Annotated in this window: 53 protein-coding genes and 1 riboswitch (1 of these 54 only partly in view); of the genes, 25 read left to right on the top strand and 28 right to left on the bottom strand. The window is 70.1% G+C overall.

What is annotated here, in order from left to right:
- The 5 genes from CHC08_RS21800 to CHC08_RS21780 form a co-directional block, all read right to left on the bottom strand.
- Positions 1-893, bottom strand: the 5' portion of a protein-coding gene (locus CHC08_RS21800) for an ABC transporter ATP-binding protein (RefSeq protein WP_089209183.1). The gene continues 10 nt to the left of window position 1, outside the view; 893 of the gene's 903 nt are visible here — the first part of the coding sequence; its start codon is at positions 891-893; its stop codon lies off the left edge, out of view.
- 26 nt (positions 894-919) lie between these two features.
- A complete protein-coding gene (locus CHC08_RS21795) occupies positions 920-1222 on the bottom strand; it encodes a transcriptional regulator (protein WP_089209182.1) in 303 nt (100 codons plus the stop codon).
- Complete coding sequence (locus CHC08_RS21790) at positions 1219-1848, bottom strand: hypothetical protein (RefSeq protein ID WP_089209181.1); 630 nt, start codon at positions 1846-1848, stop codon at positions 1219-1221. Before CHC08_RS21790 ends, CHC08_RS21795 begins: the two co-directional genes overlap by 4 nt.
- A gap of 115 nt (positions 1849-1963) precedes the next feature.
- Entirely contained in the window at positions 1964-2161 is a 198-nt protein-coding gene (locus CHC08_RS21785; RefSeq protein WP_143653299.1) for a hypothetical protein, read from the bottom strand.
- Positions 2162-2197: 36 nt separating this feature from the next.
- Positions 2198-2647 (bottom strand): hypothetical protein, encoded by a 450-nt coding sequence (locus CHC08_RS21780; RefSeq protein ID WP_089209179.1) that lies wholly within the window; start codon positions 2645-2647, stop codon positions 2198-2200.
- 432 nt (positions 2648-3079) lie between these two features.
- On the opposite strand from CHC08_RS21780, the gene CHC08_RS21775 reads away from it, so the two are divergent.
- Complete coding sequence (locus CHC08_RS21775) at positions 3080-3817, top strand: CHAP domain-containing protein (RefSeq protein WP_089209178.1); 738 nt, start codon at positions 3080-3082, stop codon at positions 3815-3817.
- A gap of 56 nt (positions 3818-3873) precedes the next feature.
- Positions 3874-4812 carry a siderophore-interacting protein gene (locus tag CHC08_RS21770; protein WP_089209263.1) on the top strand — a complete coding sequence of 313 codons (939 nt, stop codon included), beginning with the start codon at positions 3874-3876 and terminating at the stop codon, positions 4810-4812.
- Positions 4813-4905: 93 nt separating this feature from the next.
- Here CHC08_RS21770 and CHC08_RS21765 read toward each other — a convergent pair whose 3' ends face one another.
- Positions 4906-5847 carry an AraC family transcriptional regulator gene (locus tag CHC08_RS21765; protein ID WP_089209177.1) on the bottom strand — a complete coding sequence of 314 codons (942 nt, stop codon included), beginning with the start codon at positions 5845-5847 and terminating at the stop codon, positions 4906-4908.
- 81 nt (positions 5848-5928) lie between these two features.
- On the opposite strand from CHC08_RS21765, the gene CHC08_RS21760 reads away from it, so the two are divergent.
- Together CHC08_RS21760 and CHC08_RS21755 are read left to right on the top strand one after the other, a co-directional pair.
- Positions 5929-6771, top strand: coding sequence for an NAD(P)H-binding protein (locus CHC08_RS21760; protein WP_218825404.1), 843 nt, complete (start codon positions 5929-5931; stop codon positions 6769-6771).
- A 126-nt stretch (positions 6772-6897) separates the two neighbouring features.
- Complete coding sequence (locus tag CHC08_RS21755; protein ID WP_089209261.1) at positions 6898-7413, top strand: anthrone oxygenase family protein; 516 nt, start codon at positions 6898-6900, stop codon at positions 7411-7413.
- A 127-nt stretch (positions 7414-7540) separates the two neighbouring features.
- On the opposite strand, the gene CHC08_RS21750 is transcribed toward CHC08_RS21755, so the two are convergent.
- On the bottom strand, positions 7541-8059 hold the full coding sequence (locus tag CHC08_RS21750; protein ID WP_089209176.1) for a YbhB/YbcL family Raf kinase inhibitor-like protein: 519 nt from the start codon (positions 8057-8059) through the stop codon (positions 7541-7543).
- Positions 8060-8285: 226 nt separating this feature from the next.
- Between CHC08_RS21750 and CHC08_RS21745 the strand changes: the two genes are divergently transcribed.
- The 4 genes from CHC08_RS21745 to CHC08_RS21730 all read left to right on the top strand — a co-directional run bounded on the left by CHC08_RS21745 (position 8286) and on the right by CHC08_RS21730 (position 16940).
- Entirely contained in the window at positions 8286-8486 is a 201-nt protein-coding gene (locus CHC08_RS21745; protein WP_089209175.1) for an MbtH family protein, read from the top strand.
- A gap of 137 nt (positions 8487-8623) precedes the next feature.
- On the top strand, positions 8624-10462 hold the full coding sequence (locus CHC08_RS21740; protein WP_179282148.1) for a non-ribosomal peptide synthetase: 1839 nt from the start codon (positions 8624-8626) through the stop codon (positions 10460-10462).
- Entirely contained in the window at positions 10459-15882 is a 5424-nt protein-coding gene (locus tag CHC08_RS21735; RefSeq protein WP_089209173.1) for a non-ribosomal peptide synthetase/MFS transporter, read from the top strand. The genes CHC08_RS21740 and CHC08_RS21735 overlap by 4 nt, the downstream gene beginning before the upstream one ends.
- Entirely contained in the window at positions 15879-16940 is a 1062-nt protein-coding gene (locus CHC08_RS21730) for a TauD/TfdA family dioxygenase (RefSeq protein WP_089209172.1), read from the top strand. The genes CHC08_RS21735 and CHC08_RS21730 overlap by 4 nt, the downstream gene beginning before the upstream one ends.
- Before the next feature lie 422 nt (positions 16941-17362).
- Here the strand turns inward: CHC08_RS21730 and CHC08_RS21725 are convergent, their stop codons facing one another.
- Positions 17363-17920: a dihydrofolate reductase family protein gene (locus tag CHC08_RS21725; protein WP_089209171.1), complete on the bottom strand. Its 558-nt coding sequence runs from the start codon at positions 17918-17920 to the stop codon at positions 17363-17365.
- Positions 17921-18077: 157 nt separating this feature from the next.
- Between CHC08_RS21725 and CHC08_RS21720 the strand changes: the two genes are divergently transcribed.
- Complete coding sequence (locus tag CHC08_RS21720; protein ID WP_089209170.1) at positions 18078-18713, top strand: RNA polymerase sigma factor; 636 nt, start codon at positions 18078-18080, stop codon at positions 18711-18713.
- On the top strand, positions 18706-19785 hold the full coding sequence (locus CHC08_RS21715) for a CU044_5270 family protein (protein ID WP_245878462.1): 1080 nt from the start codon (positions 18706-18708) through the stop codon (positions 19783-19785). The genes CHC08_RS21720 and CHC08_RS21715 overlap by 8 nt, the downstream gene beginning before the upstream one ends.
- 34 nt (positions 19786-19819) lie before the next feature.
- Here CHC08_RS21715 and CHC08_RS21710 read toward each other — a convergent pair whose 3' ends face one another.
- Both CHC08_RS21710 and cobN read right to left on the bottom strand, forming a co-directional pair.
- A complete protein-coding gene (locus CHC08_RS21710; RefSeq protein ID WP_179282147.1) occupies positions 19820-21250 on the bottom strand; it encodes a serine hydrolase domain-containing protein in 1431 nt (476 codons plus the stop codon).
- Positions 21251-21388: 138 nt separating this feature from the next.
- Entirely contained in the window at positions 21389-25018 is a 3630-nt protein-coding gene (gene cobN / locus CHC08_RS21705; protein ID WP_089209167.1) for a cobaltochelatase subunit CobN, read from the bottom strand.
- Between the two features lie 304 nt (positions 25019-25322).
- A riboswitch (cobalamin riboswitch) is annotated at positions 25323-25506 on the bottom strand.
- A gap of 28 nt (positions 25507-25534) precedes the next feature.
- Here cobN and CHC08_RS21700 point away from each other — a divergent pair.
- The 3 genes from CHC08_RS21700 to CHC08_RS21690 are packed head-to-tail and all read left to right on the top strand — an operon-like array spanning position 25535 to position 29345.
- Complete coding sequence (locus CHC08_RS21700; protein ID WP_089209166.1) at positions 25535-27199, top strand: precorrin-3B synthase; 1665 nt, start codon at positions 25535-25537, stop codon at positions 27197-27199.
- Positions 27196-27822 carry a precorrin-8X methylmutase gene (locus CHC08_RS21695; RefSeq protein ID WP_089209165.1) on the top strand — a complete coding sequence of 209 codons (627 nt, stop codon included), beginning with the start codon at positions 27196-27198 and terminating at the stop codon, positions 27820-27822. Before CHC08_RS21700 ends, CHC08_RS21695 begins: the two co-directional genes overlap by 4 nt.
- Positions 27819-29345: a precorrin-2 C(20)-methyltransferase gene (locus CHC08_RS21690; RefSeq protein ID WP_089209164.1), complete on the top strand. Its 1527-nt coding sequence runs from the start codon at positions 27819-27821 to the stop codon at positions 29343-29345. The genes CHC08_RS21695 and CHC08_RS21690 overlap by 4 nt, the downstream gene beginning before the upstream one ends.
- On the opposite strand, the gene CHC08_RS21685 is transcribed toward CHC08_RS21690, so the two are convergent.
- Positions 29333-30097, bottom strand: a complete 765-nt coding sequence (locus CHC08_RS21685; protein ID WP_089209163.1) for a cobalt-precorrin-6A reductase — start codon at positions 30095-30097, stop codon at positions 29333-29335. The genes CHC08_RS21690 and CHC08_RS21685 overlap by 13 nt on opposite strands.
- 257 nt (positions 30098-30354) lie before the next feature.
- Between CHC08_RS21685 and CHC08_RS21680 the strand changes: the two genes are divergently transcribed.
- On the top strand, positions 30355-31428 hold the full coding sequence (locus CHC08_RS21680) for a cobalt-precorrin-5B (C(1))-methyltransferase (protein WP_089209162.1): 1074 nt from the start codon (positions 30355-30357) through the stop codon (positions 31426-31428).
- 6 nt (positions 31429-31434) lie between these two features.
- Here CHC08_RS21680 and cobM read toward each other — a convergent pair whose 3' ends face one another.
- The 3 genes from cobM to CHC08_RS21665 all read right to left on the bottom strand — a co-directional run bounded on the left by cobM (position 31435) and on the right by CHC08_RS21665 (position 34176).
- Entirely contained in the window at positions 31435-32178 is a 744-nt protein-coding gene (cobM, locus tag CHC08_RS21675) for a precorrin-4 C(11)-methyltransferase (RefSeq protein WP_089209161.1), read from the bottom strand.
- 200 nt (positions 32179-32378) lie between these two features.
- Positions 32379-33794 (bottom strand): precorrin-6y C5,15-methyltransferase (decarboxylating) subunit CbiE, encoded by a 1416-nt coding sequence (gene cbiE / locus CHC08_RS21670; RefSeq protein ID WP_245878461.1) that lies wholly within the window; start codon positions 33792-33794, stop codon positions 32379-32381.
- Positions 33787-34176: a pyridoxamine 5'-phosphate oxidase family protein gene (locus CHC08_RS21665; protein ID WP_245878460.1), complete on the bottom strand. Its 390-nt coding sequence runs from the start codon at positions 34174-34176 to the stop codon at positions 33787-33789. Before CHC08_RS21665 ends, cbiE begins: the two co-directional genes overlap by 8 nt.
- A 117-nt stretch (positions 34177-34293) precedes the next feature.
- Between CHC08_RS21665 and CHC08_RS21660 the strand changes: the two genes are divergently transcribed.
- The 5 genes from CHC08_RS21660 (at position 34294) to CHC08_RS21640 (ending at position 38866) form a co-directional block, all read left to right on the top strand.
- Complete coding sequence (locus CHC08_RS21660) at positions 34294-34767, top strand: low molecular weight protein-tyrosine-phosphatase (protein WP_089209159.1); 474 nt, start codon at positions 34294-34296, stop codon at positions 34765-34767.
- 193 nt (positions 34768-34960) lie between these two features.
- Positions 34961-36253 (top strand): serine hydrolase domain-containing protein, encoded by a 1293-nt coding sequence (locus CHC08_RS21655; protein WP_245878459.1) that lies wholly within the window; start codon positions 34961-34963, stop codon positions 36251-36253.
- A gap of 212 nt (positions 36254-36465) precedes the next feature.
- Positions 36466-37089 carry a DUF1707 SHOCT-like domain-containing protein gene (locus CHC08_RS21650; RefSeq protein WP_089209158.1) on the top strand — a complete coding sequence of 208 codons (624 nt, stop codon included), beginning with the start codon at positions 36466-36468 and terminating at the stop codon, positions 37087-37089.
- Positions 37090-37226: 137 nt separating this feature from the next.
- Positions 37227-38024 (top strand): helix-turn-helix domain-containing protein, encoded by a 798-nt coding sequence (locus CHC08_RS21645; RefSeq protein WP_089209157.1) that lies wholly within the window; start codon positions 37227-37229, stop codon positions 38022-38024.
- A complete protein-coding gene (locus CHC08_RS21640) occupies positions 38024-38866 on the top strand; it encodes a hypothetical protein (protein ID WP_089209258.1) in 843 nt (280 codons plus the stop codon). Before CHC08_RS21645 ends, CHC08_RS21640 begins: the two co-directional genes overlap by 1 nt.
- A 589-nt stretch (positions 38867-39455) precedes the next feature.
- Here the strand turns inward: CHC08_RS21640 and CHC08_RS21635 are convergent.
- From CHC08_RS21635 to CHC08_RS21615, 5 genes are all read right to left on the bottom strand, one after another.
- Positions 39456-40460, bottom strand: a complete 1005-nt coding sequence (locus tag CHC08_RS21635) for a methyltransferase (protein ID WP_089209156.1) — start codon at positions 40458-40460, stop codon at positions 39456-39458.
- A gap of 81 nt (positions 40461-40541) precedes the next feature.
- Complete coding sequence (locus tag CHC08_RS21630) at positions 40542-41336, bottom strand: ABC transporter permease (RefSeq protein WP_245878458.1); 795 nt, start codon at positions 41334-41336, stop codon at positions 40542-40544.
- Positions 41333-42121: an ABC transporter permease gene (locus CHC08_RS21625; protein ID WP_089209155.1), complete on the bottom strand. Its 789-nt coding sequence runs from the start codon at positions 42119-42121 to the stop codon at positions 41333-41335. The genes CHC08_RS21630 and CHC08_RS21625 overlap by 4 nt, the downstream gene beginning before the upstream one ends.
- On the bottom strand, positions 42118-43101 hold the full coding sequence (locus CHC08_RS21620; protein ID WP_089209154.1) for an ABC transporter substrate-binding protein: 984 nt from the start codon (positions 43099-43101) through the stop codon (positions 42118-42120). The genes CHC08_RS21625 and CHC08_RS21620 overlap by 4 nt, the downstream gene beginning before the upstream one ends.
- Before the next feature lie 398 nt (positions 43102-43499).
- Positions 43500-43958: a rhodanese-like domain-containing protein gene (locus tag CHC08_RS21615; RefSeq protein ID WP_179282146.1), complete on the bottom strand. Its 459-nt coding sequence runs from the start codon at positions 43956-43958 to the stop codon at positions 43500-43502.
- 71 nt (positions 43959-44029) lie between these two features.
- Here CHC08_RS21615 and CHC08_RS21610 point away from each other — a divergent pair, with 71 nt between their 5' ends.
- On the top strand, positions 44030-45034 hold the full coding sequence (locus tag CHC08_RS21610) for a helix-turn-helix domain-containing protein (protein ID WP_089209152.1): 1005 nt from the start codon (positions 44030-44032) through the stop codon (positions 45032-45034).
- Positions 45035-45353: 319 nt separating this feature from the next.
- Here CHC08_RS21610 and CHC08_RS21605 read toward each other — a convergent pair whose 3' ends face one another.
- From CHC08_RS21605 to CHC08_RS21585, 5 genes are all read right to left on the bottom strand, one after another.
- Entirely contained in the window at positions 45354-46310 is a 957-nt protein-coding gene (locus tag CHC08_RS21605; protein WP_179282145.1) for a carbohydrate kinase family protein, read from the bottom strand.
- A gap of 144 nt (positions 46311-46454) precedes the next feature.
- On the bottom strand, positions 46455-47192 hold the full coding sequence (locus CHC08_RS21600; protein WP_089209150.1) for a hypothetical protein: 738 nt from the start codon (positions 47190-47192) through the stop codon (positions 46455-46457).
- A 173-nt stretch (positions 47193-47365) separates the two neighbouring features.
- Positions 47366-47683 (bottom strand): hypothetical protein, encoded by a 318-nt coding sequence (locus CHC08_RS21595; RefSeq protein ID WP_089209149.1) that lies wholly within the window; start codon positions 47681-47683, stop codon positions 47366-47368.
- A gap of 139 nt (positions 47684-47822) precedes the next feature.
- The gene (locus tag CHC08_RS21590) at positions 47823-48326 is read right to left on the bottom strand and encodes a transposase (RefSeq protein WP_275937194.1); all 504 of its coding nucleotides are present in this window, start codon (positions 48324-48326) and stop codon (positions 47823-47825) included.
- Between the two features lie 261 nt (positions 48327-48587).
- On the bottom strand, positions 48588-49382 hold the full coding sequence (locus CHC08_RS21585) for a YwqG family protein (protein ID WP_089209148.1): 795 nt from the start codon (positions 49380-49382) through the stop codon (positions 48588-48590).
- A gap of 275 nt (positions 49383-49657) precedes the next feature.
- Here CHC08_RS21585 and CHC08_RS21580 point away from each other — a divergent pair, with 275 nt between their 5' ends.
- The 3 genes from CHC08_RS21580 to CHC08_RS21570 are packed head-to-tail and all read left to right on the top strand — an operon-like array spanning position 49658 to position 51446.
- Positions 49658-49906 carry a transposase family protein gene (locus CHC08_RS21580; RefSeq protein WP_089209147.1) on the top strand — a complete coding sequence of 83 codons (249 nt, stop codon included), beginning with the start codon at positions 49658-49660 and terminating at the stop codon, positions 49904-49906.
- Between the two features lie 29 nt (positions 49907-49935).
- Entirely contained in the window at positions 49936-50892 is a 957-nt protein-coding gene (locus tag CHC08_RS21575) for a DUF1731 domain-containing protein (protein ID WP_089209146.1), read from the top strand.
- Complete coding sequence (locus CHC08_RS21570; protein WP_218825402.1) at positions 50889-51446, top strand: sensor histidine kinase; 558 nt, start codon at positions 50889-50891, stop codon at positions 51444-51446. The genes CHC08_RS21575 and CHC08_RS21570 overlap by 4 nt, the downstream gene beginning before the upstream one ends.
- 194 nt (positions 51447-51640) lie before the next feature.
- Here the strand turns inward: CHC08_RS21570 and CHC08_RS21565 are convergent, their stop codons facing one another.
- The gene (locus tag CHC08_RS21565) at positions 51641-52168 is read right to left on the bottom strand and encodes a YetF domain-containing protein (protein ID WP_089209256.1); all 528 of its coding nucleotides are present in this window, start codon (positions 52166-52168) and stop codon (positions 51641-51643) included.
- Positions 52169-52384: 216 nt separating this feature from the next.
- On the bottom strand, positions 52385-53266 hold the full coding sequence (locus CHC08_RS21560) for a LysR family transcriptional regulator (RefSeq protein WP_089209255.1): 882 nt from the start codon (positions 53264-53266) through the stop codon (positions 52385-52387).
- 229 nt (positions 53267-53495) lie between these two features.
- Here CHC08_RS21560 and CHC08_RS21555 point away from each other — a divergent pair, with 229 nt between their 5' ends.
- A complete protein-coding gene (locus tag CHC08_RS21555; RefSeq protein ID WP_089209144.1) occupies positions 53496-54221 on the top strand; it encodes an SDR family NAD(P)-dependent oxidoreductase in 726 nt (241 codons plus the stop codon).
- Between the two features lie 189 nt (positions 54222-54410).
- On the opposite strand, the gene mug is transcribed toward CHC08_RS21555, so the two are convergent.
- Both mug and CHC08_RS21545 read right to left on the bottom strand, forming a co-directional pair.
- Entirely contained in the window at positions 54411-55022 is a 612-nt protein-coding gene (gene mug, locus CHC08_RS21550; RefSeq protein WP_245878457.1) for a G/U mismatch-specific DNA glycosylase, read from the bottom strand.
- Between the two features lie 50 nt (positions 55023-55072).
- Positions 55073-55990, bottom strand: coding sequence for an AraC family transcriptional regulator (locus CHC08_RS21545; RefSeq protein WP_089209143.1), 918 nt, complete (start codon positions 55988-55990; stop codon positions 55073-55075).
- Positions 55991-56063: 73 nt separating this feature from the next.
- Between CHC08_RS21545 and CHC08_RS21540 the strand changes: the two genes are divergently transcribed.
- Positions 56064-56547 (top strand): FAD-dependent oxidoreductase (locus CHC08_RS21540; protein ID WP_179282144.1); only part of this gene is annotated, 484 nt, incomplete at its 3' end.

The following is a 56547-nucleotide window of genomic DNA, read 5'->3' as shown; positions in this document are numbered from 1 at the left end:
TGGGATTCGCGGGCGGTGATGGTTTCGCGTGCGGTGATGGTGAGGAAGGCCTCTTCGAGGGAGGTGGGCCGGATCTCCAGGTCGGAGAAGGGAACATCGGCCAAGACCAGCTCGCGGACCAGGGCGTCGGCGTCGACGGTGAGCAGGTGCGTACGGGAGCCGTCGTGCTCGACGCCGAGGACGCCGGGCAGATCGGGAAGCTCTGCGCTGGTCAGGGTGACGCGGCGGATGCCGACCAGACCACGGATCTCATCCATGGTGCCGTCGGTGAGCACCCGGCCTTCGCCGATCACCACGACCCGCTCGGCCAGCGCCTCGATCTCCTCCAGATAGTGGCTGGTGATGACCACGGTCCCACCCTCGGCGTGGAACTGCCGGATCCCGTCCCAGAGCGCGCGGCGGGCCCCGACGTCGAGACCGGTGGTGGGCTCGTCGAGGAAGACCAGCCGGGGGTCGCCGACGAAGGCCAGCGCCACCGCCAGGCGTCGCTTCTGCCCGCCGGACAGCCCGCCGATCTGCCGCCGTACGAGGTCGTCGAGGCCGAACCGTTCCAGCAGCGCTCCCCGGTCGACGGCGGCGGGAAAGTGCGCCGCCACGAAGTCGACGCACTCGCCGACCCGGAGCGTCGGTGGCAGGCCGGTCTCCTGCGGGGTGACTCCGATGCCGCGGCGCCGGACCGGGTCCAGGGGTGAGCCGCCGAGCAACTCGACGGTGCCCGACGTCGGCCGCCGCAGCCCGGCGAACAGGTTGACCAGGGTGGACTTGCCCGCGCCGTTCGGCCCGAGCAGTCCGACCAGCTCTCCGGCGTGGATGTCGATGGAGACCCGGTCCAGCGCCGTCACCGCGCTGTATTTCCGGGTGACCTCGATGGTGCGAGCCAGGATCTCTGCCATGGGGGGGTCCTCTTCTACGTTTTCTTCTACGTCAGGTCGAGTAGTTCGCGGATGGCGGCGGTGTAGTCCTCGAAGGCACGGCGCCCCTGACGGGTCAGGGCGACGTAGGTCACCGGGGTGCGCACCCGGTGGGTCTTGACGATTTCCACGTAGCCGGCCTCCTCAAGCTTGGTGAGGTGCACCGACAGGTTTCCCGCGGTCATTCCGAGCAGGTCCTTCAGCCCCGGGAAGGTGATCTGGTTCTCCTCGCCCAGAGCGTTGAGCGTGGTCATCACCCGCAGGCGGGCCTGCGCGTGGATGACCGGGTCGAGGTCGCGCGGCGCGGTCATGCCCTGTCCCGCTGCCGCCACCACTGCACCACGCCGACGACGGCGAACCCGCCGCCCGCGCCGACGGACATGAGCAGGGCGTGCAGGCCGGGGCCTCCCACCGCGCCGATCACGTTGAGCACCGCGACTCCCGCGCCGAGGAAGAACATCATCGGCACCCGCCAGATCGCGCCCCCGGCCATGTAGAGGACGGCCACGATCGTCATGGACATCACTCCCCAGAGCAGGCCGCTCTCGTCCGGCGGCAGCAGAGGGCTGAGCCGGGTGCCGAGCGCGCCCATGCAGGCGAAGCCGAACGCCCAGGCGAAGCCGTACATCGTGCCCCGCACCGAGGACTCGCCCCGCACCTGGCCGGCCGCCCCCTTCCGCTGCGCGAAGGAGCTGATCGCCATGGCCAGGATCATGAGGGGGAACAGCACCGCCAGCGCCATGTTCTGGGTGATGGAACCGTAGGCGTAGTGCACGAACAGGGCGCCGAACCCGGCCAGCCAGGCGACTCCCCACGAGGTGTAGATCATCAGTGGGTCGCCGCCGAGTCGCATGCTCGTCCTGGCCTGCTGCTCCTCGATCAGCCGGAGCGTCTCCTCCGGGCTCAGAGGCCTCTCGTCGTCCTCAAGCCGGTCCATGAGCCCACCCTCAAACTAGTTTGCGCTTCAAACTTCTGGTTTGAAGCGTAAACCACGCTGTGGCTCAAACTCAAGGGAGGTTGCCGGTTTTCCGCGAAATGTCCGCAGTGAGCCGTCAGGGGGTGCCCTGGGTGAGGACCGGCGTCTCCCTGCCGGCCGGGGTGAGCAGCAGGAACCGCCGCCGATCCCGATTCGTGCCCGCGGGGGTCAGCACCTCCCGCAACGGGCCGATCGCCTGCGCGACCTGCGCCCCGGCCAGGTTCGTCTTGATGGAGACGACCGACAGCGTCCGGTGGTCCGGCGAGAAACCCATGCCGTGCACCAGCAACTGGCCCCTGTACGGTGCGGCCTATTTCGTCCGGGGGCGGTTGCCCCATTTCGGCTTGCGGAACAGGTCGCGCCGCTCCAGGAGGTAGGCGAGTTTCGCGGCGGCGACCTTGACCGTCTCCTCGTACCGGTGCCGCTTCTGCGGGACGACCGCGCTCCAGTGTTCGAGCAGGACGGCCATCTCGTCGGCGAGCTCGCCGATCACCCGGTAGCGGGTGCTGAAGGTGTAGAGGTCTCCGTGCACCTCGTTCACCAGCTCCTCGTCGACCCGCCGGGCCAGCGGCCTGATCTTCCTGAGAAGGTCGGCCTCCATGGCCGGGGTGACCGGCGCCCGGCGGGCGTCGCCGTCCGGAACCATGATGAGTGCCCGGATCCGCGCGATGGCCAGGGTCCGCTCCGTCTGCGGGGTCGCGGGATGCTCGGCGAGGTCCAGGAGACGCCGGAGGGTCTCCTGCGTCTTGTCGTCGAACATAGAAACCCAATCCGCCTTCGTGCCCTGTCGCACATGCCGCACAGGTGCGATCACATGTTATTCGACCGGGCGGTGCCCGTTCCCCGGCTCCAGGAGCCGGGGGGCACGCGGCGGACCGCCGGTCCGGGGCACCGGGCGAGCCGATCGGGTGGCGGCGGTCACCATCGAAGATCCTTCGAGGCCGTCACGCGGATGCCGGAGTCGCCCGTGCGATCTCCGTCGGCGGATGATCTCGGCAGGCGGATGATGATAGATGATGAAAGGCCCAACTTCATTCCCTCCATCAAATCCGGTATTCAACGGCCTTTTTGCTGGGCCATTTGCGCTAATAGCCCTACTTTTCCATTTTTCTCCTAATACAGTCCAGCCTTGTCGGGCGGTGACCACCCTTCGGGGAGGGGCGTAGGAGAGTGGACGGGGTGGCTGACGGCCATGGATCCGATCGGTGACGACCTGCTCAGAATCATGGAGCCGGAGCTCGGATACCGGGAGGGGCCCGGCCTGCACAGCAAGTTCGGCGAGTGGTACTCGCTCACGGTCGACCAGGACGCCCAGTACAAGACGGCCCCCTGGTGCGACATGTTCATCGCCTGGGCCGCGGAGCAGGCGGGCGTCGAGGAATTCGTCGGCCAGTTCGCCTGGACGCCCTCCCACGCCCGCTGGTTCGAGACGCAGGGCGCCTGGTCACAGACGCCCGAGGCCGGGGCCCTGATCTTCTTCGACTGGTCGGGCGGCAAGGACATCACGGGCATCGACCACGTGGGCATCGTGGAGCGGGTGGACGGTGGAACGATCCACACCATCGAGGGAAACGTCGACGGGGTCTGGCTCAAGCGCAAGGAACGCGACGAGAGCAAGGTCGTCGGCTACGGGCTGCCGCGCAAGGTCAAGGAGAACCTGACCGGCGTCACGACGGGGAAGGACGTGTCCACCCTGCAGGCGGCGGGGCGGATCGAGGTCCGCCCCGCGCTCGTACCCGGTTCCATGATCCTGACCGACTACTCCGGGACATCCCCGCTCTCCCTGGAGGTGGCCCCCGTCGCGGCGCTGCTGACCTTCATCCTCGGCATGACGTTCATCCTGTCCAGGCTGCGCCCCCAGCGTCCCCACACCTCGACGGGGCGCCACCGCAGGAAGCGCGGGCGGCGTGAACCGTACGGGCTTGATTAATAAGGTTAGGCAAAGCTAAGTTGCTCGCGACGATGTTCCCGAGCGAAGGCGACGCGATGACAGCCGGCAGCGATCAGACCCTAGAGCGTGCGACGGAGGTTCCCGCCTACCGCCCCTTCTCCGTGGAGGTCCTGCGCACGCGACGGCTCAGCCCGAGTTTCGTCCGGGTCACCTTCGGTGGCGAGGAGCTGTCCGACTTCGCCGACGAGGGCTTCGACCAGAGGATCAAGGTGGTCTTCCCGCTGCCCGGCGGCGGCTTCACCCCCGTCGGCGGCGGCGACGACTGGTACCGGCGCTGGCGTGCGCTCCCCGCGGACCTGCAGAACCCGATCCGCACCTACACCGTGCGCGCCGTACGGCCGGAGCGGTGCGAGCTCGACGTCGACTTCGTGCTCCACGGCGAGACCGGTCCCGCCTCCCGGTGGGCGATCCGCGCCGCCCCCGGCCACCGGGTCGTGGTGATCGGTCCCAACGCCGCCCACCCCGGCCCCACCGGCGGCCAGGAGTGGGCTCCGCCCGCCGGGGCGGCGCACCTGCTGCTGGTCGGCGACGAGACGGCCGTCCCCGCCGTCACCACCATCGCCGAGGCGCTCTCCGGCGAGGTGCGGGCCACGGTCCTGCTCGAGGTCCCCGGCCCCGGCGACGTGCTCCCCCTCGACGTCCGGCCGGGGGTGGAGGTCGTCTGGCTGTCCCGCGACGGAGCCCGCCACGGCGACCTGCTCATCCCCGCCGTCCGGGGCGTCCTCGCCGGGCTCACCGGGCCCGCCACGGCGGCGAGAACGGGCGCGGTCACATTGGAGGACGTCGACATCGAGGTGGAGACCCTCTGGGACGTCCCGGAGGTCCCCGACGGCGACGGCCTCTACGCCTGGCTGGCGGGCGAGGCCGGCATGGTCAAACTGCTCCGCCGCCACCTCGTCCAGGAGGCGGGGATCGACCGGTCGTCGGTCGCCTTCATGGGCTACTGGCGGCTGGGACGTCCGGAGATCGGCTGAGCCCCTGACGGAACGGCGACCGGGCCGGCGGCGCCCGATCGCCTCCTCGACGAGCGCCTGACCGCCTTCGCGGTGACCGCGCCCGGCTGTGGATCACCCCGCGGACGCCCCCACGCGGTGCTCCTGCGGGCTGATGCCACGCACGCGCTTGAAGGCGGTGCTGAGGGCGAAGGAGCTGCCGTAGCCGACCTGTCTGGCCACCGCGCCGACGGTGACGTCCCCCTCGCGCAGCAGATCGGCGGCCATGGCCAGCCGCCAGCCCGTGAGGAACGCCATCGGCGGCTCACCGACCAGTTCGGCGAAGCGGCGGGCCAGAGCGGCGCGGGACACGCCGACCCCCTCGGCCAGCGTGGCCACGGTCCAGGGGTGGGCCGGGTTGTTGAGCAGCATCCGCAGGGCCTTGCCCACCACGGGGTCACCGTGAGCTCGATACCACGCGGGGGCCTCGGCCGCCTGGAGGGAGAACCAGGCCCGCAGGACGGCGATGAGCAGCAGGTCCAGCAGCCGGTCGAGAACCGCCTCCTGGCCGGGCTCGTCCTTGACGATCTCGGCGGCGAGCAGCGGGACGAGGGGGCAGTCCCAGGCGTCCTCCGCCAGGACCAGCAGCGGGGGCAGCGCATCGAGCAGCCGCTGGCTGATCTCCCCGCGCATCTGGTAGGTGCCGGTGAGCATCATCGTCGAGCCGTCGGGGCTCTCGCCCCAGGTACGGACGCCCAGATCCATCGCCTGCTCCAGGTCCTCCCCCTGCGGGGTGGCGCAGCGCTGCCCGGGGTGGATCACGATCTGGGGCGGCGTCGCCGGGTCGTCGGCGACGGTGTACGGCTCGGGGCCGCGCACGATCGCGACGTCGCCGGGGCGCAGCAGCACGGGCTCGCCCCCGTCGGGGACCACCCATGCCTCGCCTCGCACGACGGCCACAAGGGTGAGCGGCGCCTGGTCCTGGATGCGCAGGGACCAGGGCGGGTCCATGATCGAGCGGAGGAGGAACGCTCCTCTGGCCCGAGGTCCGTCCAGAAGACCGGTGAATGCGTCCATGCGCCTCATTTTAGACGCAGGAACATGGAACTGAGCCTCTCAACCATGTTCCGTCTCACCGCGCGGCACTTTACTGATGGCATGGAAAACAACGCGCACAGGCAGAAGACGACCCTGGTCCTCGGCGGCACGGGTAAGACCGGCCGCAGGGTGGCGGAGCGGCTCACGGCGGCCGGCCTGCGGCCGCGGATCGGTTCCCGCTCGAGCGAGCCGCCGTTCGACTGGGAGGATCAGGCCACCTGGGCACTCGCACTGAAGGGCGTCGACGCGGTATACCTGGCCTACCAGCCGGACCTGGCGTTCCCCGGAGCCGTCGCCGCGGTCCGCTCGTTCACCGCGCTGGCGGTCGAGAGCGGTGTGCGGCAACTGGTGCTCCTGTCCGGCAGGGGCGAGGAGGAGGCCGGAATCAGCGAGCAGACGGTGCGCGACTCCGGCGCCGACTGGACGATCCTGCGGTCGAGCTGGTTCTGCCAGAACTTCAGCGAGGACTACCTGCTGGAGCCGGTGCTGGCCGGCGTGATCGCGTTCCCGGCCGGGGACGTGGCGGAGCCGTTCGTCGACGTCGAGGACATCGCGGACGTCGCGTTCGCGGCGCTGACGGAGGACGGACATTCGGGGCAGCTCTACGAGCTGACCGGCCCCCGGCTGCTGACCTTCGCGGACGCGGCCGCGGAGATCGCCGCGGCGTCCGGCCGGGAGATCCGCTACGTGCCGGTCTCCCCCGAGCAGTACGCGGCCGAGCTGACGGAGCACGGCGTACCGGCCGAGTACGCGACCTCGCTGCTCGACCTGTTCACCGGGGTTCTGGACGGTCGCAACGCCCACCTGACGGACGGCGTCCGGCGCGCCCTGGGCAGGGAGCCCCGGGACTTCGCCGACTACGCGCGGGCCACCGCCGCCACCGGCGTCTGGGGCGGCCGGTAGGGCGACCGCGGTCGCGCGCACGAGCCGGACGCCGCCCTTCCTCGCGACTGCCCGGGGGGCCGGAGTCTCCGCGGGAAGCGCATCCGATTTCGTGCTGGAAATTCAATTCATGTCATGGAGGATGAGATGTTGGGGTTATTCCGAGGTGTAGTACTGGTCGCGGCCACGGTGACCGTGGGGCTCATGGCGGGCCTCTTCTACGCCTACGCCAGTTCCGTCATGATCGGGCTGGGCCGGGCAAGCGACCGGACCTTCGTCGAGGCGATGCAGCGGATCAACATGGCGATCCTCAACGGCTGGTTCTTCGTGTGTTTCCTCGGCGCGCTGGTGCTGACCATCCTGGCCGCGGTGCTCCACCTCTCCGAGGACCGGCGATCCGTACTGCCCTGGATCCTGGCCGCGGTCGTCCTGTACGGGGCGCAGCTCGTCATCACCGCCGCCGTCAACGTGCCGCTCAACAACATGCTCGACGCCGCCGGAGATCCTCGCCACATCACCGATCTCGCGGCGGTGCGCGAGCAGTTCGAGGCGACGTGGGTCCGCTGGAACCTCATCCGCGCGGTGACGTGCACGGCCGCGTTCGTCTGCCTCACCTGGGCCCTCGTGCTGTACGGACGCCTCGCGACGCCGGGCGGGCCGTGACCTGCCGGCCGCTCCTCGTGCGCCGCCCTCATGATCGGGGGCGGGCGGCGCACGAGGAGCGGCCCACGTCTGCGAAACCGGCTCCCGAGGGCGGGCCAGACCCGTCTTCGGGAGCCGAGAAGACAGGTCAGATGCCGTACTCCACCGTCAGCACGGCGCGGGCCAGGGTGTGATGGTTGACCGTTCCGCCGAAGACGGCGGCCGTCTGGTCAGGGGTGACCTCGATGCTCTCGACGGCGAGGGCGTGGACCGCGAAAACGTAGCGGTGCGGCGCGCCGGGGGGTGGGGCGGCCCCACCGAAATCGAGCGTGCCGTAGTCGTTGCGGCCGTGGACGGCCCCCTTGGGCAGCCCTTCCATCTCACCGCTCCCGGCACCGCGTGGCAGTTCGGTCACGTCGGCGGGGATGTCGACCAGCAGCCAGTGCCACCAGCCGCTACCGGTAGGGGCGTCCGGGTCGAAGCAGGTGACCGCGTAGCCTCTCGTCTCCTCAGGCGCACCCGACCAGCGCAGGTGCGGGGAGAGATTACCTAACTCGTAGACGTGCGCGTCAGGCAGCACGCCCCCCTCCACGAGATCGTCGCTGACGACCGTGAATGCCGGAACCCGTCGCAGGTAGTCATAGGGCAGCGGTGCGCGCTCGGCCATCATTCCCCCGTGCTTTTTGTCGGCAAGTGCCCAACGCCGGTAGATCATGGTTGCTTTTTCGCGAATTATCAAGGGTTGACAGTGGCCTGGTTCTTAACGGCATACTCCCCATTTGGGTCATTAACACCGACGGGGTTGCATTTTGTCATCTTCCGGTACCACGCAGTAACCCTGCGTTCCGGTTGAGTAAATGATCCAAACCCGCATCCAACAGCGCGGAGTATCTATGAACAGCTTATTCGGGGACGAACCCGGCAATTACCTCGTTCTGGCGAACACCGAAGGCCAGCATTCTCTCTGGCCCGTGTCCATCGGGGTTCCACGCGGCTGGGATGTCGTGCATGAGGAAGACACCCGGCAGGGCTGCCTGAACTTCATCGATGCCAACTGGACCGACATGCGCCCCCGCAGCCTCTCACCCTCCTGAACGGTTCGCGGCTCCGCATTTTCGGGTCGCACCTGAGGTAAGCGGCGTTTACTCCATGCCGTCCTTCCACATGATCGAACGGCATCCATGTCATCAGCTCTTTTTTCATGTCGTCATGCCGTGAACTTGGAGATTGCATGAATCAGCTTCATATCCGGAAGAATCTGGCCGAGGTTTTCGAGGCGCGGGTGGCGGCGGCTCCGGATGCCGAAACGGTGGTCTGCGGCGAGACCCGACTGTCGGCGACCGAGCTGAACACCCGGGCCAACACCCTGGCCCGGCGCCTGACAGCCGCCGGAGCCGGACCCGAAACACCCGTCATGGTCTTGATGGAACGATCGACCGACGTAGTGGTGACCCTGCTCGCCATCATCAAAGCCGGCGCCACCTACATCCCCCTGCACCCCGGCCTGCCCCCCGCACGAATGCGCTGGATCGCCGAAGAAACCCACGCCCGCCTCCTCATCGTCGACCCCACCCACGCCGACCACGAACTGACCACCCACCTGCACACCCTGCTCATGAACACCACCACCACAAAAGAGCAGGACGCCACCGAGCCGCCCGCCCAAAACAGCGACCTGAAACTGGCGATCGACCCCGATCGACTGGCGTATGTGATGTTCACCTCCGGATCGACCGGAACCCCCAAAGGCGTCGCGATCACCCACCGCGCCATCACCACCTTCGCCGCCGACCACCGCTGGCACGACCACCACCGCGTCCTGTCGCACTCCCCCTTCGCCTTCGACGCCTCCACCTACGAAATATGGGTCCCCCTGCTCAACGGCGGAACCATCGTCATGGCCCCACCCGGCCCCCTCGACGCCGCCACCCTGCAGCACACGCTGGAGCACGAACAGGTATCCGCGGCGTTCCTGACCACCGCCCTGTTCAACCTCCTCGCCCACGACAACCCCCACACCCTCGCCGCCATCCCCCACCTATGGACCGGCGGCGAAGCCGCCTCCCCCACCGCCATGCACCACGTCCTGCACGCCGGCGGCACCCTCACCAACGTCTACGGCCCCACCGAGACGACAACATTCGCACTGTCACACCCCGTGACCAGCCCCTCCCCCAACACCATCCCCAACGCCATCCCCATCGGCAGCCCACTCGACGGCACGCGCGCCTACGTCCTGGACGACAGGCTCCGCCCGGTGCCCGCAGGCGTACCCGGTGAGCTCTATCTCGCGGGCCCGCAACTGGCCCGCGGCTACCTCCACCGCCCGGCCCTGACCGCCGAACGCTTCGTCGCCGACCCCCACGGCGAACCCGGCACCCGCATGTACCGCACCGGCGACCTGGTACGGCGTCATGACGACGGGAACCTGGAGTTCGTCGGCCGGGCCGACGATCAGGTGAAGATCCGCGGCTTCCGCATCGAACTCGGCGAAATCGACACCACCCTCGCCCGCCACCCCGCCATCGCCCACACCACCACCATCGCCCGCGAAGACCACCCCGGAGACAAACGCCTCGTCACCTACCTCGTCCCCCACCACCCACCCACCACCACCACCGAACTCACCGAACACCTACGACGATTCGCCGAAGAAACCCTCCCCACCTACATGATCCCCACCGCCTTCGTCATCCTCGACCGCCTCCCCCTCAACCACAACGGCAAGATCGACCGCCACGCCCTGCCCGCACCCACACGGCAGGAGCCCACCGTCATGACGCAGGGGCCCAGGACCGAAGCGGAGGAACTGGTCGCGGAAGTCTGGGCCGAGGTGCTCGGGGTGGACGGGGTCGGCGTGTACGACGACTTCTTCGCGCTGGGCGGCAACTCGCTGCTGGCCATCAGGGTCGCCGCCAGGATCAGGGCGGCCGTGAACCTAGAGATCCCGGTCAACGCGGTCTTCACCGATCCCACCGTCGAGAAGCTGGCCGACACCGTCGAGGCATTGCTGATCGCGGACATCGAAGAACAGGCCCCTCACTCCCAGCACGGAAGGAACCTCGGTTGACCGAGCAGTTGTCGGAGCGCGCCACCGCCCTCACCGCCGACAAGCGTGCCCTGCTGTCCCAGCGACTGCGCGGCCGGGCGGCGAGCACCACCGTCCGGCCCCGTCCCGGAGGGACCGAGCCACCACCGTCCAGCGGGCAGGAGCGGTTATGGTTCATGGAGCAGCTGTCACCGGGAAACACCGCCTACACGGTCCCGCTGGCCCTGCGGCTGAAGGGCGAGCTGAACACCGCGCTGCTCGAAGACGCGCTGACGGCCCTGGTCGCCAGGCACGAGGCCCTGCGGATGCGATTCCTCACCACCCAGGACGGCCGGCCGAGGGTCGTCGTCGACGAGCCGGGGCCCGTCATGTTGAAGGTCGCCGAAGCGAGCACCGCCGAGCGGGCGGTCGAGCTTGTCGGCGAGGAGCTGACCCGGCCGTTCGACCTGGAGACGGACGCGCTGCTGCGGGCGCTGCTGGTCCGCATCGAGCCGGGCGATCACGTGCTCCTCCTCGCCGTCCACCACATCGTGAGTGACGGCCGGTCGCTGGAGATCATGGCTGACGAGCTCCTCAGCCTGTACGGCGGACTCCACGAGGGCGCGCCACCGGTGCTGCCGGAGCCGCCCGTCCAGTTCGGCGACTTCGCCGCGTGGGAACGGGAGCGGCTGGCGGGACCGGCCGTCGAGCCCGATGCCGCCTTCTGGCGCGAGCAGCTGGCCGGGCTGCCCGACCTGGAGCTGCCCACCGATCATCCACGCCCGGTCGAGCAGCGCTTCGAAGGCGCGGTCCACTCCTTCACCTGGGACGCCGAGCTGGCCGAGGCCGTGCGCGAGCTCGGCAGGGCGCACACCGCGACGCTCTACATGACCCTGCTCGCGGCCTACCAGGCGGTGCTCGCCCGTCACGCCGGCCAGGACGACTTCGCGGTGGGCTCGCCGGTGGCGGGACGCGCCTACCGCGAGCTGGAGGGCGTGGTCGGCTCCTTCGTCAACATGGTGACGCTGCGCAGCCGTACCGGGGACGATCCCACGGTCGCCGAACATCTGCTCCGCACCAAGAAGACCGTGCTCGGCGCGCTCGCCCACCAGGACCACCCCTTCCACCAGCTCGTCAACGACCTGAACGTGGAGCGCGACCCCAGCCGTTCGGTGATCTTCCAAGCGACCTTCGCGCTCAGCGACCAGACCGTCCGTGACACGACCGTGGCCGGGCTGGACCTCAGCCCGTTCGACCCGCCACTCGCGATCAGCCAGTTCGACCTCGCGCTCTACATCACCGAGACCGGCGAAGGACTGACCGGCTCCTTCACCTATCGCACCGACCTGTTCGAGCCCGCGTCCGTCGAGCGGATCGAAAGGTCGATGCGGCACTTCCTCCGGGGGGCCGCTGCCGGTCACGACCGCCGCCTGTCCGAGGTGCCGCTGCTCGGCGACACCGAGCGCGAGTCCCTGCTCGGCGACTGGGCGGGCACCCGTACATGGCGGCCCTCGCACCGCACGCTCGGCGAGATGGCCGAGGCCCAGGCCGCCCGGACCCCGGAGGCTCTCGCCCTCGTCGCCGGAGAGCGGTCGCTCACCTTCGCCGAGCTGCACCGCCGTGCGAATCGACTGGCCAGGGATCTGCGAGACCGTGGTGTCGGCCCCGACGCGCGCGTCGGGATCTGCCTGGACGGAGCCGTGGACGCCGCCGTCGCGATCCTCGCGGTGCTCAAGGCGGGCGGCGCCTATCTGCCGCTCGACCCGGAGCAGCCACGCGACCGGCTGGAGTTCCTGCTCGCCGACTCCTCAGCCGTCATGCTGGTCACCGACTCGGCGCTGCGCGATCGGGTGGCCGGTTTCACCGGCCCGGTCGTCGAGCTGGACCGGCTGACCGGCGAGGGCGACGACGCTCCGCCGGAGCCGCTCGCGAGTCCCGGTGACCTCGCCTATGTGATCTACACCTCCGGCACCACCGGGCGGCCCAAGGGCGTCGGTGTCGAGCACCGGCACATCGTGGCCTACCTGGAGTACATCCGCGAGGAATACGGCATCGTGCCCGGCGCCACCTTCGGCCTGCTCCAATCGCTCGCCTTCGATTTCAGCATGCTGATGTTCTACCTGCCGCTCACCGGTGGCGGCACCCTCCACCAGTTGCCCCGCCGCGGCTCGGGGCCCGAGCTGGCCGACGCCGTGCGGGATCTCGACTATCTGAAGATGACGCCCTCCCACCTCGCGGTGCTGGGCGCGGAGGTCGAGCCCGAGCGGCTGTTGCCGCGCCGCGCGCTCATCCTCGCGGGCGAGGCGTCACCGACCGCCTGGGCCCGTGATCTGGCCTCCCGCGCGGGCTGTTCCATCTTCAACAGTTACGGCCCCACCGAGACGGTCGTGGCGGTGACCACCGAGCGGGTGGATCCCGAGGCTCCCGCGGCCGGTACGGCCTGGCCCATCGGCCGCCCGCTCCCCGACGCCCGCGTCCACGTGCTGGACCGGGCGCTGCGCCTGGTCCCGCCGGGCGTCGCGGGAGAGCTCTACGTCGGCGGTGACACCCTGGCCCGCGGCTATCTCGGGCGTCCGGGACTGACGGCCGAGCGCTTCGTCGCCGATCCGTACGGCGAGCCCGGATCGCGCATGTACCGCACGGGCGACCTGGTCCGCATGCTCGACGACGGGCGTCTCGAATTCCTCGGCCGCACCGACCACCAGGTGAAGATCCGCGGCTACCGGGTGGAACTCGGCGAGATCGAGGCCGCGCTGGGCACGCTCCCCGGGGTCGTCCAGGGCGTCGTGGACCTGCGCGGCGACCGTCTCGTGGCCTGGCTGGAGAAGGAGCCGGGCGCGGAGGAGACCCCGGTGCCGGAGGTGCGGGCGCATCTGCTCGACCTGCTGCCCGAATACATGCTCCCCGGCCGGTTCGCCTGGCTCGACCGCTTTCCCCTCCAGGCCCACGGCAAGGTGGACCGCGGGGCGCTGCCGGACCCCGATCCCGAGCCTCTGGGCCGGCGGCCGGACCACGTCGCGCCGGCCGACCCGATCGAGGAGGCCATCGCCGCCATCTGGACGGGCGTCCTCGATCTCGAGGGGGTGGGCACCGGCGACAACTTCTTCGATCTCGGCGGCCACTCGCTGCTCGCCACCCAGGTCGTGGCGAGGATGCGCAAGACATTCGTGGACAGCAAGCCTCCGATCGGCGTGCTGGAGATGTTCAAGCACCCCACGGTCGCGGAGCTCGCCAGGCTCGTCGTCGAGCGCCGGGGCGAGACGGCCGCGCCGCGCCGGATACTGGCCGAGCTGACCCGCCCGATCGATCCGAAGGAGCATGTCGGCTCCGTCATCTGCGTGCCGTACGGCGGCGCCAACGCGGTCGTCTACCAGGCGCTCGCCGATGCGATGCCCGCCGGCCACTCCCTCTACGCGGTCGCCGCCCCCGGGCGCGAGCCGGGTGAGGAGGGACAGTTGCCCTACGAGGAGGTGGCGAGGCGCTGCGTCGAGGAGATCGCCGAGCACGTCCGCGGCCCGATCGTGATCTACGGGCACTGCGCTCCCGGCAGCGCGCTGGCCGTGGAACTGGCCCAGCGCGTCGAGGCGTCGGGACGGGAGCTGGACGCCCTCTACCTGGGTGGCGTCTTCCCCTTCGCCCGGCCCAGGGGCCGTTTCCTCGGCTCGCTCAGCAGGCTGCTCAATGACCGGCTGAACGGCACTCGCACGGTCGCGGCCGAACTGCGCGCGATCGGCGGCGACATGACGGGTCTCGACGAGGAGCAGGTGGCCTTCACCGTCGAGCTGATGCGCGAGGACGGCCGGATGGCCGAGGAGTACTTCACCGAGATTCTGGCCACCGAGCAGCCCCGGCTGAAGGCGCCGATCGTCTCGGTCGTCGGCGAGCGCGACCCGGGCACCGAGTTCTACCAGGAGCGCTTCAAGGAGTGGTGCTTCCTGTCCGACTCGGCGTCACTGGTCGTCATCGACGAGGCCGGTCACTTCTTCCCCAAGTATCGGGCCGACGAGCTCGCGATGATTCTCACGGGCACCCACGCCGCCGACGCGGACTGGCGGCAGGCACACTCGCGCGAGGCGGGCGGCACCTGGTGGCTCCAGGACTCCGTGGAGCGGCGGGCCGTGCGGGAGGAGCGCGAGCCGAGCATGCGCCGGTTCCTGCCCGTCGCGCTGGGACAGCTGGTCTCGCTCACCGGGTCGGCGCTCACCGAGTTCGCGGTACCGATCTGGATCTACACGGTCACCGGGTCGATGGTCCATTTCGGGCTCATCGCCCTGCTCGCGCTGGTGCCGGGCATCATCGTCGCCCCGCTGGCGGGCGCCGTGGTCGACCGCTACGATCGGCGGCGGGTGATGATCACCGGTGACCTGGTGTCGGGTGTTACCCAGGCGGTGATGCTCGGCCTGCTGCTGACCGACCGGCTCTCGGCCGGCCCGCTCTACGCGCTGATAGCCCTCGTCTCGGTCTCCGTGACATTCCAGCGGCTCGCCTACCAGGCGTCGATCCCCCAGCTGGTGCCCAAACGCTATCTCGGGCACGCCAACGGCATCGTGCAGCTGGCGATCGGCACCGCCCAGTTCCTGGTCCCGCTCATCGCGGTCGGCATGCTGGCCGCGATCGGGCTGGAGGGCATCCTGACCATCCAGGTGGCGGCCTACGCGTTCGCCGTCATCGTGGTCCTGCTCGTCAAGTTCCCCACCACCCTGGGCCTGCGCCGTCGCGAGCCGATCTCGGCGGAGATCGTCAACGGGTTCCGGTTCTCGCTGGGGCATCCGGGCTTCCGCGCCATGCTGTTCTTCTTCGCCGGGGTGAACCTGTTCCTGGCGCCCATGTTCGTCATGATCTCGCCGCTGATCCTCTCCTTCGCCTCGCTCCAGGCGGCCGGCACGGTGGCGGTCGCGGCCGGCGCGGGCGCGGTCATCGGCGGCGTCGTCATGAGCCTGTGGGGCGGCCCGACCCACCGCAGGCTGCGCGGCGTGATCGCCGCGACGATGCTGATGTCGGTCGCGGGCCTGCTGACCGGCCTGCGGCCCAGCCTCTGGCTGATCGGCGCCGGAGCCTTCAGCATGTCCTTCGCGCTGGCCCTGATCAACGGCATGATCATGACGATCATCCAGGTGAAGGTGCCGCAGCGCTTCCAGGGCCGGATCATCGCGGTCAACACCATGATCGCCGCGGCCACCGTACCGCTCGGCTTCGGCGTCATCGCCCCGCTCGCCGGTCCGCTGCTCGACCCCCTGATGGCCGTCGGCGGCCCGCTCGCCGGCACCGTCGGCGCGATCATCGGCACCGGCCCCGGACGCGGGGTCGGGCTGCTCTATCTGTTGTGCGGCCTCGGCATCGCCCTGCTGGTGCTCGCCGGCACCCGGATCAGAACCCTGAGGCGCTTCGACGACGAGGTGCCCGACGCCAAGCCCGACGACCTCATCGGCATCGAACAGCTGGAAAGGACTCACTCATTGTGAACGCCACCATCGCCTGGGAGGTCAGGGACGGCCGTCCCGCCGCGGCCGACGCCCAGGGCACGGACCTGGGGGAGACCTGCGCATGGCTGCGGGAGAACCGCGACGCCATCCGCGCGGGCCTGGACGAGCACGGCGCCCTGTACCTGCGGGGGCTGCCGGTGAAGGACGTGGAGGACTTCGCCGAGGTCCGCGACGCCCTCATCTCCAAGCTCGCCGGGTACGTCGAGAAGGCCACTCCGCGCAGCCACTTCGGCAAGGACGTCTACTCCTCCACCGATCTGCCGCCGTCCCAGACGATCCGCCCGCACAACGAGAACAGCTACGCGCTCAGCTTCCCGGGGCTGCTGATGTTCGGCTGCCTGATCGCCCCCGACACGGGTGGGGCGACCCCGGTGACCGACGTGCGCAAGGTGCTGGGGAACATCCCGCAGCCGCTCGCCGACCGGTTCCGCGCGCACGGCTGGTCCCTGGTGCGCAACTACGGCGACCACATCAGCCTCGGCTGGCGCACCGCCTTCGGCACCGAGGACAGGGACGAGGTCGCCGCCTACTGCGCGGACAACCGCATCTCCCACGAGTGGGTGGGCGACGACCAGCTCCGCACCGTGCAGCGCCGCTCGGCGACCATCCGTCACCCCGGCACCGGTGAGGAGGCCTGGTTCAACCACACGGTCTTCTGGAACGAATGGGCGCTGGACCCGGAGATCCGCGAGGTGTTCCTGGAGGACCTGGGGCGTGACAACCTGCCCTTCAACACCGCCTACGGCGACGGCGAGCCGATCTCCAAACAGGACGTGGAGGCCATCGACGAGGCCTACCGCAAGGCGACGGTCAGGGAGACCTGGCGGCCGGGCGACATCCTGATCGTCGACAACATCCTCGCCGCGCACGCCCGTGAGTCCTTCAAGGGTCCCCGCAAGATCGTCGTGACCATGGGCGACCCTGTCCCCTTGGAGGCCTGCGACCCGACCGTCCCGCCGCAGGCGGGCTTCGCCAGAGCCGCGGCCGTGGAGACCGCCAAGCCCGCCAAGGCGCGCCGCTGGTTCGGCCGCTCCTGACGCGGGCGACGGGCACCCCGGCAACCCGCCGGGGTGACCGTCCCTCAAGCGAGGGTGCTTCCTGTCGGCCCAGGTCGGCGAGCGCCTTCCGGACCTCCTCAGCCACCCCCCGGCGTGCTCCCTTGTCGCTCAGGCCGCGACGTGCCGTGGCGCCAACTCGTGTGCCCTGCCGAAAGCCGGCCCTGCGGGTGTCTCGATGTCCGGGGTGATCCCGGCACCTTCCCGGTCGGTATCCGTGATCGGGTTGATCGCCCGGCCGGTACGACGGCCTCCAGGGGGTGTCCACCCGGTAGCGGCCTCCCGGGTGAGCACCCCCTCGGTGCGCTCCCCGACGACGACCGCACGCTTGATCTCCCGGTGATTCTTCCCGTGATGCGCAGGTACTGCTCCAGGCGGTCTTCCATCGGCGAGGAAGCCAGCGGTCATCGTGCCGGCCTCCCGTACCGGGTGAGGACGGCTGCGCCGACCGGCTCAGCCGACAGGCACTCCAGGTACGCGGGAGGTTCGCCGGTGGCGAAGAATCGCCGGCCGCTGCCGAGAATCGTGGGAAAGGTCAGGAGCCGGTACTCATCGATCAGGTCGTCGGCCATCAGCGCACGCACGACGCTCAAGCTGCCGGTGATGATCACATCGCGCTGCTCGCGTTTGACCACGTCGATGAGGTCACCGTCGATGACCTTCGAGTTCGCCCATGCCGAGGTGTCGGTCAGCGTACGAGAGGCGACCAGCTTCGGCACGGCGTTCATCCGCGCGGAGAACGCGTCATCGCGGCCCGGCCACAGCCGCGAGAACAGCTGCCAGGTCGTACGCCCCAGCAACATGACGCCGTCGTCCATCGTGCTCCCCAGCCGGAACTTGTCCCCGGCGACGGTCTCGGGGCCGTGCCGGAACGCCCAGCCTCCGGTCGGCGTGCCCCCGGAGCCGTCCGGGTCGGACACGATCCCGTCCAAGGTGATGAACTGAATGACAATGATGCTCACGGTGAGTGTCCCTTTCGATCGATGCTCACCTGTATGTACCGACGGCATCGGCCCGACTCATCGCGCCCGGCCGAATTCGTCCAATCAGGTTTTCGGGAACCGCGGGCACGCGGGAAGGCAACAACGGGTGTCATGACCGAGAGCCGAGAGGCCGGATATGAGCGAAACGAGCCGGACCCGGACGGGGGATCGTGACATCTTCCCCGCCGACGAGGCGGAGGCCGACGACGCCTTCCTCATCGAGCGGTCCCGGCGAGAGCCGGAGGTGTTCGCCGGGGTCTTTCACCGGCACGCGCCGGAGATCAAGCGCTACGTCACCCGGCGGCTGGGAGCCGACGCGGCCGAGGACGTCGTGGCGGACACCTTCCTGGCGGCGTTCCGCGGGCGGGAGGGATACGACCCGTCGCAGCCCAGCGCACGCCCGTGGTTGTACGGCATCGCGACCAACCTGATCAGGCGGCACAAGCGCGTCGAGGTGCGGCAGCTGCGCGTTCTCGAACGGACCGGCGTCGATCCGGTGACCGTCCCGTTCACCGAACGCAGCGACGAGCGGCTGAGCGCCGGCGCCGTGCGGCGGAGGCTGGCGGCCGCCCTGGCGAGGTTGCCCGCGGGCCACAGGGACGTGCTGCTGCTGGTGACATGGGGCGGCCTGACCTACGTGGAGGCCGCCCAGGCGATGGACATCCCGGTGGGCACGGTCCGCTCGCGCGTCAACCGGGCCAGGAGCAAGGTGCGCGAGGAACTCGGCGGAGTCGACCCCACATCCGTCAGCGAGGAGACCTTCCATGAATGAGATGACCCAGTTGAACCGGCTGCGCTCGGAAGTGCCCTGGCCGGACCCGACGGAACTGCGCGCCGAGGAGCAACGGCTGCTGTCGGAGATCGCCGCTTTCGGCGCCTCGTCCCCCGCGCGTCCGCCCGGCCGGACGTACCGCCTGCCGGACCGTCCGGTGGGCCTGCGGGGGATTCTCCGGGTGAACCTCAGGACGAGCCTCGCCATCGGGGCCATGGCCGCCGCGATCACGGCAATCGTGTACTTCGCCCCTTCCGCGCCCGACAAGGGATCGGCCGTCCAGGTGGCGCCCGTGGCGATGTCGGCGGTCCTCCAGCGGGCCGCCGACACCGCGAGCGAGCGAGACGATCTGGCCCCGAACCCCGGGCAGTTCCTTGCCTACGAGTTGCAGGTCATGTTCCCGGTCAAGCTGAAGGAGGACGGCAAGGAAGTCCGTTACCTCGACCGCAGCCTGTTCAAGGTGTGGCTGCCGGTCGAGGGCTCCCCCTTGGACGGAGGGGTCATGTCGAGCGAGCATCTTGAGCCGAAGCCGTTCCCGGGAGAGTCGCTGCCCGCCGAGGCCAAACGGCGGGAGGGAGGCGTCGCGGCTCCGTCGAAGCTCACGGGCTACGACATCCGCCCCGACCACCGGCGTACCGACTACGCCTACCTGAGCCGGTTGCCCACCGATCCCGCGGGGATGCGCGAGCACCTCTACCGTGATCTGGCACGGGATCCCCTGGCCGACTACACGGCGTGGGGGAATGTCGGCTCGATGATCACGCGGGCGTACATGCCGGCCGCTCAGAGGGCCGCGCTGTTCCGGGCGGCCGGCACGATCCCCGGCGTCGAGACCGTCAACGAGGCCGAGGACGCCGCCGGGCGCAGGGGGGTCGCGGTGGCCATGGTCAACAAGTTCGGCGGGGTGCGGCACGAGTACATCTTCGACCCCACCACCTATCTGTACCTGGGCGAGCGCGTCGTCGTGGTGGACGCGGCCACGGCGGGAGCGCCCGAGGGCACCCTGCTGACCTCGACGGCGCAGCTGAAGGTCGAGGTGGTCGACCACGCGCCCGAGGTGCGGACCGGGTAGACCAGACCGACACCTGCGAGCTCGGCCACGTCACTTACGCGACGTCGGGCCGTGTCATCAGCGGCGACCGCAGATGCGACACCAGATTCGGGCTGGTCAGGGGCATGGTGCTCCACGTCGCGACCGCTGTGCCCGCGTCTGCGTCGACCACCAGCCGGACCCGGTGCGGGGTGGTGATGACGTAAAGCTCCGCGACGAACGTGCTGCCCTGCCAGGCGCCGGCCGCGACGACGGGGCGGCCGAGCGGTGAGCTTTCCCGCCATTCGCCGTGGCCGGCCTCGACGTTGAGGGACGACCCGAGTCGCAGGAGCCATCCACCGTCCACGGGATCGACGATCACCGTGGTTCCGTCGGGCAGCGCCGAGTCCTCGGCGGAGGCGTCGAGTCTCGCCTTGACGGAACGCTCCGGGGCGGCCGAACCCGGCACCGGCGCGAACGACAGCCGCCGCAGCCGCTCGGCGAGGATCTCGTCGTCCCGGGTGCTTCCCTCGTGGTCCAGGCCGGGCAGCAGGCACTCCCATATCGCGTCGAGCACTGCCTGTGCCCGCGTATGGGCGCCGGTCACGGCAACCACGAGATCGTGCGACGGGACGACCACGCATTGCTGGCCGAAGGAGCCGTCACCGTGGTAACCGTGACGCGACATCCAGAACTGGTAGCCGTACCCGCGAAGGTAGTCGGCGTCTCCCGATCCGTCCCCGAATCGCAGGGTCTCGATGTGCCGTCCGGTCGCGAGCTCCACCCATTCGCGCGGGACGAGCCGCCGGTCGCCCCACAGGCCTCCGCGCAGCAGCAGTTCGCCGAAGGCGGCGACGGCCTCGGTCGTGAGGTGCAGTCCGTGGAATCCGAAGGCGGCACCGCTCGCCACCCGGTCCCATTCGGCGTGGTCGACGCCCATCGGCGTGAAGAGGCGCTCGTCGAGCAGTTCCGGGAGGCCGTGGCCCGTGACCCGTTCCACCATCCGGGCCAGGATGAAGGTGGTCGGATTGTCGTAGGCGTGCCGTGTTCCCTCGGCCTCGGGAAACGGTACGCGCAGGAAGCCCTTCACCAGGTCGCCCGGTTCCAGTCGCCAGGCCTCGGCGAGGCTGTCCGTGCGGTGTCCGGTCGTCATGGACAGCAGGTGGTGAACGGTGAGGCGGCGGCCCTGCTCCGAGATGCCGGCCGGAACGTGGTCGGGCAACACGTCCACCACCCGATCGTCCAGCGAGAGCAGCCCGTCGGCGATCGCGAGCCCCACGGCGACCGAGGTGAACGACTTGGTCAGCGAGTAGAGAAGGTGCGGGCGTTCCGCCGAGTACGGCGCCCACCAGCCTTCGGCGACGACGTGACCGTGGCGCACGACCATGATGGAGTGGCACTCGATGGATTGCGCTTCGAGCCGGTCCAGCAGCGCGGTAACCGCGCGGGACGACATCCCCGAGGCGGCCGGGGCCGACCGTGGCAGTAGCGCGCGGTGAGAAGGCATCCAGGCACCCTAACAAAACCGCCCCATCGGGTTGGCCGGAGGCGACGCCGAGCAGGCGAGCGCGGCACGACGGGCCCGGGATCGGATTCGGGATCCGGACGCGCCGGATCCCGTTCCGTGTCATGCCGCCCCTGGAGGTCAGGCGCCGTCTTCGAGGTCCCCCTCGGACTTGAGGTAGACCTCCTGCAGATCGCGCAGGATGTCGGGGTCGGGGTGCTCCCACATGCCCCGCCCGGCCGCCTCCAGCAGCCGTTCGGCGATGCCGTGCAGCGCCCAGGGGTTGGACTTGGCGAGGAAGGCCTGGTTCTCCGGGTCGAGCACGTAGGTCTCGGCCAGCTTGTCGTACATCCAGTCGGCGACCACCCCGGTGGTCGCGTCGTAGCCGAACAGGTAGTCGACCGTGGCGGCGAGCTCGAAGGCCCCCTTGTAACCGTGCTTGCGCATCGCGGTCAGCCAGCGGGGGTTGACCACCCGGGCGCGGAAGATCCTGGAGGTCTCCTCCGAGAGCGTCCGGGTACGGACGGCGTCCGGCCGGGTGCTGTCGCCGATGTAGGCCGCGGGGGCCTTGCCGGTGAGCGCGCGGACGGTGGCGATCATGCCGCCGTGATACTGGAAGTAGTCGTCGGAGTCGGCGATGTCGTGCTCGCGGGTGTCGACGTTCTTGGCCGCCACCGCGATCCGGCGATAGGCCGACTCCATGTCCTGCCTGGCCGGGACCCCGTCGACGCCCCGGCCGTAGGCGAAACCGCCCCACACCGCGTAGACCTCGGCGAGGTCGGCGTCGTCACGCCAGTTGCGGCTGTCGATCAGCGGCAGCAGCCCGGCGCCGTAGGCCCCCGGCCGGGAGCCGAAGATCCGCATGGTGGCCCGGCGCTCGTCGCCGTGGCCCTCCAGGTCGGCGAGCACGTGTGCCCGGACGTAGTTCTGCTCCTCGGGCTCCTCCTGGGCGGCGGCCAGCCGTACGGCGTCGTCCAGCATGGCCACGACGTGCGGGAACGCGTCGCGGAAGAATCCGCTGATCCTGACCGTGACGTCCACGCGCGGGCGCCCGAGCTCCTCGGCGGAGATGGGCTCCAGCCCGGTCACCCGCCGTGAGGCCTCGTCCCACACCGGCCGCACGCCGAGCAGCGCCATCACCTCGGCCACGTCGTCGCCGGCGGTGCGCATCGCGCTGGTCCCCCACACCGACAGGCCGACCGAACGCGGCCAGTCGCCGGTGTCGGTCCGGTAGCGATCCAGAAGCGAGTCGGCCATCGCCTGGCCGGTCTCCCAGGCCAGGCGGCTCGGCACCGCCTTGGGGTCGACGGAGTAGAAGTTGCGGCCGGTGGGAAGCACGTTGATCAGCCCGCGCAGCGGCGACCCGCTCGGCCCGGCCGGCACGTAGCCGCCGTCGAGGGCGTGCAGGATCGCGTCGATCTCGTCGGTGGTCCGCGCCAGCCTGGGCACGATCTCCGTCGCCGCGAACCGCAGGATCCGCTCCACCCGTCCGATGTCCACCACGGCGCCCCCCACGACACCCGCGACGGTGTCGAGGGACAGGACGGCGGCGGTGACGTCGGCGGCGGCGGACGGCTCCCAGGCCCGGTGTTCCATGGCCTCGACCAGGGCGCGGGCCAGCGTCTCGGCCTCGTCGGTGCCGATCCGGCCCGCCGTGCCGTCCTCGGCAAGACCGAGGGCCTCGCGCAGGCCGGGGAGGGCCTCGCTGCCGGCCCACATCTGGCGGGCGCGGAGCATCGCCAGCACCAGGTCGATCCGCGGCTCGCCCTCGGGGGCGAGGCCCAGCACGTGCAGGCCGTCGCGGATCTGAACGTCCTTGACCTCGCACAGCCAGCCGTCGACGTGCAGCAGGAAGTCGTCGAACTCGGCGTCGTGCGGGCGGTCGGCGAGGCCCAGGTCGTGGTCGAGTTTGGCGGCCTGGATGAGGGTCCAGATCTGGGCGCGGATCGCCGGGAGCTTCGCCGGGTCCATCGCCGCGATCGAGGCGTGCTCGTCGAGGAGCTGCTCCAGCCGGGCCATGTCCCCGTAGGTGTCGGCGCGGGCCATCGGCGGGACGAGGTGGTCCACGAGGGTGGCGTGGGCGCGCCGCTTGGCCTGGGTGCCCTCGCCGGGGTCGTTGACCAGGAACGGATAGATCAGCGGCAGGTCGCCGAGCGCGGCGTCCGGGCCGCAGGAGGCGGACATCCCGTTGGACTTGCCGGGCAGCCACTCCAGGTTGCCGTGCTTGCCCACGTGGACCACGGCGTGGGCGCCGAAACCGTCGGCCAGCCAGCGGTAGGCGGCCAGGTAGTGGTGGCTGGGCGGCAGGTCGGGGTCGTGGTAGATCGCGATGGGGTTCTCGCCGAAGCCGCGCGGGGGCTGCACCATGACCACGACGTTGCCGGCGCGCAGCGCGGCCAGCACGATCTCGCCCTCCGGGTTCTGCGACCTGTCCACGAACAGCTCGCCGGGGGCCGGGCCCCAGTGCGCCTCCATCCGGGTGCGCAGGTCCTCGGGCAGCGTGGCGTACCACTCGGCGTAGCGGCTCGCCGCGATGCGCACCGGGTTGCCGGCGAGCTGCTCCTCGGTGAGCCAGTCCGCGTCCTGCCCGCCCGCCGCGATCAGCGCGTGGATCAGCGCGTCGCCGTCCTGCTCGGTCACGCCCGGCAGCTCGCCCTCGGCGCCGATGTCGTAGCCCCGTTCGCGCATGACGGCCAGCAGCCGCACCAGGCTCGCGGGGGTGTCCAGGCCGACGGCGTTGCCGATCCGGGAGTGCTTGGTGGGGTAGGCCGACAGCATCAGCACGAGCCGCCGCTCCCCGGCGGGGATGTGCCGCAGTACGGCGTGCCGTACCGCGATGCCCGCCACGCGCGAGGCCCGCTCGGGGTCGGCCACGTAGACGGTCAGCCCGTCCTCGTCGATCTCCTTGAAGGAGAACGGCACCGTGATGATCCGTCCGTCGAACTCGGGGATCGCGACCTGGGTGGCCGCGTCCAGCGGCGACAGGCCCTCGTCGCTGTCCTCCCACGACGCCCGGCTGCTGGTCAGGCAGAGCCCCTGCAGGATGGGCACGTCCAGGTCGGCGAGCGCGCCGACGTCCCAGGCCTCGTCGTCCCCGCCGGCCGACGCGGTCGCCGGCCGGGTGCCGCCCGCGGCGAGCACGGTCACCACCAGGGCGTCCACCGTACGGAGCTCCTCCAGCAGGCCGGGCTCCGCGGTGCGCAGGGAGGCGCAGTAGACGGGCAGCGCCCGGCCGCCCGCGTCCTCGATCGCCGAGCAGAGTGCCTCGACGAAGGCGGTGTTGCCGGAGACGTGGTGGGCCCGGTAGTAAAGCACCCCGACGACCGGCCCATCCTCACGACGGCCCTCGCGCTCCAGCACGCCCCAGCTGGGAGTGGGCGCGGGCGCGGCGAACCCGTGCCCGGTGAGCAGCAGGGTGTCGGACAGGAACCGGTGGAGTTCGACGAGGTTGGCCGGTCCGCCGTGGGCCAGGTAGGCGTGCGCCTCGGCGCAGACCCCGCCGGGCACGGTGGACAGCTCCATCAGCTCGGCGTCGGGCGCCTGCTCGCCGCCGAGCACGACGACGGGCCGTGGCCCGGCGAGCAGGACGTCCAGTCCCTCCTCCCAGGCCCGGCGCCCGCCCAGCAAGCGGACCACCACCGCCTCGACGCCCTCCAGCAGGGTCGGGATGTCCTCGGCGGAGATCCGGGCGGGGTTGCCCAGCCGGTAGTCGGCGCCGCTCGCGCGGGCGCTGAGCAGGTCGGTGTCGGAGGTCGAAAGCAGGAGGATCACGCGCCACACTCCAGGGAAAGCGGGACGGTACGGCCCGGCGACGCCACGAAGTGGCGATGGAACAACGAGAGCGGGGCGGTACGGCCCGGGGATGCCACCAGGTGACGGGGAAAGGGCGAGAGCAGAGCGGTACGGGCCGAGGGTGCCACAGCGTGACGGAAGAACGGCGAAAGCGGGGCGACACCGCCCGGGAGTCGGGAAAGCGAAAGCGGGGCGGTACGGCTCAGGGAAGCCACAGGGTGGCGGGGGAACGGCGAAAAGCGCACGGAGCTTCCTCCCTCGGGGTCCTCGCCCCGGGTCGTCGTCGGCTACGACGGCTGGAGTCTCCTGGCTCCCGGATCGGTGCTCACCCCGGCCTTCCCGCCCGTCGTCGGACAGTGGCCCGGGTGGGGTTCGCTCCCCGGTTACAGTGGCGGGACCGCGCCGGATTCACACCGGCTTCCTCCCTCTGCCATCGCAGTGATGACACTACGGCAGTCCCCTTCCTTGCAAGAAACTGGCGTTAACATCCTGAGCGTGGTCATTGCGCACTTTTCAGGACGATCGCGACTTGACGCCTGTCCCGGGGCGCTCCAGGTGCACGCCGCCGCCGACGGCGGCCTGGCGCGCGTCCGCGTTCCCGGGGGCAGGTTGACGACCTCCCAGCTGCGTGAACTCGCCGGAGCCGCCTCCGCGTACGGCAGCGGTGTCATCGAGCTGACCTCCCGGGCCAACGTCCAGGTGCGCGGCCTGGGTGAGGGAACCGCGTTCGCGAACCGCATGGCGGCCGCGGGCCTGCTGCCCTCCCCCACCCACGAACGGATCCGCAACGTCCTCGCCTCTCCCCTGACCGGTCTCGACGGCGGCGGGCTCACCGACGTCACCCCGCTGGTCGCCGAGCTGGACCGGCGCCTGTGTGCCCTGCCCGGCCTCGCCGCCCTTCCCGGACGGTTCATGTTCGCGCTCGACGACGGCCGGGGCGACGTCGCCGGGCTCGGCGCCGACGCCACGATCCTGCCGACCGGCCCGGACGAGGCCGCGGTGATCCTCGCGGGCGCCGACAGCGGTCTGCGCGTCCCCCTGGACGCGGCGGTGTGGGCCCTGCTCGCCGCCGCCGAGGCCTTCCTCGCGGAACTGGCCGCCCAGGAGATCACCGCCTGGCGCATCGGCGAGCTCGACGACGGCCCGGCCCGGGTCGCGGCCCGCCTGCGCACCCGCCTCGCCGAGGGCTCACCGCCCCTCGATCACGACCCCGTACGGGCCACGGCCCGGACGCACACCCGTCCCGGCGAGGACCGGCCGCTCCCCGATCACGACCCCGCGCAGGTCACGGCCCGGACGCATGCCTCGCCCGCCTCCGCCGAGCCGGTGGATCCCTCGCGGCTCCGTCCCGTCGGACTCGGGCCCGTGGGCGTCATCGAGCAGTCGCCCGCGCCCACCGGCGCCCCGGTACGGAACGATCCGACCGGCCCCCGAGCCGGAGCGGACACCGGCCGGCGGGTCGCCCTCGGAGTCGCGGTGCCCCTGGGGCGGCTGACCTCGGCCCAGGCCGAGCTGCTCGCCGACGTGGCGTCTCTCGGAGAGGTACGGCTCACACCGTGGCGGGGCATGGTCCTGCCCGGACTGGCCCCGGACGAGGTCGCCGGGACGGCCGCCCGGCTGGCGGAGGCCGGTCTGGTCACCGACCCCGCCTCACCGTGGATCGGCGTGACCGCCTGCACCGGTCGTCCCGGCTGCGCCAAGTCACTGGCGGACGTGCAGGCCGACGCGGCCCTCGCCATCACCTCGGTACGGAACGACCCGACCGGTCCCGAAGCCGGGGCGGAGACCGGGATCGGTTCCGGAGCTCGGGCCGGAAGCGAAACCGATCCGGGAATCGAGGACGGGATCGGGGCGGGAACCGGGAGCCGGATCGGTCCCGGAGCCGGAGCCCTGGCCAAAAGCGGCTCCGAGGCGCGGGCCGAATCGGTGGTCTCCGGGTCAGGCGAAGTCACCCCGTATGTGGTGGATTCACCGCGCACCGGTACGCTCCCCGTGCACTGGGCGGGCTGCGAGAGGCGCTGCGGTCGCCCCAGGGGACGAGTCGCGGACGTGGTCGCCACCGGCGACGGGTACCGCCTGGACCTGGACGGCCGGAGCCTGACCTGTGCCGACATCGAAGAGACCGCGGCCGCGATGACGGCCGCCAGAGGGGAAATGTGATCGACTACGTCCGTGACGGCGCCGAGATCTACCGCCGTTCCTTCGCCACCATCCGCGCCGAGGCCGACCTGGGCGGCATGCCCGCGGACGTCGCCCAGGTGGCGGTCCGCATGATCCACGCCTGCGGGATGGTCGACCTGGTGACCGACCTCGGGTGGTCGCCCGGCGTCGTGGCGTCGGCCCGTGAGGCCCTGCGGGCGGGGGCCCCGGTGCTGTGCGACGCGACGATGGTCTCCTCCGGGGTGACCCGGCGCCGCCTTCCCGCCGGCAACGAGGTGATCTGCACGCTGGGCGACCCCCGCGTACCGGAGCTCGCCGAGCGCATGGGCACCACCCGTAGCGCGGCCGCGCTGGAGCTGTGGCGCGACCGGCTGGAAGGTTCCGTGGTCGCGATCGGCAACGCGCCCACCGCGCTGTTCCGGCTGCTGGAGATGGTCGAGGAGGGCGCCGGGCGACCGGCCGCCGTGCTCGGGATACCGGTCGGCTTCATCGGCGCCGCCGAGTCCAAGCAGGCCCTCGCGGAACATCGGGCGGGCCTGGAGTACCTGGTCGTACACGGCCGCCGTGGTGGAAGTGCGATGACCGCCGCCGCGGTCAACGCGATAGCGAGCGAGGACGAATGAGCGACATGGCGACTGGACGGCTCTGGGGCGTGGGGCTCGGGCCCGGGGATCCCGAGCTGGTGACCGTCAAGGCCGCCCGCCTCATCGGCGAGGCGGACGTGATCGCGTTCCACAGTGCCCGGCACGGGCGGAGCATCGCCCGATCGGTGGCCGCGCCGTACCTGCGGGAGGGTCAGATCGAGGAGGCCCTCATCTACCCGCTCACCACGGAGACCACCGACCATCCCGGCGGTTACCAGGGGGCCATCGACGACTTCTACGCCGCCTGCGCGGTGCGGCTGGCCGTCCACCTGGACGCCGGGCGCGACGTGGTGGTGCTGTGCGAGGGCGACCCGCTCTTCTACGGCTCCTACATGCACATGCACAAACGCCTGTCACACCGTTACACCACCGAGGTGGTCCCCGGCGTGACCTCGGTGAGCGGCGCCTCCGCCGTCCTCGGGCGCCCGCTGGTCGAACGGGACGAGATCCTGACCGTGCTGCCGGGAACGCTCCCCGCCGAGGTCCTCGCCGAGCGCCTGGCCGCCACCGACTCGGCGGCGGTGCTCAAGCTCGGCCGGACGTTCACCAAGGTCCGCGACGCGCTGGCCACGGCCGGGCGTCTCGACGAGGCCTGGTACGTGGAGCGCGCCACCACCGGCGCGCAGCGTCTGGCCCCGCTCGCCGAGGTGGATCCGGACAGCGTGCCGTACTTCTCGCTGGCCCTGATCCCGAGCCCGGCCAACGCCGCGCCGGCCGTGCCCGCGCGCGAGGCCGAGACCTCGAACGCGCGGACTCGGGGCGAGGTGGTCGTGGTCGGGCTCGGCCCGGCCGGGCGGCCGTGGCTGACGCCGGAGGCGCAGGAGGCGCTGGCCGCCGCCGACGAGCTCATCGGGTACGGCCCCTATCTCGACCGGGTCCCGCCCAACCCGCGCCAGCGCCGCCATCCCACGGACAACCGGGTGGAGGCCGAACGCGCCGCGCACGCGCTGGAGCTGGCCCTCGCCGGATCCCGGGTGGCGGTGGTCTCCTCGGGCGATCCCGGGGTGTTCGCCATGGCCAGCGCGGTGCTGGAGGTGGCGTGCGAGCAACGCTTCACCGGCGTCCGGGTGCGGGTCCTGCCGGGCCTGACCGCCGCGCACGCGGTGGCGAGCCGGGCGGGAGCGCCCCTGGGCCACGACTACTGCGTGCTGTCGCTGTCGGACCTGCTCAAGCCCTGGGAGGTCGTCGCCGAGCGGATCAGCGCCGCGGCGAAGGCCGACCTGGTCCTGGCGATCTACAACCCGGCCTCCAAGAGCCGCACCTGGCAGGTGGCCGCCGCGCGGGACCTGCTGCTGGAGCATCGCGCGCCGGAGACCCCCGTCGTGATCGGCCGCGACGTCGGCGGGGCGGGCGAAAGCATGATCTTCACCACGCTCGGCGAGCTCGACCCGGCCGTGGTCGACATGCGCTGCCTGCTGATCGTGGGATCCTCGACCACCCGCGTGGCCGAGCGGGGCGACGGCGGCCGGGTGGTGTTCACCCCCCGTCGTTACCCGGCGTGAACGCCTTCGGGGCCCGCCACGGTCTCCAGCCAGGCGACCGCGGCCTCGACCGTCTCCACCGCGGCGACCCCGTCAGGCGGGGGCGGGCGCCGTACGATCACGACCGGAAGCCCGAGCTCGCGGGCGGCGAACAGCTTGGCCGTGGTCATCTCGCCCCCGCTGTCCTTGGTGACCAGCATGTCCACCCGGTGCTCACACATGAGCGCCAGCTCCCCCTCCACCGTGAACGGACCTCGGCTGAGCAGCACCTCCAGGCGGCGCGGGAGGGGAGGCTCCGGCGAGTCCACCGAACGGGCCAGGAACCACAGGCCGTCGAGGTCCGCGAAGACCGGCAGGCTGCGGCGGCCGGTGCTCAGGAACACCCGCTCCCCCAGCTCGGGCAGCAGCTCGGCGGCGGCGGCGAGCGAGGGCACCCAGCGCCAGTCGTCACCGGGGCCCTCCTGCCAGCCGGGGCGCCGCAGGATCAGCAGCGGCACGCCCGCCCCGGTCGTCGCCTCGACCGCCGAGGCGGTCATCCGCGCGGCGAACGGGTGCGTGGCGTCCACGACGACGTCGATCCGGCGCTCGGCCAGCCAGTCCGCGAGCCCCTCCGGGCCGCCGAAACCGCCCTCGTGCACCTCCCCGACCGGCAGCTTCGGATTGCGCACCCGGCCCGCCAGCGAGGACACCAGGTGAATCCCGTCACGCCCGGCGAGGGCCGCGGCCAGCCGCCTGGCCTCGTCCGTGCCGCCCAGCACCAGGATGTTCAGCACACCGTCACCTTCTCCGTATCCACTGTGTGTTCCGTGTATTTCGCGTGTCCCCCGGTGCGGGACCTCACCCCGCGACGTTCTCCGTCGCAGAGCATCGCCCTGCCGTCTCCCCCGCCGCGAATCGTCGCCCCGCCACATCCTTCGGCTCGGCACCGCCCCCCGACGCGCCCTTCGTCACAGAGCATCGCCCTGCCGCCTCCCCCGCCGCACCCTTCCCCGCAGGACGTCGCCCTGCCGTACCGATCGACTCTCACGCCATGAGCACGCCCCTGCGCCACGGGTGGACCACCGGCGCCTGCGCGACCGCGGCCACCACCGCCGCCTACACCGCGCTGCTGGGCGGCGGCTTCCCCGACCCGGTGGAGATCACGCTGCCCAAGGGTCAGCGCCCGTCGTTCGCGCTGGCCAGGGAGGAGCTGGCGGGTGAGCGGGCCATGGCCGCGGTGGTCAAGGACGCCGGCGACGACCCCGACGTGACGCACGGCGCGCTGATCTCCTCGACGGTACGGCACGGCGCCCCCGGCACCGGGGTGGTGTTCGTGGCGGGCCCGGGCGTCGGCACCGTCACCAAGCCCGGTCTCCCGCTGGACGTGGGCGAACCGGCGATCAACCCGGTGCCCCGGCGGATGATGCGCGAGCACGTCGCCGAGGTCGCCGCCCGGCACGGGGGCAGCGGCGACGTGGTCGTGGAGATCTCGGTGGAGCACGGCGAGGAGCTGGCCCTGCGCACCTGGAACCCCCGCCTGGGAATCCTGGGCGGGTTGTCGATCCTCGGCACGACCGGCGTCGTGGTTCCGTACTCGTGCTCGGCCTGGATCGACAGCATCCGGCGCGGCATCGACGTGGCCAGGGCCGCGGGCTACACCCACGTCGCCGGATGCACGGGAAGCACGTCGGAGAAGGTCGCCGCCGAGCTGTACGGGCTGCCGGACGACGCCCTGCTGGACATGGGCGACTTCGCCGGAGCCGTGCTGAAGTATCTGCGCAGGCACCCCGTCCCCCGGCTGACCATCGCCGGGGGCATCGGCAAGCTCTCCAAGCTCGCCGACGGCCATCTCGACCTTCACTCCGGGCGCTCGCAGGTCAACCCGGGCATGCTCGCCGAGATCGTCCGGTCGGCGGGCGGTACGGAGACCCTGGCCGGGCAGGTACTGACCGCCAACACCGCGCTGCACGCCCTCCGGCTCTGCCAGGAGGCGGGCCTGCCGCTGGGCGACCTGATCGCCGAACGGGCCCGTCTGGCCGCCGTCGGCGTGCTGCGCGAGGCGCCGGTGGCGGTGGACGTGGTGGTCATCGACCGCGCGGGCGTGATCGTCGGCCGCGCGGAATGAACCGGTTCAGTCACGGCAGCGGGCCGCCGAGTACAGGTGACTGTCGGGGAACTCCGAGGCGGTCAGCACGCGTCCGACGACGATCACCGCGGTGCGGAGGATCCCCGCGGCGCGGACCTGACCCGCGATGTCCGCCAGGGTGCCGCGCAGGATCACCTCGTCGTCCCGGCTGGCCCTGGCCACCACGGCCACCGGGCAGTCGGCGCCGTAGTTGGCGACGAGCTCCTCGGCGACCGCCTCGACGCGCTGCACCGCCAGGTGGAGGACCATCGTGGCCCGGCTGCGGCCGAGGGTGTCCAGGTCCTCGCCGTCGGGCATGGGCGTGGCACGCACCGAGGTCCGGGTCAGCACGATCGTCTGGCCCACACCGGGCACGGTGAGCTCACGCTTCAGCGACGCCGCGGCGGCGGCGAAGGCGGGCACGCCGGGAATCACCTCGTAGGGCACCCCGGCCGCGTCCAGCCGCCGCATCTGCTCGGCCATCGCGCTGAACACCGACGGGTCGCCGGAGTGCAGCCGGGCCACGTCGTGCCCGGCCTCGTGAGCGGCGAGCAGCTCCGCCAGGATCTCCTCCAGCGCCATCCTCGCGGTGTCGACCAGCCGCGCGCCCGGCGGGCAGGACTCCAGCAGCTCGGCCGGGACCAGGGATCCGGCGTACAGGCACACGGGCGAGGACGCGATGGCCCGCTGCCCCCGCACGGTGATCAGGTCCGCCGCCCCGGGACCCGCTCCGATGAACCGCACCGTCATCGTTCGCTCCCCGCCCGAACCCGTTCCACGTGAACACCTCTCACCCGAACACACCCCACTCCAACCACACCCACGCGAACACGGCCCGTCCCGGCGCGCCGCCCTCCGCCGCGCACCGTCACTCCCCTACGCGTCATCGCTGCCCGGCGTCCGGGGAAACGGCTTGACGACCGTCCAGTCCGCCGCGCACCGCCGCTCCTCTATGCGTCATCACTGCCCGGCGTCCGGGGAAACGGCTTGACGGCCGTCCAGATCGTCACCGGCATCATGGGCCGCCAGCCGGTGAACCCTCCCACCGGGGCCGCCCTGCCGACCGTCAGCCGGATCAGGTCACCGCCGAGCTCGCCGTACCGGGAGGCCAGCACGGTCTCGGACTCGATCGTCACCGCGTTGGCCACCAGACGCCCGCCCGGGCGCAACGCCTCCCAGCAGGCCTCCACCATTCCGGCCGCGGTCACCCCGCCCCCGACGAAGACGGCGTCGGGCCGCTCCAGCCCGGCGAGCGCGGCCGGAGCGGCGCCGGTCACCACCTTCAGGCCGGGGACGCCCAGTTTTGAGGCGTTGCGCGCGATCCTGGCGGCCCGCTCGGGGTGGTTCTCCACCGCGACCGCCCGGTTGGCCGGGTGGGCGCGCATCCATTCGATCCCGATGCTGCCCGCCCCCGCGCCGACGTCCCACAGCAGCTCGCCGGGGACGGGCGCCAGCCGGGACAGGGTCACCGCGCGCACCTCGCTCTTGGTGAGCTGGCCGTCGTGCTCGAACGCCTCGTCCGGCAGGCCCGGGAGGCAGGGCAGCGGCACCGTGCCGGCGTCGGCGCGGCACTCCACGGCGACGACGTTGAGGTCATGGGCCACGGAGAGGGACCAGCCGGACGCCGTACCGGAGATCACGCGTTCTTCCGCGTCGCCGAGACGTTCCAGGACCGTCATCGGGCTCTCACCGTACCCGCGGGTGGTGAGCAGCTCGGCGATCCGGGCCGGGGTGCGGCCGTCCGCGCTGAGGATCAGGACGCGGCGACCGGCGTGGATCGCGGTGTGCAGCGACTCGACCGGCCGCGTCACGAGGCTGACCGCCTCGACCTGATCGACGGCCCAGCCGAGCCGGGCGCAGGCCAGGGAGACCGCCGACGGATGCGGCAGCACCCGGACCCGGTCCACGCCGAGCAGCCGGACCAGCGTCGTGCCGATGCCGTGGAACATGGGGTCGCCGCTGGCCAGCACGCAGATCCGGCGGCCCCGGTGAGCAGTGATCAGCGCGGGTAGGGCCGGGAGCAGCGGCGAGGGCCACGCGACGCGTTCGGCGGCCGGTTCGGGGACGAGCGCGAGCTGCCGGACGCTGCCCATCAGGACCTCGGCGGCGTGCAGCTCTCGCCGCGCCGCCGGGGAAAGACCTTCCCAGCCGTCGGCGCCGATGCCGACGACGGTGACGACCGCGGCGGCGACGGTGTCAGGACCGGCGATGGAGCCCGGGCCGGAAACGGTGACAGGGTCGGGAGAAACGGTGACAAGGTCAGGAACGGTCTCAGAGGCGGGACCGGTGGTGGAGCCGGGGTCGGGAACGGTGTCAGAGGCGGGACCGGTGGAGCCGGGGGCGGGAACGGGAACGGTGTCAGACATTGCCCAGTATCCGGGTGATGTTGATCTCGATCACGACGCGGGCGGGGTTCTCCCGGGGTTGCCGGTAGCGCTCGGCATACCGGCGTTCGGCGTCGGCGACCGAGGCGGGATCCCTGCGGATCACCGCACGCCCCTCCAGGGTCGACCAGCGGCGCCCGTCCACCTGGCAGACCGCGACCGCCGCGCCCTCGTCTCCGGCGGCGAGCACGTGGCGAACCTTGTGCGAGCCGCCCGAGGTGATCACCCTCGCCGTCGCGGAGTCCACGTCCAGCGTCACCCCGACCGGGACGACGTGCGGCGTGCCGTCGGCGCGCACGGTGGTCAGCGTGCACAGGTGACGCTCCCGCCAGAAGTCGCGGAATCCCTCTCCGAGGTCCTTCAACTCCCACCCTTTCCTTATGTCCTTAGTGTCTTACATGTCCTGATACCGGGCGACATGCTAGACCGCTCGACCCGGGGGTCGGCGGGCGCACCGCCGGAAGGCGGCATCCTGGTAAGCATGAGTTACCGCGTGTGTCTGGTCTGCCTGGGAAACATCTGCCGCTCCCCGATGGCCGAGGTCGTCTTGAGGAAGACCCTCGACGACCACGGTCTGGGCGACCTCGTCACGGTCGACAGCGCGGGCACCGGGAGCTGGCACCAGGGCGGACCGATGGACGAGCGGGCCGCCGCGACGCTCGCCGACCACGGCTACGACGGCTCCCTGCACCGGGCCAGGCAGTTCCTGGGTGACTGGTACGGCCAGATCGACCTGGTACTGGCCATGGACGGTGAGAACCTGCGTGCCCTGCGCCGCCTGGCTCCCGACGGCGCCGACGTGCGGCTGTTCCGCTCGTTCGACCCGGCCGCGCCCGAAGGCGCAGAGGTTCCCGATCCCTACTACGGCGACGGCGAGGGTTTCTCCGAGGTGCTGAAGATGGTCGAAGCGGCCTCCGAGGGCCTGGCCGGATATCTGGCGGACAGGCTCAGGTGAGATCCGGTTCTTCCCGGTCCCCGAGTTTCCCGTTCCCGCCCGGGTCATCGCGACGCGGCGCCCTTTACAAAGTAATTCACAGACGGTCGCCACGTGTGAACGCGCCCGGCGAGCATACGGGACGACCGGAAGCGTCAAAAATATCCGTACAATATTGGTTTTTCTGATGCTTAAGTGACTCAGGAGGCCGGAAGTGACGCCGCTCAGCCGCCGGAACATGCTCAAGGTCGGTGCGGGAATCGTCCCCGCCCTCGGGCTGATGCCTCCTTCCCCCCGGCCCACCTTGCTGCCTCCTACCCCTCACTACACGGCCCGTCCGATCGTGGTCCCGGTCATGACCGTCTCCGGCGTCGTCCCCGCCGCCCTGGCGGTGTTCGACACCGCCATGAAGACCTTCATCACCGAACGCAAGATCTCCTGCGCGCAGCTCGCGGTCGCCAAGAAGGGCAAGATCCTATTGGCCCGGGGCTACCGGTTCAGGAACGGCTCGCCGATTCCGCCGCCGGTGGCCCCGACCTCGCTGTTCCGCGTCGCGAGCCTGAGCAAGCACATCACGTCGGCCGCGATCATGCGCCTGGTCCAGGACGGCAAGCTCAGCCTGTCCTCCCCGGTCACCACGCTGCTCGGGCTCTCGGCCACGGCCGACCCCCGGCTGCAGCAGGTGACCGTGCTCCGCCTGATGCAGCACCTCGGCGGCTGGGACCGGGACGCCTCGGTGGACCAGCTCTGGATAGACCACCAGATCTCCGCCACGCTGGACGTGCCGCTGCCGATCGACCACGCGGACATCATCCGTTACGCCACGGCCCGCCCCCTCGACTTCGCCCCCGGCTCCAAAATGGTCTACAGCAACTACGGCTACATGCTGCTCGGCCGGATCATCGAGAAGGTCTCCGGTCTGAGCTACGAGTCGTACGTCAAGCAGAAGCTCCTCGCTCCGGCCGGCATCAGCCGGATGCGACTCGGCCGCAGCCTCAAGTCGGAGGCCGTCTCGACCGAGGTGCCCTACGAGTCGCAGTACACCGCCAAGTCCGTGGTGGACGAGTCGGGCGCCAGCGTGCCGTTCCCCTACGGCGGGTTCAACATGCCCAACCAGGATGCCAACGGCGGCTGGCTCGCCTCCGCCGTGGACATGGTGAAGTTCTCCACCGTTTTCGACGCCGCCGGCCCGGTGCTCAACGCGACCTCGATCGCCAAACTGTTCGCCAAGCCGGAGACCGGGATCACCAGCGGCGGATCCTGGTACGGCGGCGGCTGGTATGTCCGGACCTCGGGCAGCGGCCTCAACACCTGGCACACCGGGTCGATGCCCGGCACCTTCACCTTCCTGGCCCGGCTGAGCAGCGGCGTCTCCTACTGCGCCGTGTTCAACCGCCGCGAGGAGACGGGCTCGCCCGACTTCGACGGGATCGACCCGATTCTCGGCAAGGCGGCGGGCGCGGTGACCTCGTGGCCGACGACCGACCTCACTTCCACCTACTTCTGACCGGGAAGCCGTCCGCCTCACCCCGGTCTCCGCGAACCACCCGGCGAGAGGCAGGCCCCCGGCGGCGGACCTCGTCACGCCGTTCGCCTCTGATCGAGAACTCGCCGTGGGAGACACCGTGGAATGGGCGGCGGAACGGAGCCGTCCATTCATTCTGCGATCGCCTGTCGCCCGTGTTCCTGCCCCCTGAACCGATCATCTAGTCTCCAAGTATGTCGAGCCTTCCGGACCGGGATCCGCGGGAAATACGAGCCGCTGACGGCGACCGCGACCAAACTGCTGCAATCCTCCGCAACGCGGCCGGCGACGGCCGGCTGACCATGGAAGAGTTCCAGGAAAGGCTCAGCGAGGTCTACACCGCCAAGACCTACGCCGATCTGGAACTTCTCACCCGCGACCTGCCGGACCTCCCCACCTCGGCGGCCGCCCAGAGCTACACCGACAACTACGCCGGCGGGCAGGCGGGCGCGCCGACCAGCACGGTCGCCGTCGGGATCATGGGCGGGTTCAACCGCACCGGCCGCTGGCGGGCTCCCAGAAACTTCACCGCCCTGGCCTTCTGGGGCGGCGGCAAGATCGACCTGCGTGAGGCGGTGTTCACCGGCGGTGAGATAAAGATCCGGGCGTTCGCCCTCATGGGAGGCATCGAGGTGATCGTGCCCGAGGACGCCGAGGTGTTCGTCACCGGGGTCGGGATCATGGGCGGGTTCGGCGACCAGGCGAGCGGAGTCGGCCGGCCGAACGCGCCCAGGATCGTGGTCACCGGAATGGCCCTCATGGGCGGGGTCGACGTCAAGCGCAAGTCGCGTAAGAACAACAAGAAGCTCGAGTCGTGAGAGCCGCACCCTCGCGGCTCTCGAGTCTCACCGCGGAGGAACGGAACGCGCCGCCGACCCGCCCCGCGGGCAGCGGGGCCGATGCACAGCGGATGCCGATTTGACCTTGTCGTAGCGTCAACGTTTCTAATGAGGGCATGCGGATCGGCGAGCTTGCCGCGCTGGTCGGGGTGTCCACCCGGACCGTGCGCCACTACCACCACCTGGGTCTCCTGCCCGAACCCGTACGGCTGGCCAACGGCTACCGGGAGTACCGGCTCCGTGATGCGGTGGCCCTTGCCCGCGTGCGGCGGCTGACCGAGCTGGGCCTGTCGCTGGACGAGATCCGTGACGTCCTGGCCGACGACCGGGGCCGGGAGCTGCGTGAGGTGCTCCTGGAGCTCGACGCCGACCTGGCCAGGCAGCAGGAGGCGATCGGCGCCAGCCGGAACCGGCTGGCCGTGCTGCTCACGGAGACAGACCTGCATCCCGACTCGACGATCTCTCCCGACATGGCGGCGGTGCTGCGTGACCTCCCCGCCGAGGGCTCGAAGTTCGCCGAGATCGACCGTGAGCTGCTGGCGCTGATGGACACCGTGGCCGACCCCGCCGACCGGGCTCGGATGCTCGACCTGATGCGCCCGTTCACCGAGCCCGACGCCCTCGCTCGATCGCACGCCCTCTACAGACGGCTCGACGAACTCGCCGACGCGGACCCCGGCGATCCTCGCGTCGCCGTGCTCGCCGCCGACCTCGCCGCCCATGTCCCCGAGGAGATGGCGACGGTGATAGTCGCGAATCTGGACTCGGTTCCCGAGCATCTGCGCCCGCCCGGATCCGGCCCGGTGGAGGACACGGAGGGCCGGCGGTGGATGGAGACGATGCACGCCGAGGTGTCCCCCGCCCAGGTCGAGGTGTTCCGGCTCGTCATGATCCTGCTGAAGGAGAGAATGTGATGCTCAGGATCGCGCGCGCCGCGCTGTTCGCCGTACTGCCCGCGGAGCTGCTGCTCGTGACCCTGCTCCTCTCGGGGGTGTCCCTGCCCGTCCCGGTGGTCGTGGTGGCCGAGCTGGCCGTAGTGTCGGTGTTCGTGCTGGAGGCGGTGACCGCGTACCGGCTGTTCCGGTCCGAACGCCGGGGCGGCGCGGGCCCGCGGGCGGCGCTCCTGGCGACCTTCCATCGCCTGGTGCCCGTACAGGTGCGCAAGGCCACGGAGTTCGAGCTGAAGGGCGTGGTGAGCCTCGTCCTGTGGATCGGGCGACGCCGCAACGGCGTGCCGCCCGGAGCCACCGCCGTGCCGTACTCGAAGGAGCAGACGCCGCTGCTGCTGGTGATCCTGTTCGCGATGATCGTGGAGACGGTGGCGGTGGATCTGCTGCTGATCGCGCTCGACGTCTCGGACGGGTTGCGCGTCCTGGTGCTGGTGATCGACCTCTACGGGATCGTGTTCGGGCTGGCGCTCGGCGCGGCCTGCGTCACCCGGCCCCACGTCGTCACCCCCGACGAACTGCGCATCCGCTACGGCGCGTACTTCGACCTGCGCGTCCCCCGCGAGTTGATCTCCTCGGTACGGCTGTCGCGCAACTACAACGAGTCCGGCATGGTCACCGCGGCAGACGGGCGGCTCGGCGTGGCGGTGTCCTCCCAGACCAACGTGATCGTCGAGTTGACGGAACCGATCATCGCCGTCCGGCCCCTCGGCAGCCGCGTCGAGGTCACCACGATCCGTTTCTTCGCCGACACCCCGAACGCCGCCCTGAACGCCCTGCGGCCCCTCCAGCCCCGCGACGCCCCCTGACCCGCGACGCCCACGCCGACAGGACTACGGGCTCAGAGCGATCACAACAACAGCCCCGATACTTCCGCAAATATCACTTCATAACGGTGAGCCCGGCTGGCATGATCGCGGTTATGGCTCGACCCCTTGCTCCACAGCACCGGTTGCCGAAGGCTTAAAAAGCCATCTATATGCGAATTCATGAAATCCCCAGGTGACAGAACCCAGGCGAAGAGCCTTGGCCCCGGCGTGAAATGCCCACTCCCATGCGGCCGGTCCGGGCATTGCGTCCAGCCAAGAGGTCCGACTATAAGAAATCACTTCATGTAACTGGATCCTCGCATATGTATTTACCGGTCGACGGACAGTCCCGACCTTCCCGGGGCACGATCCCTTTTCAGGGATCCGGGTCCGGCTCAGTGAGCGCTCATTCCCTGGACGGCGAGCAGATTCGGGTCCGCATGAGGCAGGCCCCGCCGGCTCTCCTCGGGCTCACCGACTTTGTGGGTGCCCAGGTGCCGGGGGCCGGTGACGTGAAGGTTCACGCCACCGGCCCCCGTGGTGCCCGCGGCCACCGGACGCGGGATCCGCTGAGCGGATCCCGCGGCGCTCAGATCGGCAGTGCCTCCACGACGGCGGCCCCACCCGGCAGTTCGATCTGCCGGGTGAGCCGGAAACCGGCCCTGCTCAGCAGCTCGCCGTACTCGGAGGTGCTGCGCTCCATGCCCTCCCCGAACAGGGCGAGCATCCGCATGTCCAGGTCCTTGCTGATGTGGGGAAGGTCGTCGTCGGGGACGACCATCTCCACCAGCAGCACGCGGCCGTCGTCGGCCATGACGCTCCTGATGTTGCGCAGGATCCGCAGGGCGTCCTCGTCGGACCAGTTGTGGATCACGCTGCCCAGCAGGTAGGCGTCCCCACCCGGGGGCACCGCGACGAAGAAGTCGCCGCCGACGTATTCACACCGGTTCTCAAGGCCAGCCTCGGCGAAGAACTCCGAGGCGCCCTTGACCACCTGCTCCTGGTCGAACAGCACTCCGCGCATCTCCGGATAGGCGTTCAGGATGGCGGCCAGGATGTGCCCCTTGCCTCCGGCCACGTCCACCAGGGTGCGCACACCGGAGAAGTCGTAGCGGGACGCCACGGCCTCCGCGAACGGCCAGGCCCTGGACGTCATGTAGTCGTCGAACAGCGCTCCGGCCTCGGGGTTGGCCTTGAGGTAGCCGTACAGGGGCCCGTGGTGCTCGGCGAAGCCCGACCTGCCGGTGCGCACGCTCAGCGGGAGCTTGCCCATGCCGTACCAGAAGCCCTCCTCGATGATCATTCGTACGGCGGGGCGCAACGAGTTGGGCGCGTCGCTGCGGAGGGTGGAGCCGGCCTCGGTCAGCTCGTAGATCCCGGGGGCCGTCGTCGCGACGATGCCCATGGAGACGAGCTGGCGGAGCATCCTGCCGAGCGCGGACGGGTCCGCGTCACAGCGGGCCGCGAGCTCGTCGACGCTCAGAGGACCTTCTCGCAGGTGGTCGGCGCAGCCCAGTTCGGCCATCGCGGCCAGGGCGGTGAAGCGGGAGACCCCGCCGATCGCATCCCAGATCGGCGCTTGCGGGTCGCTCATTCGTGTTCCTTTCATCCGGCACGCCGATGTGGTCTTTCGGCGGGCCTGTTCGGTTTCCGTGATCTCGGGGGTGGCAGGGCATCAGGCCGGCTGCCGGGCGGAGCGGTGCCAGGACAGGACACGTCGTTCGACCGCGAGGAACGCCGCGTTGAACGCGTAGCCCAGGGCGCCCAGGAGCACGATGCTCCCCCACACACCCGCCAGGTCGTACGATCTCTGGGCGTCCAGAAGCTGGAAGCCGATCCCGTCGGTGCTGCCCACCAGCTCGGAGATCACCATGAGGATCAGCGCCAGCGACAGGCTGACCCGCAGCCCGGCGAAGATCTTCGGCATGGCCGAGGGCAGGATGATCCGGAGCAGTCTTTCCCTGCCGCGCAGCCCGAAGACCCTGGCGGCGTCCAGGTGCTGGCGGTCGACGTGCCGGGCGCCCTCGCAGGCGTTGATCAGAATCGGCCAGACGATGCCGAACGCGATCACGTTGATCTGCATCCGCGGCCCGATCGCGAACAGCGCCATGAAAAACGGCAGCAGCATGGGCGGGGGGATGGCCCGGGCGAACTGGATGAGGGGGTCCACGAAGCGGAAGAGCAGCGGGGAGCGGCCCAGCGCGACCCCGAGCGTGACTCCGGCGGCTCCGGCCAGCGCCCATCCGGCCAGCAAGCGGCCGACGCTCGCCGGGATGTTCGTCAGTGCCGCGTCGCTGAGCCAGAGCCGTTCGGCGGGGCCGGTCAGCCACATCGTGTGCATGGCGGCGGCGATCCGCGACGGCGGCGGGAAGGCCGGCAGTTCCGCGCCGCGGGTGATCAGCTCCCAGAGCACCAGGGCCACCGGCACCGGCCACAGGCGGCCGATGACGCGCAGCACGCCGTTGGTCACGCCGCCTCCGTACGGGCGCTGTGCCAGCGGAAGATGCGCCGCTCCGCCAGCACGAACAGGCCGTTGGTGACCACGCCGATGACGCCGGCCCAGAGGGCGGCGGCGATGATGTACTCCATCGGGTTCAGGTCGCCGGCCGTCTCCAGGACAAAACTGCCGATGCCCTCGGAGCCGCCGCCCAGCAGTTCCACGCTGATCGCCACGATGAGCGCGATCGCGGAGGCCAGCCGGACGCCGGTGGCGATGAACGGCGCGGTGCTCGGCAGCGACACCCGCCAGAGCACGGCCAGCCGGCCGAACCCGAAGCTGCGCAGCGTCTCCTTGGCGAGCGGGTCGACGTCCTTGAGGCCGTACATCGTGTTGATCAGGACGGGCCAGGCCGCCGCGTAGGCGATCAGGGTGATCTTCATGTCGAACCTGTCGGAGAACAGGGTGAGGGCCAGCGGGATCAGCGCGATCGACGGGATGGGGCGGAGGAACTCCGTGATCGGCCGGAGCGCGCTCTCCACACGGGGCAGGCTTCCGAGCAGGAACCCGGCGGGTACGGCGACCGCGACGGTGACCAGCAGGCCGAGGGCCCACACGCCGAGGGTCGAGGCGACGTCGGAGAGGAATTCCGCGTCGGCCACGAGCGAGGCCGCCCGGCCCACCACCGTGGAGGCCAGCGGGAACGCGAGCGGGTCGATCAGCCCGGTCCGGCCGGCGACCTCCAGCACGCAGAACAGTCCCGCGACGCCGGCGGCGCCGCAGAACAGTCTGCTGTCGAGGGGGTTGCGCTCGATCACCCGGCGTTTCCGGGAAGGAGAGACTTGGCCTCGATCTTGCTCTTCAGGTAGCCCTGCTCCAGCATCACGTCCGCCACCCGCTGCAGGCGGGCCTCGTCGACGCCGGTGGGGAAGGTGCCGAGCGTGATGACGGCGGCCGTGGCCGCGTCGATCTTGGTATAGGTCGGCAGGATCTCCTCGACGGCCTTGCGGTCGGCGGCGGAGATCTGCTGGGCCCTGGCGATCGCCCGCTGGAAGGCGGCCGTCGTCTTGGGGTTCTTGTTCGCGAACTCCTCGATGACGACAACGCCGGCGACGGGGAAGCCCGCCAGGGGGCCGACCATGGTGTCGGCGAGTTTCCGGGCGCCGATGGTCTTCTGGACGGCGGTCAGGTGCGGCTCGGTCATCCACGCGGCGTCGACGATGCCGGTCTTGAGCTTGTCCGCCATCTCGGGGAAGGGGAACTCCAGGAACTCGACGTCGGTCTCGGCGAGCCCCTGGGTCTTGAGCAGCGCGGTCACCGCCAGGGTCCCGACGTTCTTCCTGCTGTTGACCGCGATCTTCTTGCCCTTGAGGTCGGCGGGCGTCTTGATCGGGGAGTCCTTGGGCACCATGATGTCGAACGCGTCCGGGGCCGCCTGGTAGAGGTCCGAGATGACCTTCATCTTGATGCCGGCCGAGACGGCGAGGAAGGCCGAGACGTAGTTGGTCTGGGTGGCGTCCAGGGAGCCTCCGACGAGGGCCTGCTGGGCCTGCGCCCCGCCCGCGACCGACTCGATGGTGACGGTGAGGCCCTCTTCCTTGAAGAAGCCCCTGCTGTTCGCGATGTAGAGCGCGGCCGAGTCGGGGATGGGTAACGCCCCGATCTTGAGCTGGGTCTTCTCCAGGCCACCCGTGTTCGCCGCGGTGTCTGCCGATTCGCCGGAACCGGTACAGGCACTCAGCGCCAGAGTGGCGGCGACGCCTGCGATGACCACCCGGCTCGCAAGTCCGAACCTCATGAGGTCTCCTTAGCTGCGTTCGATCGCGTCGGACGGAACTCGCCGTGCAACTCGCCGGACGGCATGAGGGGACCCCCGAAGGTACGGGATCAAGGACTATGCCGACCGCGGATCAGAATAGGGAGAAGATCGCCCCAATTGCAAATATATTGCCCAACTCCTTTAAATATCAAATATGCAATATGTGAACTACCCGCTAACCACCCCGGCCGGTGGATGGAGTTATTTAGCGGGAACTATGGGACATGTCAAGAAACACATTTCGCAACTCTGCGGAATTGCGCGGTCACCGAACGAAAGGCCATTGTCTGATTACAACCGACATGTGACATTTTGAGACAAAAGTAAGTTGTGTGAAGGTGGTCGATCGTGGTCGCCTCAGCTCGCCGCCGCTCGCATCAGCAGTCGCACGCGATGCCGGACGAGAGGGCGGTCAGGTCGTCGACCCGACGGGCGTGGCGGCCCTCGGCCGTCTCCACCGGGAAACCCTCCCGCACCCAGTACTCATAACCCCCGATCATCTCCTTGACCCGGTAGCCGAGCGTGGCGAACGCCAGCGCGGCCCGGGTCGCGCCGTTGCAGCCGGGCCCCCAGCAGTAGGTGACGACGACCGCGGCCGGATCGATCAGGCTCGGCGCCCGCGCGGCGATCTCCGCGGTCGGCAGGTGTACGGCGCCCGGCAGGTGGCCCTGCTCCCAGGCCTGCGTGTTGCGGGAGTCGATCACGACGACTCCGGGGGCACGGGCCTCCAGGTCGGCGTGAACGTCACTGACATCGGTCTCGAAGGACAGCCGGGCCGCGAAGTGGGCGGCGGCCTGCGCCGGCGCGGCCGGCGGGATGGAGAGTACGGAGGACATGCCCACGATCCTGGCGGGGACGAAGCCTCTCGGACAGTGGCGTGAATGACGCCGTTCGCTAAGTTAACGCCATGCATGTCTCGCAAATCACCCGCCCTGGCCGGTCCGTCTCCGTACTGGCCTACGACGGCATGTCCGCCTTCGAGCTCGGCATCGTCACCGAGGTGTTCGGCCTGCCCCGTCCGGAGCTCGACGTCCCCTGGTACGACCTGACGGTGTGCTCGCAGGGGCCGGGGCCGGTACGCGTCGTCGGCGGCGCGTTCCTGAACACCCCGCACGGCCTGGAGGTCTTCTCGGCGGCTCACACGGTCATCGTCCCCGGCGTCCCCGACGTGACCGGCGATCCGGCACCGGAGCTGACAGCGGCACTGCGGCTGGCGCACCGGCGGGGGGCACGCGTCGTCTCCATCTGTTCCGGCGCGTTCGCGCTGGCGGCCGCGGGACTGCTCGACGGACGCCGGGCCACCACCCACTGGCGCCATGCCGATCTGCTGCGCCGCCGTTACCCCAAGGTCCGCGTCGACGCGAACGCCCTCTACGTCGACGAGCACGACGTGATCACCGGCGCGGGCAGTGCGGCCGGCCTCGACGTGTGCACGCACCTCGTCCGCAAGGACCACGGCGCGGCGATCGCCAACGCCGTCGCCCGCCGGCTGGTCATCCAGCCCCACCGCGACGGCGGGCAGGCCCAGTACATCGAGACGCCCGTGACCGCGGGCCCCGGCGACGACCGGATCGCCCGCAGCATGGCCTGGGCGCTGGAGCATCTCCCCGAGGCCCTCACCGTGGAGACCCTGGCCCGCCAGGCGCACATGTCGACGCGCACCTACCTGCGCCACTTCGCGAGAGCGACGGGGACCAGTCCCATCCGCTGGCTCATCACCCAGCGGGTGCAGGCCAGCCTTCCCCTGCTGGAGACCAGCGACGCCTCCGTCGAACAGATCGCGGCCGCGGCCGGCTTCGACACCGCCGTGACCTACCGCCACCACTTCGGCCGGATCATGCGGACCTCCCCCACCGCCTACCGCCGGGCGTTCCACACCGGCGAGGTGGGGCCGGCCTCGCGAGCCCTGTAGCGGGACAGCGCCGAGGACCGTCTCGGCCCTCGCCGGTCTCCAGCCCGGTGAAGCCCGCACCGACGACCACGGCCGCGCATCGAGCGCAGTGGCGCCCGGCAGCGAGCCCGCCCGCGCCGGTGACCCTCCACATGTACAACACCCTCGACAAGGCCCTGAATGTGGTGACGCTGGGACTCCTCGCCGTCGCTTCGGCCGCTCTCCTGCTTCCCGTCGCCCGGAGTCGGTCTGAGAGCTCCCACGCCGTCACTTTCAGAATCCATGATCGGCATACCCGGTTATGACCCCTGAGCCCGCCGGCCGGGCACGGGGATGCCGGTCATTCAGGGGTGACGGGCACCAGCCGTTCCCGAGGGGCTTCCGGCCGCGCGTGGCGCAGGCGGGCACAGGCGGCGTCGAGCGTGGCGGCGTCGATCATCTCCTCGTGGGTGCCCGGGCTGCCGCAGGCGTACGCCCCGGAGACCGAGCCCGCCAGCACGCACTCCGCCGGCTCCGCGCCGGCCAGCCACGCCCGGGTGAAGGCGGTGCTGAACGCGTCGCCCGCGCCGTTGCTGTCCACGACGGGCCGCTCGGGCGTCACCGCGGGGAAGGCCCGTACGACACCGTCCGCGCGTGTCAGCATCCGGCAACCGTCGGCGCCGTCGGTCGCGACGACCACGGTGGCGCGACCCTCGTCGAGGATGTGGCGCATCACCTCCTCGCACCGGTCCCCGGCCGTCGCCGCGCTCATGAAGACCAGGTCGGAGCGGAAGGCGTAGGGGTGCGCCCAGGGATCGCGGCCGTCCCAGGAGTGCAGGTCCGTCGAGACGGACCTGCCGAGACGCTCGGCGTCGTCGAACACGGTGCCGGGATGATAGGCACGCGATATGTGCACGTGCCCGCAGCGTTCGAGGAAGGGCAGGTAGAACTCGGGCGGCAGCCTCAGGTCCGCCGGGTGCCTGCCGTCGTAGAAGGAGAAGCGCCGTCCCTGGCCGTCCACCAGGTTGACGCTGCGCGGGGTGCCGTTGGGTGCGGGCAGGTGGCTGAAGTCGAGCCCGACCGCGGCGTACCTGTCGAGGATCAGCCGCCCCTGCGGGTCGTCGCCGACGAAGTCGACGAACTTCGTGCGCAGGCCGAGGGCGTGGAACCCGAGTGCCACGCCGTTCCCGGAGTGGCCCACGTAGTCGTGGATCGGAGGGACGCCGACGGAGTCTCCCCCGGGTACGGCCAGCGCGTCGACACGCACGATCGTGTCCACGCCGGTGCCGCCGACCACCAGGACGTCATAGCCGACCATCAGCCGCCTTCATCTCTCAATTGGGCATTAAGCGCTTTTTTCACCCTACGGCTCAGTACTTCCAAAGATCAGGCGAGCCGCGGAATCTCCCGCCGGCACCGTGAAGGGGTGCGGTGACAACGGGACCACTATTCGAGCGGGTTGTCAGATTGGCTCTCCGGCGTCCCGGGCCGATTCGGCGCCCTGACGGAACCCCTCGGCCACCGTGAGCACAACGAGCGTCAGCAGAAGGGGAGCGACCAGGCCGAGCGAAAGGGCGGGCGGCGCGCTCACCGGGCTGTCCGGCCCGCCGAGTCCGAGGCGGGTCAGCACGAGGTCGCCGGCCACGTAGGGGAACACCTCCGCCGAGACGGCGGCGACCATGATCAGGCCGGCGATCGCACCGAGCCTGGCGGCGTTGCCGGACCGGAAAGGGCGCCTGGCGGCGATGGAGAGCAGCAGCGTGCGGAGCAGCAACGCCCCAAGTCCGGCGCACACGCCGACCAGCGCGACATCACCACGCCCGGCGAGCTGCTCCGCCACCGTGGAGTCCCATGCGGTCAGCATGAGCGTGCCGGTGCCCGCCTCCAGCCAGCTGCTTTCCGGGAGTCCGGGAAGACGCAGGAGGATGCCCGAGACCTCGGCCGGCTGGCGCAAGGGGTGCTCGGTGCCGGCCCCCGCGCCATCGGTGAGCGGGATCCGCAGGCTGTCCACGGAACGGACCTGCACCGGGACGGTGATGTAGCCATGAGCCTGCGTCGCACCGTTCACGGCGAAGGCGATGCCGCCGATCGGGACCGTCACGGCGACGACCAGGGCCAGTCCCGCCAGGAATCGCACCAGCGCCGGGCTCGCGAACCCCCTCCGGCCACGGACCGGGGGTGATGCCTGATCGGTTTCCATCACTGTCCTTCTTCCGCGAGCGACGCGATTCTCGCCGGACTGAACCCCATCGATTCAACTCCCTCCGTGCGGGGAGGACAATCGGCCGGAGAGGGAGATCGCCGTACTCCGGGCACACACGAGATAGAGGCGGCGGGACCTCCCAGGTCACGTGTCCCTTCTCACCTTCCAGGTCACGCGTCCCTTCTCGCGAGCACAACCGCCCCCGCGCCGAGGGCCACGATCACGTATGCCGGCAGTACGGCGAGCGCGCCGAGCGGCGGCAGGCCTCCCACCGCGGATGGATGATCCACGAGCCGGGCGGCGAGGTTGGAGGGCAGCACCGAGGCGATCCGGTCGTTCCACGGATCGGCGAGGAGGTTCACCGCCAGGGGCGACACGAACAGCAGGACGCAGACGGTGACGATCGCTCCGGCGGTGGATCGCATGACCGTTCCCAGGCCGAGTGCGACCAGCGCGATCACGGCCACCGACAGGCCCGAGGCGAGCACCAGGCTGTGACTTGTGGACCGCCATCGGCGGGATGAAAAAGGTTCAATGTCTGATCCGAAAATCGGACAGTCAGTGGGCAGGCGGCAGCGGACCCCGGGCTGGTAATCGTCGCGTCGGGGTCTGCCGGGGCGGTTGTGGTCAGGCGGCGGGTTCCAGGGTGACGGTGAATCCGAGGGCTTCGAGCTGGCGGATGTGATCGCGTTTCTTGCGTTCGGGGTTGATCCGGGACTGGTAGAAATCGGCGCCCAGGTCTTTGAATCGGGCCTGAGGATCGCTGAGTAGGTGCCAGACGATGACCAGAATGGACCGGCCGACCGCGACGATGGCGCGTTTCTTTCCCCGGCGCCGGGCGATGCGCCGGTAGCGCTCGCCGAGGAAGGTGTCGGTCCTTCCGGCGGTCACAGCGGCTTCGCCCAGCACGCGCGCCAGGTACCGGTTGCCGTGACCGGTGGAGTTTCGCCCCTTCTTCTTGCCCACCGATTCCTTGGCTTTGGGAGCGAAACGTGCCCAGGAAGCCAGATGGCCGGCGGTGGGGAAACGGCTCATATCCAGGCCGATCTCGGAGATGATCGCGTAGGCGGCGGTCGGGCCGATCCCGGGAATCTCATCGAGGCGCTCGACCGCATCAACGAAAGGGGCGATCTCTTCTTCGATCTTTCTGTCCAGTTCTGCATCAGGCTCCCGGGTTGCCGTTCACGGGAACGGGGACATGGCGGGGTCGTGACGGCATGGAACGGTTCCTGGCCACGTTCGGCGAGGTTTGGGAGGTCGACCGGATCCTGTCGCATCCCGATCATCTTTGATCTAGAGCCAGAAACCGTCGGTGGCTCGCGCGGAATTAATGGGCTCTGACTCACTCTCGATGATCAGTTACTCAGGGTGATACCGAGCGTGGGCGGGACGTCAGTGGCCCTGCACGTCGAAGACTGCCCTGGAGAAGTCGCGGGTGGCGAGGTGGTCCCGGCGTATGCCCCAGATGATGTGCGCCCCGTCGCCCCAGATCATGTGCTCTGTCTCGTCCAGCTGAAGGAGCGCCACCCACTGACGGGCTTCGGTATAAAACGACTCTTCGTCGTACCAGCCTGCGCCCTGACGTTCGGCGGCAACGGCCTCGAACGGTGACTGCAGGACCATGGCATGGCCGCCGACCTGGTGCCGTGAGCCATGGTGGCGGCGCTCATACTCGCCGACCACTTCCATGAACTCCCGTCCGGCTGACACATGGTTCCAGATCGCAGGAAACACCGCCGAGCCTCCGCCAAATGCTTCGGCGAGCTCCGGCTGAACATTGTCCGGCCAGGTGAGCACGGTTCGCGCGGTAAGCGGCTCCTCCGGGTAAACCCAGCCTTCGGACTGCTGAAGCGTAGGCGTCCCGACAGGAACGTAGATCACGGCATCGCCGTCGCCCTCGAACTCGACAAAGAACAGCAGCGTGCCATCCCCGGGCAGCTCGATGTCGACCTCATACGCAGCCAGCCGCGCACAGTCGAGGGTGGCGACGAGCGACAGCGGATGCGAGCTCGGACCGGTCGGCCAGGACACGCCTTCCGGCAGGTCCGCGGCCCCGCCCAGCCGCCCGACCACCGGCTGGTCGTCCTGAGCGATCGATAGCTGGATTGCCGGACGTAACAGCGCGAGCAGCCGGTCGGCGGTGTCAGCGGGCAGATGCGCTCGGGCGAGGTCGGTGAAGTCCGTCATACCTGGGGAGCATGCCACGGTGCACCGACATTTAGTCCGTGTGGGGACATTCAACCCACGCCCTACATCAGGGCGAGGCCAGCTGGAGATCCTGGCGCACCTCTCCGTTGTATCGTGATCTTGTAACGGCTCGTGCGCAGAGGCCGCCGCTCGTCAACGATCTGGTCTGTCGAGAACCCGGGCATCAACGAGTGGCCGTGAGGTCAATTGTGCTGCATGCGCCGGCGAGCGAGAACGCCTGCTGCCTTCGTTTGTTATGCCCCGCTCCGCGGGAGATGGATGTCCTCAATGTTGAGACCCTCGGTGACACCGTGCTGATCGAGGCGCGTACCGTGGCGAGTGAGGCCTCGCGCCCTGAGTGTGGGCTGTTCTCGCCCCGGGTGCATAGCCGGTATCGCCGGACCGTGTGGGATCTGGCGACGAGCGGGCGGCCGGTCAAGGTCGAGTTGAAGGTGCGCCGCTTCTTCTGGCAGTCCTCAATGGGCATCGACCCACTTTTGAACGCGTTCAACTCGCTGAGTTAGGCTCGTCCCACACGCCCAGGGGGAGCCTGATGAAGATAGTGATACCCGGGGGAACCGGGCAGGTAGGTGCGATCCTGAATCGCGCGCTGACCGCCGCAGGCCATGACGTTGTGGTCCTGACCAGAAGGCCGGTGCGCGAGCGTGAAGTCCGCTGGGACGGCGAAACCCTGGGTCCATGGGCGCAGGAGATCGACGGCAGCGACATCGTGATCAACCTGGCCGGACGCAGCGTCAACTGTCGCTACACCGCAGCCAATCTGCGGGCCATGATGGATTCGCGCGTGCACTCCGCCGGGGTGGTGGGTGAGGCGATCGCAGCCGCCGTGCGTCCTCCCCGGGTCTGGCTGCAGATGAGCACCGCCACGGTCTACTCCCACCGCTTCGACGCGCCCAACGACGAGGCGACCGGCGTGCTCGGCGGCACCGAATTCGGCGTCCCGGATTACTGGGCCTACAGCGTCAAGATCGCAAAAGCGTGGGAGCAAGCGCAGGCGCGAGCCGAAACCCCGCACACGCGCAAGGTCGCCATGCGCTCTGCCATGGTGATGAGTCCCGATCGCGGCGGCGTCTTCGACGCCTTGCTACGGCTGGCGCGGCTCGGCCTCGGCGGCCCGGTCGCGGGCGGCGCGCAGTACGTGTCCTGGATCCACGACCGCGATTTTGTCCGCGCCGTCGATTTCCTGGCCGGCCGAGACGACCTCGACGGGCCGGTGAACCTCGCCGCTCCCGTTCCTCTACCCCAGCGCACGTTCATGCGCGTGCTGCGCGCCGCGTGGGGTGTCGCGGTGGGCCTGCCCGCAGCGAAGTGGATGGCCGGACTCGGCGCGTTCGCGCTGCGCTCGGACACCGAACTCCTGCTGAAAAGCCGCCGAGTCGTCCCCGGACGCCTGCTCGAAGCGGGCTTCACCTTCGACCACGCCCAGTGGCCGGAAGCCGCCGACGACCTCGTGCGACGCGTGCGCGGCGGGCCTGGCCTCACCAAGTGAGCCTTCGGCATTCATCAACGGGGTCGCCCCACGTCGCGGCGGCCCGGCCGGAGGAGGCCAGGGACGCGCTGCGCGTCATCGAGACCACGGGCCGGGACGCGCTGACCGAGATGCGCCAGCTGCTGGGCGTGCTGCGTTCGGACTTCGGCGCGCCGCCCGATCTCTCTCCCTCCCCCGGCCTCGCCGGCCTGTCCGGTCTGGCCGACCAGGCGGCGATGGCCGGGGTCCACGTCGAGCTGGACATCCGGGCGGCCGACCTGCCGGAGGGAGTCGAGCTGTCGGTCTACCGGATCGTGCAGGAGGCGCTGACCGATGTGGTCAGGCATGCCGCCCCCGCCCGGTGCCGTGTCACGGTCGAGGACACCCGGGGCACGGTCAGGATCGAGGTGACCGACGACGGGCCGGGCGGACGGGTTCTGCCGGGACGGCCCGGCCACGGGCTGATCGGGATGCGGGAGAGGGTCGCCGTGTACGGCGGGACCTTCACGGCCGGGCGCCGCCCCGGGGGCGGTTTCGGGGTGTCGGCGTGCCTGCCGTACGGGGAGCCCGCATGACCTGGGATAGCGTGATCCGCGTGCTGGTCGCCGATGACCAGGCGCTGCTGCGCGGCAGCTTCCGCGTCCTGGCGGACACCGCGCCCACCCCGCTAGGTCCTCACCGGCGCCGGATCCCGTTCGGCGACCATAAAACCTTGATCACGTCGGAGGGCGAACAGCTCAGCCGCGCCGTCGCGACCGGCGGCCCGGTGCTACCGTCCGCCCCCGGGTGGAGAGGCCGGGTCCGGTGGTGCGGCCGGGGGGTGTGGCAGGACGGAGACGGCGCCTTTGGCCTCGAAGATCGCGAGGTGGATGCCGTCCGGGCCGTGGTGGCCGTGCTGGCGGAGCACGGCGTCGAGATCGGCTCTGGTGAGTCCGCAACGGCGCAGGTTGCGCAGGTTGACGTGCCCGTCGTGGATCAGGATCCGCAATGGTGGGTCGACCAGACGGCTGATGGCCGGTACGAGCCGCATCCTGGTGATGGCCGCGTGGGCGGCGAGCAGGGCCAGCAGCGCCGCGGTGCCGGTCAGCCATGAGGCGTCGGTCGCCGTGGCGGTGCGTCCCACGATGGCACCGACCGCGACGGCGGCGACCCAGTCGAACGGGGCGAACTCCGCCATGGTCCGGCGCTCGGTGAGCCGGAACGCCACCGCGGCGGTCACGAACAACGCGATCGCCTTGACCGCGGCATGGGCCGCACGGTGCCAGTCGCCGATCAGGGCGTCGCCGAAGCTGTCCATGACGGCCACCTTCAGCCGGCGCCGTCGAGAGCGAGCAGGATCCGGCGGCTCCCCGGACCGGCGATACCGGAGTCTTGGCCGGTCACGGCCCGGGGCGGCGCGGATTCCAACGGCTGTCTCATACGACCAGGCTAAACCTGCAAGGCGCTTCGACCATGGCGAAGCGCCTTGCGGGCAGCGTCGGGTATCACGAGGGCGGATCGCGAAGGTGGGGGTTCAGCGCATGGTGACGTCGAGGGCGGAGATCAGAGCGGCGAGTTCGCGCTGCCGCGATGTGGCCGACCAGACCGCCCATGTTCTGCGGACGATGGGATCGCCGATCAGCGGATGCCACACCATGCCCTCGGGCAGTGGGCGGGCCCAGCCGGGCGAGGCGAACGCGAATGCTCGTCCCGTACCGACGGCCGCGAGTTTCACCTCGGGAGTGACCGGCCGATCCTCGTCGGCGGGCTGGTCGGCGACAGCGACGCCGTGACCGCGTAGTGTGGCCGCGACCTGGTCGTACCAGGCCGGCGTGTCCGACCGTGCGAAGCCGATCCATGCCAGCCCGGCGAGCCGGTGCAGCCGGACCCCGGCCGCCTCGGCGATCTCCTCCGAACGCGCTGTGGCGAGGATGACCCCCATCGACTCCTCGACGGCGAGCACGGCGTCGAAACGCGGATCTGCCGGCCGGTCCCGGACCAGCGCCACGTCCAGCTCGCCTGCCTGCAACGCGGCCAGTTGCACGACGCTCGAAGAGTGCCGGACCTCGACTCTCAGGTCCTGATGCACCGTGCTCAACTCGGTGAGCACGGTCGGCAACAGATCGGCGGGAAGCTCGAGCGGCACACCGATTCTCAGCGATCCGGTGGCCGCGGGCAGCCCGCTGACAGCGGCCATGATTCGATCATGATGTCCGATGAGCTCGCGAACTTCCTGAAGCAGCACCTTGCCCGCGTCGGTGGGTCGTGCCCCGGTGTGGCTGCGCAGGAGCAACTGGACACCGAGCTGGCGTTCCAGCGTCTGCACCGTCTGTGACAGCGCGGATTGGCTCATATGCAGTCTGCGGGCCGCAGCGGACAGGCTCCCTTCCTCCACCACGGTCACGAACGCACGCATCTCTCGTATCTCCACTTCCTCATTGTTGTCGATTTCCTGGTGTGCGGTTGCGGCCGGATTCAGCTAGCGGCTGTGCTTATGGCCGCTATCGGTAATGGCGGGATCCGATCGGCAATAGCGAGTCACCGGCGGAAGTTGCCATCAATGAGTCGCCAAAGGAGCGCCGCCTCGTACGGGTGAGCCCCCTTGCCGGCAATGGGAAAGTCAACCAAAACGGAGATTCGACAACATGGAATTCGCAAACCAGATCGTGCTGATCACCGGCGGCACCGCGGGAATCGGCCTGGAGGCCGCGCGTCTGTTCGCCCGTGAGGGCGCGCAGGTGATCATCACCGGCCGCGACACCGAGCGGGGCAAAAAGGCCGTCGACGCGATCAACGACACCGGGCGCGTGCGCTTCGTCCAGGCCGACCTGGCCGACCTGGACTCGGTGAGCTCGCTGGTCGAGCAGAGCGGCCCGGTCGACGTCGTCGTCAACAACGCCGGAGCCTTCCCGGTCGCGCTGACGGTCGAGCAGGATATCGCTGGCTTCCAGACGATTTTCGACACCAATGTGCGCGGCGCTTACTTCCTCGTCGCCAAGCTTGTGCCGCACATGCTCGAAAGGGGCCGGGGCAACATCGTCAATGTCACCACCATGGCCACGTCCAAGGGAATACCCGGAGCATCGGTCTACAGCGCCTCGAAGTCCGCGCTGGCCTCTTTCACTCGTACGTGGGCCGCGGAATTCGGCCCTCATATCCGGGTCAACACCGTTGCCCCCGGCCCGACCCGGACCGACGGGGTGCTCGTCGAATGGGGTGAGAGCATCGAGGACCTCGCCAGGACGTTGCCGTTGGGCCGCACCGCCCGCGCTCATGAGATCGCCGAGGCCATCCTGTTCGTCGCGTCCCCGCGCGCGAGCTACCTCACCGGCGCGACGATCAATGTCGACGCCGGCGCCACCGCGGTCTGATGTGCTCCCGGATCGGGGATCGGCTCACCCCGCGGGGCGGACGTCCGGCTCGTCGTGCGTTATGTTCCCAGAGAGCCGGCGCCGCGGGACGGCCTGACGCGGGCCGGCGGGGCCAGGCGGGACGAAGTCGTCATGGGCGACCTGCAACCGCGGAAGCCGACCGCGGACCAAACCGGGGAACCTGCTTGGCTACTGCGGCTGCCGGGTATCGAAAGGACCGTCGCCCAGGATTCCCGACCGGTCCGGCAGCCCGATCGCCACACGGAGCCTGGCGAACTCGACCGCGAGGGCCTGAGGCGGATAGTGAGCATTGAGGCCGCTGGGGTTCGGAAGGACCCACACGCGTGCACCGGCGATGGTCTCGGATCGCAGGCCGACCACCGCACCGGAGACGCCGAAGGCCGCGCGGTAGCCGGTGACGCCCAGCAGAGCCAGCCACCTGGGCCGCAAGGACTCCATCCTCTTGACCAGGTCTCTGCCTCCCTCCACGTACTCCTGCGGGGTGAGGTCGGCCGCCCGAGCCGTCGGCCTGCGCACGATGCTGGTGATGCCGGCGCCGAGAGGGAGGAGATCTCGCTCCTCCTCGGCACGGAAGAGGCGAGGCGTGAACCCGGAACGGTACAGCGCAGGCCACATCCGGTTTCCCGGGGTCGCGAAACTGTGCCCTCGGGCCATCGACGCGAGCCCGGGGTTGATGCCGACAAAAACGACGTCCAGGCCCTCGGCGAGGACATCTTTCAGATAGGGACGCGTCTCGATGACGTACTCGCATTCTTCAGACGACACTGTTCTTCGGACCACACCGCGAACCGTGTCCGCGGTCTCAGGCACCGGGGCATCCGGGGCATCGTTCACGCCGCGTGTTCGAGGTTCCGGCGGAACCGTGCCGGCGTCGACCCGGTCGCCATGCGGAACGCCCGGCTGAACGCGGACTCGGAACGGTAGCCGACTTCGGCGGCGACCGAGGCGACCGTGAACTCGGTGTCGGCGAGAAGTTCGGCCGCGGTCATCAACCGGACGTGGGTGAGGAACGCGCCGACGGTCATTCCGGTGCTGCGGGAGAAGTGCCGGATGAATGTGGCCCGCGACATCGCCGCCACTCGCGCCAGGCGCGCGATCGGCCAGTCGGCGCCGGGCTCTCGAAACACCTCGTCGATGACGGCACGGATCCGCTCGTCGTGGGCGGCGGTCCACAGCGCTGTCTCGGCGAGTCGTCCATTCGACGTCCGCAGCACCATCGCGAGCAGTGCGTTGCAGAGGGCCGAGAGGATGGCCGTGGTGCCGGGTCCATCGTTCTGCGCCTCCCGTCGCATGATCGCGCTCAGCATCCGAACGTTTTCGTTCGCCTCGCCGGATTCCGCGAAGGACACGCGCAAGGGGTCGGGAAGGCTCCGAAAGAGCATGGCACCCGCACCGGGACCGAACGAGTAGTGCCCGCAGAAGAGGTCGATCACGCTCTCACCCGCTTGACTGCGGATGGTGGAGAACGCGCCGCCGGGAGTTTCGATGATCCCTTGCCCGTGCCCGGCTCCGGTGGTGCGGATGCGGTGCGGCGTGCCACGGGGAAGCAGCACGACGTCGCCCGGCTGAAGCTCGATGCGCCGATCGGGAAGCTCGAGCACGCACGCGCCGTCGAGCAGGACGTGGAAGTGCGCCTTGCCCTCACCCTGCGGGGGCACATCCATGACGGTCGCGCCGGCGAGAAGGCAGCGCTTGTCCAGGGTCGCCTGCGGTCTCGCCAGGCGGACGAGATGACTGACTGAATCCATGATGAGACGCTCACGAGGAAAATTGAGATTTATAAGCCTTGTGAGCTCAATTCTACCTATCGAGACTGGAGGCATGGACACCACCAACGACACCCTTCACGCCGATCTCCTTGTCATCGGCTTCGGCAAGGGCGGCAAGGCCGTCGCCAACACAATGGGCCGCCTCGGCAAGCGCGTGGTGCTCGTCGAGCAATCGAACCGGATGTACGGAGGCACCTGCCCCAACGTCGGCTGCGTGCCGACCAAGGCACTGGTCCACCACGCCGAAAAACGCCGCACCAGCGACCCGGCCCAGGAATGGTACGCACGCTCGGTCGAAGAGGTCCAAGCCCTCACCGCGCTGTTTCGGCGCGGCAACTACGAGGCGCTGAACAACGCCGAGACCACAACCGTCCTCACCGGCCGAGCCACCTTCCTCGACCCGCACACCGTCGCCGTCGAAGCCGGCGGCGAACGCCTCATCGTCTCCGCCGAGACCATCCTGATCAACACCGGCGCCGAAACGATCATCCCCGACGTCCCCGGCCTGCGCGAGAGCAAGCACACCCTGACCAGCA

It is taken from the genome of Streptosporangium subroseum (assembly GCF_900188345.1).
Classification (GTDB): Bacteria; Actinomycetota; Actinomycetes; order Streptosporangiales; family Streptosporangiaceae; genus Streptosporangium; species Streptosporangium subroseum.
The sequence above is the reverse complement of the archived record's forward strand: the minus strand, read 5'-3'. Positions and strand labels throughout refer to the sequence as shown.

Bases quoted from the DNA above. Each gene is read 5' to 3' on its own strand.
- CHC08_RS21795 (WP_089209182.1), bottom strand. From the start codon at position 1,222: ATGACCGCGCCGCGCGACCTCGACCCGGTCATCCACGCGCAGGCCCGC.
- CHC08_RS21790 (WP_089209181.1), bottom strand. From the start codon at position 1,848: ATGGACCGGCTTGAGGACGACGAGAGGCCTCTGAGCCCGGAGGAGACG.
- CHC08_RS21785 (WP_143653299.1), bottom strand. From the start codon at position 2,161: ATGGGTTTCTCGCCGGACCACCGGACGCTGTCGGTCGTCTCCATCAAG.
- CHC08_RS21780 (WP_089209179.1), bottom strand. From the start codon at position 2,647: ATGTTCGACGACAAGACGCAGGAGACCCTCCGGCGTCTCCTGGACCTC.
- CHC08_RS21775 (WP_089209178.1), top strand. From the start codon at position 3,080: ATGGATCCGATCGGTGACGACCTGCTCAGAATCATGGAGCCGGAGCTC.
- CHC08_RS21770 (WP_089209263.1), top strand. From the start codon at position 3,874: ATGACAGCCGGCAGCGATCAGACCCTAGAGCGTGCGACGGAGGTTCCC.
- CHC08_RS21765 (WP_089209177.1), bottom strand. From the start codon at position 5,847: ATGGACGCATTCACCGGTCTTCTGGACGGACCTCGGGCCAGAGGAGCG.
- CHC08_RS21760 (WP_218825404.1), top strand. From the start codon at position 5,929: ATGGAAAACAACGCGCACAGGCAGAAGACGACCCTGGTCCTCGGCGGC.
- CHC08_RS21755 (WP_089209261.1), top strand. From the start codon at position 6,898: ATGTTGGGGTTATTCCGAGGTGTAGTACTGGTCGCGGCCACGGTGACC.
- CHC08_RS21750 (WP_089209176.1), bottom strand. From the start codon at position 8,059: ATGGCCGAGCGCGCACCGCTGCCCTATGACTACCTGCGACGGGTTCCG.
- CHC08_RS21745 (WP_089209175.1), top strand. From the start codon at position 8,286: ATGAACAGCTTATTCGGGGACGAACCCGGCAATTACCTCGTTCTGGCG.
- CHC08_RS21740 (WP_179282148.1), top strand. From the start codon at position 8,624: ATGAATCAGCTTCATATCCGGAAGAATCTGGCCGAGGTTTTCGAGGCG.
- CHC08_RS21720 (WP_089209170.1), top strand. From the start codon at position 18,078: ATGAGCGAAACGAGCCGGACCCGGACGGGGGATCGTGACATCTTCCCC.
- CHC08_RS21715 (WP_245878462.1), top strand. From the start codon at position 18,706: ATGAATGAGATGACCCAGTTGAACCGGCTGCGCTCGGAAGTGCCCTGG.
- CHC08_RS21710 (WP_179282147.1), bottom strand. From the start codon at position 21,250: ATGCCTTCTCACCGCGCGCTACTGCCACGGTCGGCCCCGGCCGCCTCG.
- CHC08_RS21690 (WP_089209164.1), top strand. From the start codon at position 27,819: ATGAGCGACATGGCGACTGGACGGCTCTGGGGCGTGGGGCTCGGGCCC.
- CHC08_RS21680 (WP_089209162.1), top strand. From the start codon at position 30,355: ATGAGCACGCCCCTGCGCCACGGGTGGACCACCGGCGCCTGCGCGACC.
- cobM (WP_089209161.1), bottom strand. From the start codon at position 32,178: ATGACGGTGCGGTTCATCGGAGCGGGTCCCGGGGCGGCGGACCTGATC.
- cbiE (WP_245878461.1), bottom strand. From the start codon at position 33,794: ATGTCTGACACCGTTCCCGTTCCCGCCCCCGGCTCCACCGGTCCCGCC.
- CHC08_RS21660 (WP_089209159.1), top strand. From the start codon at position 34,294: ATGAGTTACCGCGTGTGTCTGGTCTGCCTGGGAAACATCTGCCGCTCC.
- CHC08_RS21650 (WP_089209158.1), top strand. From the start codon at position 36,466: ATGTCGAGCCTTCCGGACCGGGATCCGCGGGAAATACGAGCCGCTGAC.
- CHC08_RS21645 (WP_089209157.1), top strand. From the start codon at position 37,227: ATGCGGATCGGCGAGCTTGCCGCGCTGGTCGGGGTGTCCACCCGGACC.
- CHC08_RS21640 (WP_089209258.1), top strand. From the start codon at position 38,024: ATGCTCAGGATCGCGCGCGCCGCGCTGTTCGCCGTACTGCCCGCGGAG.
- CHC08_RS21635 (WP_089209156.1), bottom strand. From the start codon at position 40,460: ATGAGCGACCCGCAAGCGCCGATCTGGGATGCGATCGGCGGGGTCTCC.
- CHC08_RS21620 (WP_089209154.1), bottom strand. From the start codon at position 43,101: ATGAGGTTCGGACTTGCGAGCCGGGTGGTCATCGCAGGCGTCGCCGCC.
- CHC08_RS21615 (WP_179282146.1), bottom strand. From the start codon at position 43,958: ATGTCCTCCGTACTCTCCATCCCGCCGGCCGCGCCGGCGCAGGCCGCC.
- CHC08_RS21610 (WP_089209152.1), top strand. From the start codon at position 44,030: ATGCATGTCTCGCAAATCACCCGCCCTGGCCGGTCCGTCTCCGTACTG.
- CHC08_RS21605 (WP_179282145.1), bottom strand. From the start codon at position 46,310: ATGGTCGGCTATGACGTCCTGGTGGTCGGCGGCACCGGCGTGGACACG.
- CHC08_RS21600 (WP_089209150.1), bottom strand. From the start codon at position 47,192: ATGGAAACCGATCAGGCATCACCCCCGGTCCGTGGCCGGAGGGGGTTC.
- CHC08_RS21585 (WP_089209148.1), bottom strand. From the start codon at position 49,382: ATGACGGACTTCACCGACCTCGCCCGAGCGCATCTGCCCGCTGACACC.
- CHC08_RS21580 (WP_089209147.1), top strand. From the start codon at position 49,658: ATGGATGTCCTCAATGTTGAGACCCTCGGTGACACCGTGCTGATCGAG.
- CHC08_RS21575 (WP_089209146.1), top strand. From the start codon at position 49,936: ATGAAGATAGTGATACCCGGGGGAACCGGGCAGGTAGGTGCGATCCTG.
- CHC08_RS21565 (WP_089209256.1), bottom strand. From the start codon at position 52,168: ATGGACAGCTTCGGCGACGCCCTGATCGGCGACTGGCACCGTGCGGCC.
- CHC08_RS21560 (WP_089209255.1), bottom strand. From the start codon at position 53,266: ATGCGTGCGTTCGTGACCGTGGTGGAGGAAGGGAGCCTGTCCGCTGCG.
- CHC08_RS21555 (WP_089209144.1), top strand. From the start codon at position 53,496: ATGGAATTCGCAAACCAGATCGTGCTGATCACCGGCGGCACCGCGGGA.
- CHC08_RS21545 (WP_089209143.1), bottom strand. From the start codon at position 55,990: ATGGATTCAGTCAGTCATCTCGTCCGCCTGGCGAGACCGCAGGCGACC.